This is a genomic window from Massilia sp. YIM B02763 (assembly GCF_030412015.1).
Lineage (GTDB): Bacteria > Pseudomonadota > Gammaproteobacteria > Burkholderiales > Burkholderiaceae_D > Telluria.
The window spans coordinates 1-56,426 of record NZ_JASNRD010000026.1; the positions used below are offsets into that span (position 1 = coordinate 1).

Consider the following 56,426-nt stretch of genomic DNA (forward strand, 5'->3'; position numbering starts at 1 on the left):
GGTTCAGCTGTTTGTTGAACACACAGAGAACAATAAGAACTTACTTCTTCCGGATTCAGCGTGACGCCCAACAAAGCGACATGCGTACAAGTTATGCCTGATGACCATAGCAAGTCGGTACCACCCCTTCCCATCCCGAACAGGACCGTGAAACGACTTTGCGCCGATGATAGTGCTGCAACCAGTGTGAAAGTAGGTTATCGTCAGGCTAGTTATATGAAAAACCCCACCAGGTGATCCTGGTGGGGTTTTTTGCTTTGGGGCGCCGGATAAGCATCCTGAACCGCATGTTGAACCGCATTTCCATGTTCCGAATGTGGTTTTCTCCACTATTTATATGGCAGACAGGAAACTTTCAATTGGATGCACACCAACATTTACGGTAGCATCTCCGGCTTTGCCATAGAAAATTAAACATGAACGCTGATCGCGACACCGATGCACGGGCCAAGCGCAGCCAGGCTTTCCGCCTTGCCGCACTGATGGTGTCGTTTGCCTGCGTGACGGTCGCGATCACCTCGTTCCTGCTGCTGACGCTGGTCGACCATTTCGCTATCAAACACGCCTCCGAAGAGGCGCGCCTGCGCCTGGAGCAGCTGTCTTGGCAGATGCGCGATTCCCTGGACCGCACGCTGGAGCAGGCGGTGCGCGACGTGCGCGTGCTGTCTTCGCTGCCGGCCATCCGCCTCAAGAATGATCCCGATCTGGCCCGCGGCGTGCTGGAAAGCATGCAGCGCAATTATCCCGACTACGCCTGGATCGGCATCGCCGGCATCGACGGCAAGGTCAAGGCCGCTACCGGCCGCCTCCTCGAAGGCCGCGACGTCACGGGACGACCCTGGTTCAAGGCCGGCCAGCGCACCGCGATCGCCGAGGATTATCACCCGGCCACGCTGCTGGGCGACCTGCTGCCGCGCGCTCCCGATCCCTGGCGTTTCGTCGACCTTGCCGGGCCGATCCAGGACGACCGTGGCGCGCCGATCGGCGTCCTGGCCATCCACCTGAGCTGGAAATGGGCGCGTTCCCTGGCCCGCAACCTCCTGACGCCGGCGCTGCGCGAATACGGCGCCGAGATCGTCGTCGTGCGCAGCGACGGTGTCGTCCTGCTCGGCCCCGACGCGATCCTGGAAAAACGCATCGCCACCGAAAGCCTGCGGCTGGCCCAGCTCGGCCGCACGGGCGCCATCGAAGAGCGCTGGTCGGACGGCAAGACCTATGTGACGGGCTACAGCCAGACGGGCCGCACGGACGAGCGCACCAGCTTGCACTGGAGCGTGCTGGTGCGCCAGACGAGGGAAGCCGCCATGGCGTCGGCGCACGACTTCGAACGCCGCGCGTTGTGGCTGAGCCTGGCGCTGGCGACGGCGCTGGCAGCCGCTGCGGCGCTGCTGGCGCGGCGACTGGTGCAGCCGTTGAAGGTGCTCAGCGGAGCGATCGAGGATATCGCCCACGATCCCGCCGTGGCCACGCCGGCGTCGATTCCCGTCGTGGGCGGCTTCCACGAAGCCCAGGTATTGTCGGATGCGATGCGCGAGCTCTTGCGCAGCGAAGGCCGCCACCGCGAAGCGCTGGAACGGATGAATGCGCAGCTGGAAGACACGGTGGCCGAGCGTACCGCCGAACTGCAGGAACTCCTGATGCGCGACGTGCTGACGGGCTTGCCGAACCGCCGCGCCCTGGTGCAGATGCTGCCCGAGGCGATGGCCAGGGCGGCGCGCCTGGACCGTCCGTGCGCGCTGATGTTCCTCGACATGGACGGCTTCAAGGCCGTCAACGATACCTATGGCCACGAGGAAGGGGACGCATTGCTGCGCCAGTTCGGCCAGCGCATCCAGGCCAATATCCGTGAAACCGACCTGGTGGCGCGCCTGGCCGGCGACGAATTCGTCGTCGTGCTGGAATTGTTGAACGATGGGAGCGAGGTGCGGGCCAAGGCGGAATCCCTGCTGGCCCAGTTGTCGCAGCCGTTCGTGCTGACCACGGCCACCGTGCAGGTGGGAGCGAGCATCGGAGTAGCCCTGCAGATGCCGCGCGACGTGCAGGATCCGGCGCGCTTGCTGGCCCGCGCCGACCAGGCCATGTATCAGGCCAAGCGCAAGGGCAAGGGCCAGGTGGCAATCGTGGCGCCGTCCTACGGCGGCGCCACGGTCTACTGACGCATCAGGACGTCAGACGCCCCACAGCACGTCGCTGCTTTGGTCGCGGGCGGCGCGCAGCATTTCCAGCAGCGGGTAGGCGCGGGTCGAGAAGCTGACGGTCTGCACCTGCTCGTGCTCGGCATCCGCATTGTCGCCGTGGTGCGCCTTGACGTCTTCCTCGAGTTCGTCGGTCGCCTGGTGCTTGCGGCTTTCTTCGATCTCGTTTTCCAGCAGCTTGACTGCCTGGGTCGCTTCGGCGGCGGTGATGACGCCGCGGTCGCTGTCCTTGTGCAGCAGGTCGAGGATGCGTTTTGCGTGTTCCTGGTACATCAGAACGTTCGGGTAGGCCTTGGATTTGAAAGTGATCAGCATAGTTTTGTTTTTCCGGTCAATCGTTAGTAATCGAACGATATCACGTCTCGACTTAGGCGGTGGTTAACGCCCATCTTGACGGTGGCGCAGCAGCCAGGCAAGCAGGAGGACGGCGCAGCCGGCGGCCAGCGCCAGCGCGGCGCCCGCCAGCGTCCATTCCGATGCCCCGCCCGCCAGCGCGACCAGCAGCCAGCCCAGCCCGCCCCAGCACAGCGTCGACACCAGTTCGAACATGCTGCACAAAAAATTCTCCTTGCCGCGCATCTTGAAGTTGTTGCGCGGGGCCGGCCTGCCTACCCACTGGACGATCAGGGCCGCGCTGACGATGGCCGCCACCGTCGTGAAGGCGGCCAGCAGGCCCGCCAGCGGCGCATGCACGATGAGCCACAGCAGCGGCAGCGCGACCAGCAGCAGGGCCGGCATCGCCGCCGCGGCCAGCTTGGCCAGGCGGATCGTACGCCCCGCCGCCGGGGACGACACCAGCAGGTCGGGCGCGTCTTCGGCCGAGATCACGATCCAGGCCAGGCCGCCCGTGATCGAGCTGCACAGCAGCGTCAGGCCGGCGCCGACGGCGGGATTGACGCCGGCGCCGACCCGGCCGCCGTCGCGCAGGATCAGCAGCAGCAGCGGCAGCAGGTACAGCGTTTGCAGCAGCACTTGCGAGATCAGGTGCGGGTCGCGCGCGATCAGGCGCCATTCCTTGACGACGATGGTATCGAACAGGCTGGCGCGAAAACGCAGCGTGAGCGCACCGGCCGGCCGGGCGGCGGCGCGGCCGCTGCCGGCGGCCTGCTGCAGGCCGTGCACGAAGAAGCGGTGCGTGCGCCCCACCGTCAGGAAGAAGGCGGCGCCGGCCAGCAGGAGCATGCCCAGCAGCGGCAGCGGGTCGCCGAGGGCCGCGCGGCCGGGCAGCCACAAGGGGCTGTCGGCCGCCAGCAGCGGATGCCGGGCCAGCGCGGCCAGGACCGGACCGACGCCGGCGCTGCGTTCGTGGCCCAGCAGGTTGCCCAGCTGTGTCATCAGGAACAGCGCGGCGCCGGCCACGGCGGCCAGCACCTGGGCCAGCACGCGCGTGCGGCGCGCGCCCAGCACGCGCACCAGGGCCAGCGTCGACAGCATGGCGGCGCAGGCGGCCACCATGGCGGTGCCGGCGACGGCCGCGTAGATGCCGAGCCAGCCCGGATGGCCCCGCACCAGTCCCACGTTGGCGAAGGGCGCGAACAGGTACAGGAACAGCGCCGCCGTGCTCGCCGCCACGCCCAGCAGGCGCACGGCGAAGATGCTGCGCGAGGGCAGGGGAGAAGAGAGCAGCAGGTCCAGGTCGCCCCGTTCGAACAGCGCCAGCACGCAGGCCTTGAGCGCCGTCGCCAGCATGAAGGTGGCGCAGACGGCCAGCACGACCGTCACCACGGGCGCCAGCAGCGGCAGTCCAACGGCGCCGGCGCCCGCTTTCGCCAGCAGCGCCCACGCGAACACGTGCAGGGCGGCGAAGCCGGCGATCCAGGCGACGATGGCCGCCGTGCCCGGACGGCGCTTGCCGCTGCCGTTGACGGCCGCGCCGTACCATGCCTGGCGCAATTCGTGGCCCAGCAGCCAGCGCGCGCTGCCCGGCGGCGCACCTGCTCCGAAGCCCATCATGCCGCCTGTCCTTCGGTCAGCTGCAGGAACACGTCTTCCAGGCTGCCGCCGCGGGTCCGCTCGCGCAGCGTTTCCAGCGTGCCTTCGGCGATCAGGCGGCCCTGGCGGATGATGCCGATGCGCTGCGCCAGCCGCTCCGCCACTTCGAGGATGTGGGTCGTGAGGATCACGGTGCCGCCCTTGGCCACGTGCGACAGCAGCAGGTCCTTGACCTGGCGCGCCGCGGCCGCGTCCAGGCCCGTCAGGGGCTCGTCGAGGATCAGGAGTTCCGGATCGTGGATCAGGGCGCCGGCCAGCGCCAGCTTCTGCTTCATCCCGCGCGAAAAGCCTTCGGTCAGCTCGTGCGCGTGCTGCGCGAGGTCGAGCCAGTCTAGCAGTTCGCGCGCGCGCGGTTCGGCGTCGAGCGCGCGGATGCCCCACAGCCCGGCGACGAATTCCAGGTACTCGCCAGGCTTGAGCTTGCCGTACAGCAGCGGGTCGTCCGGCAGGTAGGCCATGCGCCGCTTGGCCGCGGCGGGATCGCGCGCGAGGTCGACGCCCAGCACCTCGACCTGGCCGGCGTCCGGCGCCAGCAGCCCCGTCACCATGCGCAGCGTCGTCGTCTTGCCGGCGCCGTTGGGGCCGAGCAGCGCATACAGTTCGCCGCGCCGTACGGTGAGGTCGAGGCCGTCGACGGCCGGGCGGCCGAACGCTTTGCGCAGCGCGCGCAGTACCAGGGCGGGGGAGGAATCGGTCATGGAAGGCGCTCAGCGGGGCGTGAAGGAAACGAGGAATTGCTCGACCTGCTCGGCCGGCATGGCGGACACGGGACCGACGACGATCGCCTGGTAGATGCGCTTGCCGCGCGCCTCGAAGCGGCCGACCACGCGCATCGGCACGCCATTGCGCTCGCCGCGCGCATCGATGGCGGCCGTGGGCTGGGCATCGGCGGCGATCGGGCCGGCGCTGGCGCCGATATTGCGCGCCAGCGCCAGCCGCATCGCCGCCAGCGCCGCACGGGCGCGCGCGGCATCGGGCGCTTCGGCCGTGCCGACGGCGAAGGTCGCGCCTTCGACCTCGGCCGCCGTCATCGTCATGGCGACGCGCAGGCCGTCCAGGTCGATGTCGCGGGTGACGGTGGCGGGCTTGGCCGGGAGCAGGACGCGGTAGGACGCGTCCGGACCGGCGACCTCGCGCCAGTTGTAGGTGGGATTGCAGCCGGCGAGCAGGACCAGTGCCAGCAGCACCGGTGCGAGTGCCAGGAGGGGAGCGGGGCGGGAGCGCATGTCACGATGGTAACAGGCTCCCCCGCAAAGCGATACGCGCGTGCGTCAGGCGCCGACAGGGATCGGATTGTCCACGAAGTACAGGTTCAGCTCGTTGATCATCTTGTGCTCGCCCGGGCCGGGATTGTTGCGCGCCGCCTGGGCCATCTCGACCAGCACTTCCTCGCGCTCGCCCGCTAACCCTTGCAGCGTCTCGGCCACGAACGGCTCCAGTGCCATCGCACGGGGATCGCCGCTCTTGTAGATCAGGTCAGTATTGACCCAGGGCGGGGCGATTTCCCGCACTTCGACATTGGTGTTGCGCAGCATGAAGCGCAGCGACATCGTGTACGAGTGCAGCGCCGCCTTGGTGGCCGAGTACACGGCCGTCGTCGCCAGGGGCACATAGGCGACGACCGACGTGTTGTTGACGATCGCGGCGCGGGGCTGCCGCTTGAGATGGCCGACCAGCGCGGACGTCATGCGGATCGGGCCGATCAGGTTGGTGTCGATGGTGGACAGCGCCGTGGCTTCGTCGATGGCGGTCGACACGTCGTCGAACGGCATGATGCCCGCATTGTTGATGAGCACGTTCAGCGCCGGGTAGTCCGCGACCAGGGTGGCGGCGGCACGGTCGATGCTGGCCGCGTCCGCGATGTCCAGCTCGATCGATCGCATGCCTGGATTGGCGCGCGTGATCTCGTCCAGCAGGGTCTTGCGGCGCCCGCCGATGATGACCTGGTTGCCCAGCTTGTGCAGGGCTTCCGCGAGGCCGCGGCCGATGCCCGAGGTGCCGCCGGTAATGAAGATGGTGTTGTCGCTCAGTTGCATATCGGTACTCGAATGAGGTTGATATCGGACGGCACCGGACGGGGTCCGGTGCCGCGCGGCGTTCAGGCGCCGACCGGAATCGGGTTGTCGGCCATTTCCTGGTTGAACGCGTTGACGAGATTGTGTTCATCCGGCCCCGCGTTATTGCGCAGTCCGAGCGCCATCTCGACCACCACTTCCTCCTTGTCGGTGGCCAGGCCCTGCATCGTCTGTTCGATGAAGGCGTCCAGCGGCATGGCGCGCGGGTCGGTGCCCTTGTAGATCAGGTCGGTGTTGACCCAGGGCGGGGCGATTTCCTGCACCTTGACCGAGGTATCGCGCAGCATGAAGCGCTGCGACAGCGTGTACGAGTGCAGGGCCGCCTTGGTGGCCGAGTACACGGCGTTGGTGGCCAGGGGGACGTAGGCCAGGATCGACGTGTTGTTGACGATGTGGGCGCGCGGCTGTTTCTTCAGGTGGCCTACCAGGGCGGACGTCATGCGGATCGGGCCCAGCAGGTTGGTGTTGATGGTGGACAGCGCCGTTGCCTCGTCGATGTCGGCCGACGGATCGTCGAACGGCATGATGCCGGCATTGTTGATCAGGACATTCAGTGCCGGGTAGTCGGCGATCAGGCGGGCGGCGGCGCGCTCGATGCCGGCCGGGTCGGCGATGTCCAGCTCGATCGAGGCCATGCCCGGATTGGCACGCGTGACCTCGTCCAGCAGGGCCTTGCGGCGGCCGCCGATGATGACCTTGTTGCCCAGCTTGTGGAAGGCTTCCGCCAGGCCGCGGCCGATGCCCGAGGTGCCGCCGGTGATGAAGATGGTGTTGTTGGTCAGTTGCATGATGTTCTCCTAGAAATGGTGTCGGGCTTTGTGCCGTTGTCGAGCGCTGAGCTCATGGGAAACATCTTCGCCAGGAATGCAATCGCCTGAGAGACAAAGAAACCTCGTTTTAAGACAATATGTGCGTGCACACACTATCTTCTGGCCTATCTGTCCTGTCAGTTGTCCCAGCAAGCAGTACGATGAGTGTCGTATGATTATCATCATGCACTGCAGCAAACTTGCCGTCCTCTTGCCGGGATGGCCGCTTGCTCCTGCTTTTATCGAATACTTAGAGGACATCATGAAACGCAGTATCGGACTCCTGTTCCCGCCCGGCTTCCAGGCCCTGGACCTGATGGCGACGACCGTCTTCGAACTGGCCAACAACCTCAGCGACGAGACCCACTACGAAGTGACCATGCTGTCCGAGCATGGCGGTCCCGTCACCAGTTCCTCGGGCGTGAGCGTGCTGACGGAACCTGTCGCCCGTCACGACTACGACACGCTGCTGGTGGCCGGGCAGATGTTGCCCGGCAAAAAACCATCGTCGCCAGGCTTCATCGAGATCCTGCGCCAGGCCGGCCGGCAGGCGCGCCGCGTCGCCAGCATCTGTACGGGCGCCTTCCTGCTCGCCGAAGCGGGGTTGCTGGACGGCAAGCGCGCCACCACCCACTGGCAACTGGCGCGCGACCTGCAGCGCGCCTATCCGAAGCTGCGTGTCGAGGAAGACCGCATCTTCATCAACGAGGGCAAGATCTGGACCTCGGCCGGCATGACGGCGTGCGTCGACCTGTGCCTGGCAATGGTCGAAAGCGACTTGGGCGTGGACCTGGCACGCAATATCGCGCGCCAGCTGGTGGTGTACCACCGCCGCAGCGGCGGCCAGTCCCAGTTCTCGGCCTTGCTCGAACTGGAACCGAAGTCCGACCGCATCCAGCAGGCCCTCAGCTATGCCAAGCAGCACCTGCGCAAGCCCCTGTCCGTCGACGAACTGGCGGAGGCCGCCAACCTGAGCACGCGCCAGTTCAGCCGCACCTTCCGCATCGAGACGGGGCAGTCGCCGGCCCGCGCCGTCGAGGTGCTGCGCGTGGAGGCGGCGCGCGCCATGATCGAGAGCAGCAACCATTCGATCGACGTAGTCGCGCGCGAAACGGGCTTCGCCGACCCGGAACGCATGCGTCGCGCCTTCCTGCGCGCCTTCGGCCAGCCGCCGCAGGCGATCAAGCGCGCCGCCCGCGAGCAGGCGGCCATGACGGCCAGCTACGCTTGACGGTTTGCCAGTGCGCGCGGACATGTCCGGAAAAGAGGCAAATTAGTCCTACGCGTCATCTCCCGTTCTGAAAAGATGGGCCCGCTGTTGGATCCGGCACGACCCGATCCAATTCCCGCCATCGATCAGAACAGGAGTTGAGATGAACGCGCAATCCAAGACCCTGCCCAGGGGGCTGTTGTATACCCTCGCGCTGGGCACCTTCGCCATCGGCACCGAAAGCTTCATGATCGCCGGCCTGCTGCCGAGCATCGCCACCGACCTGGCGGTGAGCGTGGCCCAGGCCGGCCTGCTCGTCACCGCCTTCTCGCTGACCTATGCCGTCGGCGGACCGCTGCTGGCGATCCTGTCCGGCAGCTTCGAGCGCCGTACCGTGCTGGTCGGCGGCATGGCCATATTCGCGGTCGGCAATGCGCTGGCCTGGGCCAGCCACAGCTATGCCGGCCTGCTGGTCGCGCGCGTCGTGCTGGCGCTGACGGCCGGCCTGTACATGCCCAGCGCGAACGCACTGGGCAGCATGCTGGCGCCGCCCGAACGGCGCGGCCATGCGCTGGCCATCGTCAACGGCGGCATGACGTTCGCCATCGTGGCCGGCGTGCCGCTCGGCACCTTGCTGGGGACGCACCTTGGCTGGCGCGCCACCTTCGGGGCCGTCGCCGTGTTGTCGCTGCTCGCCGCCGTGGCGCTGGCGCTGGGCCTGCCGAAGTCGGTCGGGGCCGGCGTGGCGCCGCCCAGCCTGAAGGCCCGCCTGGACGCCGCGCGCCAGCCGGGCGTGCTGCCCACGCTGGTCGTGACCATGTTGTGGGGCATCGGCACCTACGCGCCCTTGACCTACCTCGCGCCCTACCTGGCGCAGGTGGCGGGCATGCCGGCGTCGAACATGAGCATGGTGATGCTGCTGTGGGGCGTCTCGGCCGCCATCGGCCTGGCCGTCGGCGGACGCGCCACCGACCGCTTCGGTTCCTTCAACGTGGTGATCCCGGCGCTGGGCCTCCTGACGCTCGCGTTCTATTACCTGTCGAGCCTGGCCGGCTTCGGCCACTGGCCGCTGCTGCTCACGCTGCCCGGCATCGTCCTGTGGGGCATGGCCACCTGGGGCTTCTTCCCGGCCCAGCAGAACATGCTGGTCACCCGCGGCGGCGTGGCGCTGGCGCCGGTGGTGCTGTCGCTGAACTCGTCGTTCCAGTACGTCGGCTTCTCGCTGGGCGCCGTGGTCGGCGGCTGGACGGTCGCGCACCTGTCGGCCGGCGCCGTCGGCTGGGTCGGCGGCAGCTTCGAGCTGGCCGCGATCCTGCTGACGCTGGCGATCGGGCGCCAGCGGGTGCCGGCTAACGCCGTCGGGGCCTGATTCGGATTCAGCCCTCGCGCAGTCCTCTGCGGTACTGGATCGCCTCGGCCACGTGGGCCGCCTGCACCTCGCCCGACGCGGCCAGGTCGGCGATGGTGCGCGCCACCTTCAGCACCCTGTGGTAGGCGCGCGCCGACCAGTGCAGGCGTCCCATCGCCTCGCGCAGCAGCGCTTCCGCCCCCGGGCCCAGGCAGCAATGGCGGTCGATCTCGCGCGTCGTCAGCGTGCGGTTGGCCTTGCCCTGGCGTTCCAGCTGCAGCGCGTGGGCGCGGGCCACGCGCGCGGCGATGGCGCCGCTCGCCTCGCCGTCGGCCAGCCGGGCCATCGCCTCGGGCGCCATCGCCGCCACCGGCACCTGGATGTCGATGCGGTCGAGCAGGGGACCGGAAATGCGGTCCTGGTAGCGCTGCACGGCGTCCGGCGTGCAGCGGCACTTCGCCGACGGGTGGCCCAGCCAGCCGCAGGGGCAGGGATTCATGGCCGCGATCAGCTGGAAGCTGGCCGGAAAGTCGGCCTGGTGGGCGGCACGTGAAATCGTGATCTCGCCGGACTCGAGCGGTTCGCGCAGCACTTCCAGCACGCGCCGGTCGAACTCCGGCATTAGGAATACAAAATTGTCTGTCCGTTCCAGATGCCTTTCTATTACGCTAAAGTGACTTCTTGATCGACCTTAGAAGGCGCTCATGGCAAAGAACCGGTTTCGCTTGATTTGGCTGCATCCTGCCAACCTCTCACGACACATAGAGGCTGAGTTAGCGCGGCTTCCACTATCCGCTGATGCATTCCCTCGGCGGTATAGCAGCTCGCCAGCTATCGCCCTGATCATTCAAGGTGACGGTGCTATGTGTGGCCCTGCAACCGCCTACATTGCGGCATGTAGCCAGCGGAGTCGAAGTGTAGAACTGGACACTCAGCGAACATATGCAGAGGCAATTGTTGATTGGTTGAATTACGCGTCAGATAGAGGCGTTGTGCATCAACTGGTAGGGGAGCGTGATGTTCAGGAATATCGGAACTTTCTATCCAGTTCGAGGGAAGGAAAAAAACTGGCAGCCGCTACGATTGGGCTTCGCGTTGGTGTCGTTGTGCGTTTTTTTGAATGGTGTCAGACATACAGTTGGGCGACTTCTCCGTTGGGGAAGCAATTGCTGCAAAGTCCTCGTACTAGTGCTCGCCTAGGGCGAAGCGGTTGGAGATCGCGAACGTCGCCGTTAATCGTTCTACCAAGAGTCCGCTCAAGGTCACCGAAGCCGATTGATTCGTTATCTCTTCAGCTGATCGCACGCCAATTACCACAGCCCTATCAGCTGATTTTTGTTTGGGCGCTTACGACTGGACTTCGGCGGGCGGAGATCTGTCGCCTCACTGTGTCCGATATTTTTCGTGCGACAGATATTCCAGCGACTAGTGGCATTGTGGAGATGCCTATTTTGCGAAAGGGAGGAAGGGAAAAGAGCGTCTTCGTTTTGCAAGGACTGATTGACGAAACCCGGTGGTACATCGATACGGTGCGACCGGGATATGCTACTGATAGTGAGTGCGTGTTCCTGACCAGGCGTGGCACCAAGATAAGCAAGCAAGCTGTTTCTCGCCGCTTCAAGGTCGCATGTGAACACGCCGGGATTGATTCCACGTTCCATGGCCTCAGGCATACGTTTGCGTTGAATGTACTGGATATCTTGGAGCGTCAGGCCGCTAAAGGTGTCGCGATAAATCCCTTAAAAACACTTCAGGTCCTCCTTGGGCATGCTTCACTAGAGACTACTGATATCTATTTGCAGAGTCTTCAAGTTATGTCTCCCGTCGTTGAGCATGCCCTTGATTTTTTATATGGCAAAGCGAAGGCGAGTTTTGATGCGTAGACGAGTGCATTATGAAGATAGGTCGTTTTCTCTAGGTCTTAGCACCCCTATCGCAATGGTGCTAGTACAGGCACATGAATCGCTCTACGGCTCTTGCGAAAAAGGGACTCGGGATCGCGCTTGGCAATGTATCCGCAAGCTTGCAAGATGTATGGTTGAACTTGGACACGCCCACACCGAGCGTTTTCCACGAAAAATCCTTAGTCTCTTTTTTGACTGGCTCAGCGACACACCAATCAAAGATGCCAGCAAACAGTCTGACATGATCATTGTCCGAGCATTGATTCACTGGTGTGCGCGCAACGTTCAGGACATATTGGACGGTCCCCTCGCGATCGAGTCGCGCAATTTCTTCCGCCAACAACCAGTTATTGGTCCATCGCTGTCTGAGCATGATTCCCGCTTAGTGATGAATGCCGCGCTTGTCGAAATTGAGGAAGTGGCTACACGGATTCGTGTTGGAAGAGAAGAACTGAATGAGCAAGCGACACAGCGGGCAAAGCTAATTGCACGCCTTCTCGAAATTGGTGAAGGACGCATTCCGGTAGAGCGAATCGTTGCCACTTCAAAGGAATCTCTTGCTCGCCGCATGCGTGATGAAGGCGGTTTGAAGCTCCTCTGCCGGATGATCTTTCCCGTTCCGCGTGATCTCTTACCATTCTACGTAGCCATTCAGTTTCAGTTAGCGGGTAATCCGCAGGCAATAGCAAAGCTGCGCCGCGATTGCATTGAAGTGAACGAACTACGAGAAGACAGAGAATGGGTCATTTGGGATAAGCCCCGCGGTGCAAAGGCTCAGCGGGCTGACTTCCCTGCCGGGAAGGCAACCTCCGCACCATCGCTGATTCGCCGATTGAGTGAACTTACACAGCCTCTGACAAGCCTTAACGAAGCAACTAAAGATTTTGTCTTTTTAGCTTATGACCGTGGGCGTGTCGCTGTGCCATCCCTGCAGACATGGCACAATTCCCTACTCGATTTTCGGCATAGACATAATCTTCCTGAGTTCACCTTTGCTCAGCTGCGACGTACATCAGCCGTTTTGCACCATCAAGCAGCAGGCTCGATTCTGATCGCTCGGCAAAAGCTTAATCATGCGTCGGTTGCAACGACAGTTCGATATTCAAGCTACGAAAATGTCGGGGATATGCATGACCGTGTCGTGCACTCCAGCCAAGAGGAACTGAGGAAGGAAATCCATAGCGTTCCTCTCCGTCGTTTGGTACGAAAGGAGCCAGTCGCGCCCGCAGACACGGTATTCGGATTTTTGTGCTCGGACCCTTTCGCCGGCCATGTTGATCAGTCCAGCCCCGAAAAGCCATGCGATCATTTCCATCGATGCGCCACATGCCCTGGAGCTCTCATTCCACTAGATCGGCCAGACGTAATTGCAGCAATTCTCAGGTCTCACAAAAGTCTCGTCGAGACAAAGGAACGCGCTATTCAACAAGGCTGGTTACCCCGTTTTAATGCCTTATACCAGCCGACTCTAGATGCAATAAGCAATGACCTGTTGCCCAAGGTTCCTGCTCATGTGATTGAGGCAGCGGAGTCAATAGCTAAGATCCGGCCGTTTCCTATACTTGAGTAAGGAAATATGAGAACAATCGTGAGCAAGAGAAGTCGGGTGTGGCTCATCAACCCACATCCACTATACGGGCCGAGAGACCTTCGTATTTGCTGGTCTCGCCTATTGCCGCCGAAGGGGGAGGAGTCCAGGCATGAACGGGCTTACTTGAGTCAAAGCGTGAAGGGATTCTTCTATGCCTCAATTACCCATGCCGAAGCTCGTGCTGGATTGCTCAGCCCAGGAACGGTGCAACTGGATTTTCGCCGCATTCGGGTGTTGTGCAATTGGATGATAGAGAAAGGTAAATGGCGATTTAGCTCGTTGACAGCTTCAGACGTTATGGAATTCCTAGAAATCCGGTTGTTTGCTAGGCGTTCAGGCTGCGAAGACTCGGGCACTGTGACGCAAAGCTCGATCGGCGAATACTACGGAATGCTCAAGCAGCTTTGGATACTTCGCGATCAATACGTCGCTCCGCTGCAAATAGACGTTGAGCGCCTTGTCGGATTGCCAGAGTTAATGGCTCGCGCAATGCCAAACAAAATTTGGGCACCGGTAGAGCTGACGATGGCAAAAAAACTTCTTCGATGGGCGTTGTCTACGGTTGAGAGATCAGCCCCGGTGGAAGACGCCCTTGCTGAAATTTGGGCATCTCGGAAGCGTTGGGTTGGAACGACGCGCAACATGTGTAAGCAAGAGTTTCGGAAATTATTACTCCGGGTAGATGCTCGCTACTCGGAACAATTCGTTGTGGGTGATGCTTTGGGGAAAACGCGACTTCAATCGGCAATTCGGAATCTTGAGGGGGCCATTCTTCTAATCATATTGTTCTTCACCGGCATGCGGATATCGGAAGTTTTGACGCTGCAAACAAATTGTCTGGTAACTCGTCAACATGCAGACGGCATCGTTTATTGCTACCTAAAGGGGCCCGGCGCCAAGCGAAAAGGACGCGAACGTCTGTGGGTCGTTCCTGACGTTATTGCGGATGTTGTTCGCCTTCAAATACGCCTATTCGCGCCGATCCGTGAGCTGCACAAGGTGTCGATGCTCTTCCCCCGTCAATTCGATGCGATGCGAATACTCACTGGACGCTTCAAACCACATGCCCTCACTGGCGCAGGAGCGAACCTGATCATGCGAGAGGCTATTGGCGGGATTGGCAATAACTTGTGCGATTTAAGTTCAAGTTTTCACGCTCACCGTGCGCGTAAGACATTTGCTCGGTTTGTGGTGATGCGCGACAAATCTGCCCTTGAGTCGCTCGCACATCACTACGGGCATGTTTACGCAGCCATACTCGATCGGCATTATGTTGGCAATGACTTTCGACTAGAAGAACTCATTCGAACGGAAGACATAGCTGAACTCCGCGAGGGATTAACTAAACTTCTGACAGCAGCCAATATTGGAGGAAAAGCCGGTGAGCGAATGATGATGGCGAGGGAAAGAATCGCCGCTTCACCTGCCCTAAGAGGTAAGGTTACATTAGATGGGGTGGTCGAGAACCTTGTAAAGAATGGCCTCATTCTAGCGCCTTGCGATTGGGGATACTGCGTATATGCGCGTGAGCAGTCCAAATGTAAAGGGAATGCAAATGGCCCTAATCCCATATTGCGGGCACCATCAGTTTGCGCATCCTGTACAAACTTTGCAGTCGCTGACCATCACCTGCCCTGGTGGGAGCGAAGACATGTTGAGCAGAGCAAGTTCTTGAGTAGGCCTGGCTTACCAGAGCAAACTAAGCGTGTTGTATCCGAACAGTTAGCAATGACGGAAAAGGTTTTGTCTAGTGTCATCCGCCAACATGCAAAAGAGGGAATGGATGAATAGCGTCAAAAACCGCCTCGCCTCGGCACTGGCGCTTCTCAAAGCAGAGAATCGTATAGAATCGGCATCTATTTCAGAAATCTGCCGCCTTGCTAAAGTAAGCCGTGCAAATGTTTATGCCTCGCATCGTCAGATGCTGATTGAGGCTAAGGGAGCTGCGGCGCCAAAGAACCGAAAATCCGTGAAGCGTGAAAAGAGCACGTCCGAAACAGATAAAGAGGTTATCGCCGAGCTGGAGCGCCAAGTCATGGCACTAAGATATATTTGTTTCGAACTCGCGCTTGAGCTTGAAGCGGAACGTAAGAAGAGCAAACAACTTGCTAACGAAATTCGAAAAGAGTCCTCTAGTCGCCGTTGAGGTAGTTACAAGCCGGCACGCGAGAAAATGTTGGAGGGCGTGCAGCCCAGTGCGATCGAAATACGCATGATGTTGGCGAAGCTTACATTTCGCTCGCCGCGTTCAATCTTACCCATGTGGCTGCGATCGATAGCAGCGTAATGCGCAAGCTCTTCCTGAGACATCCCCATTTCCTTTCGCATGGCACGAACGGCTGAGCCAACAGCAACCAGCTGTTCGCTAAATTCTTGGCCGGGCGAGGAGGATTTCATCCCCGCATGATCGAATTATAGGGCAAAATAGGCCACGGCATTTATGGCCCATTTTTCGCAATTTCGCCTACACTCTGCTTCAGTTAAGGTATACCTTGAAGAAACCAGTACTAATTAGACTTGACCCTGTGTTGCATGAGAAGCTGCTTCTCCGTTCGGCCGAACTTACTGTTGAGCGTCGGCGTTCCGTATCAGTGCCATCGCTCGTTGTAGAGTTGGTTGATCTCGCGATGTCTGATGGTACCGAGAACAACAGCGAAAGAAGCACTTCAAGCTGATGTGACAATTTGACATCATAGTTGACTCTTTCGGCCTGACGAGGCGACATGGTGTCGAGTGCCGTCTTGCCTCCAGGGCCGGCGTTACATGGGCGGTTCTTTTAGGATTTTCCTATGCTTTGTGTAACAGCCTGTTCCGCTCATACGCTACATGGTAGAAGGGCAGTTTGAGCACTCGTTGCAGGCACTTCACACGCGTCGCGGTGAGTTGGCCATAGCATGCTTAGATATCCCTAACTGAATTTGTTGGTTTTTTCAATAAATTCATATACTTATGGCGATTTCATGCATGAAATCGATGATGCGACTTGTTTGCCCTCTTCGCGAACACTCTCCCGCTCGATCGCTTCGCTAGCCTCAGAGTTGCCGAGCTGGTAGACTTCACCAGTTGCCACTGTCTCCACTGGCGAAAGCCTCCAGTCCATGTCACTAATTCGATTTCCTGCCGATATTGAGCCCCTATTTTCTGGGCATGAAACCTTCCCCTTGCGTCAGCTTTGGCTTCGAAAAGCTTTCGCTCAAATTGACACCTATGGCGAAGTAGCGCCAAAAGAGGTGTTTTCCGCCGAAGATGCCATCGAGAGGTTCGGTGTTGGTAAGAATATGGTTTCTTCTATCAAGCATTGGGCGTTGGCTTGTGACGTGATCAGGAAGGTAGGGAAGGATTCGTTTCGTCGAGGCGAAATAGGCGAGGTGCTTTTTGGGAAAAATCCTTGTGACCTCTACCTTGAGCGAGATGCAACTATTTGGCTGGTTCATTGGCTTTTGGCCGGACGAGCTTCGAGGTCAGCAACTTGGTATGTCATCTTTAATTTTGTACAAAGCCAATCATTTAGATCTAGCGATGTGCTTGCGTTGCTTGACGAATATGCGATGGCCAACAAAGCCGTGCGATCTGGTACGACGCTAAGTCGCGACGTAGAAGTGTGTTTGAGAAGCTACACGTCCGTGTCGCAAAGAAATGCGACTGAAGATAGCGCTGAGCCTCTGCTTTCGGATTTGGGTCTGCTTTCGATGAGCGGGAAAGACAGTTATCACTTTCATCGTGGAGATCAGTATTCGTTGCCCGACCAAATATTTGCTTATGCGCTGCTCGATTATTGGTGCCGATGGGAAAGCTCGTCATTTGCCAATCAGGCAACTCTGTCTTTTAATTCAATCGCTCATGATTACGGATCTCCGGGGCGCGTCTTCAAGTTGGATGAAGATTCCGTTGGAGACCGTCTTTCTCGAATTGCTGAAATCACCAGCGGTTATCTGGAATGGACTGATTCGTCAGGTATTCGCCAAGTGAGTCGAATGGGGAGCGAGTCAATGAAGCAGAAGATGAATGAGATTTTGAGATACGCATATGTCAAATAGGCTTTCAAATTACGTAACAGTGCGTCGTCAGTTCTTGAGGTCGGTTCGATTGGATTCCGATATGGGACGCGATGATGCGATGCAGGGCTACATCTTGCAGGCGTCTGCACAATCGGTGCTTGAGGCAACTGCGAACCATTTCTTAACTTCTCAGCAGCGTGCATTTACCTGGACCGGTCCTTATGGGGGAGGCAAGTCTTCGCTTGCACTTGCGTTTGCATCGTTAGTGGGGGGGAGTGATTCCTTAAGAAAAGCCGCCCGATCATCGTTAGGCGTTCGTAGCGGCAGCCCCTTATACAATGCCTTCTGCACCAAAGAGAAGTGGGCTGTTTTACCGGTCGTCGGGAAGCGTGTTCCGATTACAGATGAGATCGGAGTGGCAATTGACACTTACCTCCCTGGCGTGCGCGGGCGGAAGCCGCAGATTGCTGGCCGGAGAGATGTGATTGCGGAGTTAGTGCGGGCAGCAGAAGCCAAAACAGAATTCGGCGGCATTGTACTTATCGTCGACGAACTGGGGAAGTTTCTTGAGCATGCAGCGCATTCGGGGGAGGATGTCGGTTTCTATCAAGACCTCGCCGAAGCGGCTAGTCGGTGTAAGGGGAACTTAATTGTAATTGGGATATTGCATCAGGCGTTTGAGCAATATGCGTCTCGATTGGGACCGCTTATTCAGCAAGAATGGGCAAAGGTGCAAGGACGATATGTTGACATTCCACTAGTCGCTGGATCGGACGAGGTAGTGGCCTTGATTGGGCGTGCCTTGGAAGTGAGCATTGAGCATGCTCCTTCGATAGAGGTCGCAAACAAGGTAGCGAAAGTCATCAAGAAACGCCGACCGAGCGCAGGCGCCGACATTGCTCCCTTAATGGATTCATGCTGGCCGCTCCATCCGGTAACTGCTGCGTTGTTAGGTCCTGCCTCTCGTAAGCGTTTCGGGCAAAACGAACGAAGCGTTTTCAGCTTCTTAGCCTCCGCGGAACCGGTGGGATTTACCGAGATTTTGGCCGGGCTTGAGGCTTCAGCATCGAGCTATTATTGGCCGTTCCAATTCTGGGACTATTTGCGCACAAATTTTGAGCCCGCTATTGCGTCGTCGTCGGATAGTCATCGCTGGGCTCTTTGCGAAGAGGCGATCGAACGGACAGAGGCGCGCTTTTCACGCCTCCATGTTGAGATAGTCAAGACAATCGGTCTTATCGAGCTGTTACGTAACGGCACTGGGCTGGCAGCTGAGCTTGATCTCTTGAAAGTCAGTGTGCGAGCGACCGATGCAAAAAATGTAGAGGACGCCCTAAATGAACTCACTGCCGCATCGATACTGATTTTTAGAAAGCACCTGGATGCATATGGCGTTTATGCAGGCAGCGATTTCGATATAGAGGCAGCTCTTAGAAATGCAAAAGCGCAATTGGGGACGGCAGATATTGCGCGGCTTGGCGAGCTCGTAGAGCTCGGGCCTGTAACGGCCCGCCGTCACTACTGGAACACTGGTGCTATGCGGTGGTTCTCCCGTAACGTGATCTACGCTCAACAAGTCGAAAGTTATGTGGCGAAGTTCGCGCCATCGGGAAGCCAATGTGGTGAATTTTTGCTGGTATTGTCTGATCAACACCACGCCCCACAAAGTCGAGATGGGACGGCCGCGTCAATTAAGAAACCTGTTCAATTTGGCGAGAGTAACGGCATCACAATTGGTGTCCCAACAAACTCGCCGCGTATTGAAGACCTCATTCAAGAGCTTGCTGCGTTAGAGTTTGTCCGAAAAAATAGCCAACAATTGGACGGGGATGATATCGCAATGCGCGAGGTCACGGCACGTCTTCAAGTAACCAAGGCTATGCTTTCAGATGAGCTGCGCGATGGCTTCCAAAATGCGGTGTGGCACTATGAGGTCAGCGGTAAGACGCACAAGCGAGTAAGCAAAGAAGGTTTGTCCCACCTTGCATCCGAAATTGCTGACACTGTATTTTGTTGCTCGCCAGTTGTGCATAGCGAGTTAATTAATCGCGATTCGATATCTAGCAATGCTGCCAAAGCTCAGAAAGAGCTACTGCATGCGATGCTGACTGCATCGTCTCAACCTAACCTCGGTTACACATCGTTTTCTGCCGATGCTGGGCTTTATCACACAGTTGTAAAGGCAGTCGGATTGCACAGAGAAATTTCCGGTACGTGGAAATTTGCCGACCCTGCTGAAACGTCTCGGAGCGGCTCCATGAAAGAGCTATGGAACGCTGCGGAGCAACTTGTTTTCAACTCTACGCAACTAATTCGGCTCGACACGCTCTATGCGGAGTGGCGGCGCCGGCCATTTGGCGTGAAGTCTGGGCTTATGCCGATTTTTGCACTTGCCTTCTTTATGGCAAATCGTCATCAGTTAGCGCTGTATGTGGAGGGTATGTTCACGCCCGATGTTAACGAAGCTCATATTGACGAATGGCTGCAAGATCCTACAAGGATCTCATGGAGGTTTGTTCGTATTGAGGGCGATGACAGGGAAATGCTGAAAGCGTTGGCTGCTGCCTTAACGAAAAGACTGGGGCATCAAGTTGCAACGGATGTGCTGGACTCTGCGCGCGCCCTGGTTTCGATGGTCTATCAGTTACCACCTTGGGCACGGCGCACGATGCTTGTCTCTAAGGAGGCTCAAGATGTACGGCGATTACTGCTCAACGCAACCGACCCCCACAAAGTTTTGTTTGCTGATCTGCCCCTTGTCCTGCAGACCAGAAGCCCTTTGCAACTTGCTCATCAGATTGCTGAAATCGCTGGTGAGCTTACAGATATATTTGGAAGCCGATTGCGCAAAGTTGAGGTGCGATTGATCGATGCACTCGACTGCGACGGCAACCTCAACGCATTGAATGCGCGCGCGGCCGCAGTATCTGGAATTGGTTCCGATTTTAAGTTGGACGCTTTCTCTTCGAGGCTTTCCCAATTTAAGGGGACTCAGGCCGATATCGAAGGACTTTTGATGCTCGCGATCGGAAAGTCCACGAAGGATTGGAGCGACCCGGATATCGATGCAGGGGAGATGCAATTACTTACATGGGCGATGGAATTCCGCCGACTTGAATCACTCGCTCAAGTTCGCGGACGACCTGCGAATCGCAGGGCGATCGGTGTTGTATTTGCTTCGAAACGAACAGTGACGGGAACGTTTGATGTCTCAGAAAATGACTCTGTCGTCGTGAAAGAATTGGCCAGCGAACTGCTTGCGCAAGTGAGCACTGGAAGAATGAAACGTGAAGTCCTCTTGGCGGCGATCGCAGAAGTAGGCGCAAGTTTGTTTGAGCAAAGTACAGAATTGAAAGAGGTGGAGTAATGGCTGAACATCACGTCCTAGGGATCTCCGGCGGAAAGGATAGCGCAGCATTGGCGATCTTCATGCGTCAGCGATACCCTGACTTAAATATTCGCTACTTCTTTACTGATACTGGAAAAGAGCTTCCAGAAGTCTACGACTTTCTTGCGAAGCTCGAAGGCTTTTTGGGCAAATCCATCGAAAGGCTCAATCCACACAGAGACTTCGACTTTTGGCTGCGTGAATATGGTCACTTTCTTCCGAGCCCGCAAACACGCTGGTGCACGCGCCAGCTAAAGCTCCTGCCCTTTAAGCATTGGGTTAGACCGTGGCTGGAAGCTGGAGATACAGTTCGTAGTTACGTCGCAATTCGTGCCGATGAGGATCATCGCGAAGGCTTGGTATCGCAGCACGACAATTTGGTTGTGGAATTACCCTTTAGAGAGCATGGCGTCGATAAACGAGGTGTTTACGATCTATTGGATTCCTCAGGCGTAGGAATGCCCAAGTATTATGAGTGGCGCTCACGAAGCGGTTGTACCTTCTGCTTCTTCCAGCAGAAGATCGAATGGGTTAGGCTGAAGCGGGAGCATCCTAGTCGCTTTGACGAAGCGAAGCAGTATGAGAAAACAGCGCTGGAGCATGGTTCGCCGTTCACATGGACTCAACGTGAATCGCTAGAAGAGCTGGAGCGCCCGGAGCGAATGGCACAGATTGAGGCAGACTTCGAAATTCGAAAGCAAAGAGAGTACGCGAAGATTCGTATCAATCCTTTGCGTCCGGAGATAGCTAGGCCACTGGAAATTGATGACCTGTATCTCGAAGATGAAGGCGGCGGATCATGTCTGATCTGCCATAAGTGACTTACATTATTCGCTTAGGAATATCATGGCAAAAGGTTTCAGGATCGCCGCGAGAGCGCTACGCCAACTTGGCGGCGAACTCATTACATCCGATGATGTGGCTTTAAACGAGCTTATAAAAAATGCCTTCGATGCCCGCTCACCTCGAGTAAGTGTTTCAATCACGGCTACTGCGGACATGGCGGCACTTTCCTTGCTCGAGGAGCAGCTACACAATGGTTCGATCGAGAACGCTCAAGCTATAGAACGCATCGAGAAAGCTGTTTCGTCGGCCCTTACGTTAGACGCTCGAGCCAAGCTTATCAAGAAATTGAATGAATACCTTGATGATAAGGATGGCTTCACACGATTCCTAAAAAAATTCTATGAATCGCAGACGATCGTGATCCAAGATCGTGGTCGTGGCATGAGCAAGGATGACCTGGCTGATCGCTTCCTTGTAATCGGGACTCCAGGCAAGCTTTTAGAAAAGACCGAATCCGGCAAGTCGGATAGGCCAATCTTGGGCGAGAAGGGTATCGGACGTCTTTCCATGATGCGGCTTGGTCAACTGGCCACCATCCGATCAAAAACAAAAGACGGGAAGTGGCATGAGATCAAGTTTGATTGGAATAGATTCGACGACCCAGCACTGTTCCTTGATCAAGTTGAAGTAGAAGTCGACGAGGCTACGACTGAGCCTGATCTTCCTCATGGGACCGAAATTGTTATAAGTCGGTTGAATGCGAACTGGACACCTGAAAAGGTCAGTGCTTTTATCAACAAGTATATTCGCAGGCTACAAGATCCATTCTTAGTGGATAAGTTGCCTTATCCGATCGATATCCGCCTCAACGAAAAACGACAATCTATCGCGTCGTTGCCAGACTGGTTAAAAGGTTGCGCGCAATTTAAAGCGTCTATTCGTTTTGATCCTAGCGGGCTGGACGGAACTGAGCAAGTGTTTCGACGTGAGCTTGTATGGCATGGGACTACAACCCCGGAAATTCGCAGTTGGGAGCTAAGTGAGCTCACTAGGCAACTAGGTGTTCCTGCCAGTCTATTCAAAAGCCTAGGAAGATTTGAGGCAAACTGTCTGTGGTTTAACCGCCAAAGGTTGGCAGGCAATGGTGTAGAACGCACACGCACAGAGATCGCGGACGAGCTAAATAATTGGTGCGGAGGTTTTAGCATCTATCGAGATAATTTCCGCGTAGGGAAAACTGGCGGAATGGATGACGACTGGCTTGAGTGGGATAGTACGGCCCTCAAAGCCAAAGGCTTCGCGCTGAACCGATACCAAACGGTTGGTAGTGTCGCTATCTCATCCACAACAAATCCTCGCTTGGTTGATGCTGCGAATCGCGAGCGCTTGATCTCCTGTCCGGAGCAGGAACTCCTCAAAAATTTGCTAGGCGAAGTAATTGTTCAGGACCTGCGCTCGCATATCTATGCAATTCGTGATGCGGAGGCGAAGCTGGCTATTGCTGAAGAGTCCACTGAAGTGTCCATGAAACGATCTGAGGACAGCCTCAAGAAAACCCTTTCAACGTTGGCCGAAATTAGTAAGACAATTCCGACTGAACACAAAGCCAAGGTGGCGGAAATCCGTGAGGCACTCCACGATCAAGTGGAATACGTAAAGACAATCAAAAACTCGCTAAACATGGCTCGCGAAACCAAGGTCGAAATCTTGGAGCTCGCGAACATCGGCCTTGTAGTTGAGATTGTAATTCATGAATTGAGTCGTCTAACTGAACGAACAGGCGAATTGCTGTCAGACCTAAAAACGAAAAAGAGCGATGCCGATATTCTAGGCGTGGTTGATAATCTTCGTTCACAAATTAACGCTACCAATAAACGCATTCGAACGGTTGACGTGATGAGTCCATCTGGACGGCACAGGCGCGAACGCTACGACGCCGTTGCGCAAACTCAGGCAATTGTCGCAGGCTTCGCGAATCGATTTAAGCGACATAAGGTTGTGTGCTTAGTTAGCCTAGACGAACGCACCGATGAACTGGGTGAACTGAACGTTTACATGGTTAGAGGGTTGATCGCTCAAGTGCTAGAAAATCTACTAAGCAATTCAGTTTATTGGTTACAGCAGGGGTTGCGTGAAGGGGACAGCCAACGAACGATACGCATTGAAATCGACTCGAAAGCACTCTGCATAAACGTTTCCGACAATGGTCCAGGTATTGATCCTAGAAATGCCAGGGATGTCTTTATGCCATACTATTCGACGCGCAAAAAAGGCAAAGGGCTCGGTCTCTATATCTCTAGAGAGCTGGTTGACTATCACGGCGGTCAGCTATATCTGGACGCATCTGAAGATACAGATGGTCGTCTGCGTACATTCGTAATCGAGTTGCCAAAAGAGGAAAAATAATGACAACAAAGATGGACCAAGCCCAAGCTAGTGAGGCGGCACTTCAAGCACAACTGACAGGTGCGGCACACGCTGAGGTCGCGCAAGTTGCCGCTGCCGAGCAAAGCGTGCCGGAACAAAAGATCCGGATACTTGTTGTGGATGACGAGCTTTTCGGCATGAATCAGAGCCATCTAACAGATGAATTTAAGCAAGTTTTAGGTGACGTCAGTAGCCCAGAAGTCGAGGAAATTTGGGCATACGCTATGAAGCTTTGCGGTCGTCCCGCGTTAGAAGAGGCGCCTAAGGATGCAGCTGCGTTCCTCACATCTGATGAGCTAGTCCGTCAGGTTTTACTGCATCCCACTTTCATCGCAGAAGTTCAAGAACCTACGAAGAGTGCTTTGCAGTTTTTCCACGAACGAGCTGCCAAAGTTGCCACGTTGCGTAATACTATTGAAGAAGCTTTTCCCGAACAGAAGGCGGAAATCACCTGGCTTGGTGCTAGGCCGAGCGCACCCGAAGAACTTTTTCAGTATGACTTATTGATACTGGATCTCGTATTAGGTTCCTCGGCATCGGCAGTTGATGAGCTTGTAAAGTATCTGGCGGCGTTAGGGCGAGATGCGTACCCGCGCCCTGTACCATGTGTGGTAGTAATGTCGAGCCATAGGGAACTGGTGGATTATCAGATCCAGTTCAGCACGAAATCCAACATCAGTGCCGCAGGCCTTCTGATTCTTCCAAAAGGAAAGATTGAGAAAGCCGAATTTGGGGCAGAAGGAATGTTGCTTAGCTACCGGCAGCTGGAACGGCAACGTGATGTCGCGCAACAAATGCGGGTGTTTATGCGCGCATGGACTGATGCTTTGGAAGCAGGAAAGAACAAGGCGGCTGAGGCATTGTGGAACTTAGACGCTGCCGCTATGCAAGAGATTCACCTCGTTGCGCATAATGATAACGACCCCTATGATGAATTTTTAAATGCGCTAATCTCGCGCGAGTATTTGTGGCATGTCGAATCTGTTCAGGCAGTCGCTGATGCCATCAAAGCACTGGATGAGTGCTTTCAAGCCCAGTTGGTACGTCCAGATCCCAAAAAGCCGGCAGCTATTCGGCAGCGGTTCATCGCTCCGTTCGTAGAGCCAAAGCATGGTCGAGAATTAGTCTCCCATTTTACGTGGACTGGAATGCCCCTTCCTCAGAGTCTTAGCAAGGTGGATCTCCCGACTGCGACCAAGGAGTTTAGTAGCTTGGTTCCTTTCGGCGGGTTGTTGGCGCCGCCGAATCTTGCACTTAACACAGAATGCCTCGTTCACATTACACAGCAGTGTGATCTCAATCAGCAGCGAGATGGACAGTCGGTACTCTTTGCAGTCGCCAAGGCAAAACCAGTGAAGAATCACTCAATTGATGTTTATAAAGAAGAGCTGGTAGCACGTGGGCTAACTATTCAAGGAAAAGAGTGGGATTTCGTACTCGAGAAAGGAAGGCAGATTTCCGTTCCTACGAAGACTTTCGTTCGATGGGCAAAGCGCAACGGATTACAAGTCTGCGGGCGGTTACGTCATGATATTGCGATGCATTTTCTGCTCGCTACTACCAACAATATGACGCGGTGGGCGTCCCAAAAAGTTGATCATATTATGACTCTTGACGTGAAGCTCTATTTGCACGGCAAGAAATTTGAAAACGGTCACGTAGTGTTAAAAGATTCTGAGACTGGCGAGCCACTCGTCGTTTCGATGGCAAAGACGAACTCAAATACATTTTATTTCAGAGACACCACGAGCATCCGAATCGCTCTTTGGCTTGCTCAAGAGTCTGCAAAGCACTATGACATGTCTGGGGTGTCCACGGAAGTAGTGTGTAACAAACTCAGCATTCCACAGAAGAGCGGCGCGTGCCTTGAAAAGTTCATCGATTTGAAGGTAAAGGATGTCCTTCCTGAAAATCTTAAGGAGCTACTTAAAGCAGAAAAGGCCCCAGAGGGAAAAGTGGAGTTGGTTTGTGTGTTCAATTCAGCCGAGTTGTAACCACTTGCGTCACCGCTAACGTCAGACAACAACGTATAGTGCCGCCTCTCGGGCGGTACTCTAGTCATGAGCATTTACGAATTTCAACTCAATCAACAGTACAGGCGCAGCGAAATCCGAGCCGTTCTCGGATTAGATCCAAAATCGAAGGGCGGCTCGATAGATACAGGCTACGTGCAGCAGAACGGGGCGGATTTAGTGTTTTGTAGTGTGGGGGGAGCCAGTCGCACAGGTCATAATTACGGCAACTATTTCGAAGACGGAGATTTGATCTGGCGAGGAAAGACCAATAGTCGCATTCATCACCCCACTATCAAAAGAATGTCAGACCCTGGTGCGGAAGTTCATGTTTTTTGGCGCGTAGGAGATCGCGATCCATTTACCTATGCCGGGATGGGAAAAGCGGTTGCGATATGGGACGAATCGCCGGTCAGAATTCGATGGCGGTTCGATTCGAGCACTAGACCTGTCGAACTGAATCGCAGCGCAGAGCGACTGCCTGCCAGGCAGTTAAACAAGATCAGCGACGACAACGTTAGGCAAGCAGTTCGGATGCTCCTCGATGGTTATAATGAACATGAGTTTGGTTCTTCAACCGATTACGACCTGATCGATTCGGATGGCAATAGGTTGCCGCCTAAAGCAGTCTTCGGTCTTGCAGCGAGGCTCGCCTTAGGATTCAATGTTAAACCCAAGCATTTCACGGCTGGCGAGAGCTCGCCTTGTTTTCGTATACTCCGAAGGGCCGGCTACCAAATTGTCCAAAAGGATGGGCAAGTTGCGCCAATACGTGAAATAACTGAATCCGACATGGAGTGGGCTGAGGGGCGGCCAAAGTTAATTACACATCTTGTGCGTGAAAGGGCTAAGGGGCTAGCGCAAGCAAAACGATCTCGCTTTAAACGAGATTATGGGAAGTTGTTTTGTGAACACTGCAAGCTTGACCCAGTTAAGTTTTACGGATCGGTTGATGGCGAGGCTTGCATTGAAGTCCATCACAGCGAAATTCATGTAAGCGAGATGAAGCACGGGCACAAGACCAGACTGGATTCTCTTCAGTGTCTTTGTGCGAATTGTCATCGCGTGGCCCACAGGCAGTTGAAGGAACGAGATACGACCTAGAGTCAAGGTCGGCTACCAGTTCAAAGGCGGGACTGATTCCTTCGCTGCGGCCGATCGCGTTGGCAGCCGTTCCAAGAAGGCCATGCTTTGAGCAACGAAATAGTTGATTACTGCATCCCATTCTTTTACACCAGGGCTAGGCAAGTTCACATTGAATTGCACCACGTCCGCAGATCCTGCCACAGAGCAGAAATTGAATCCGCCCCAACCATATTGGTCTTCGATTTGGAAGCTGAAATAGCTCATAATGGCACTCGATTCCGAATCTAACGACGAAACGCTATTTGGCCGACGCACCCGAAAGCAAATCTGATCGCCTCGACGCTCATATTCGAATGGAATCCTCTCCTGACGGCGGTGCAATAATGTTAGCAAACGGTTGATCCTGCCAAACCTGTGTGCGATATCACTAATGCTACGCGTCATGCACATAGATTTGCGCAGCAGTCTGTCACGTCGAACCCGTCGCCGTGCGTTCTTCTGGGGTGATGGCGGCAGAGCCACTCCCATTTTCAGTCCACCCAGTTCTGGCATGCTCGCACAGTAGATTTCTAGGTATTGCAGAGCAATCGAAAGGGCCGGCATTGCGCGAAGCTCAGTTTTGCCATCTCCCTCCATAACAGATACAGCAAACTGCGCCAGTAATGACAACAAACCGCCTTCTACCTGGCGAACGACTGCTACAGGCGCTTGCAGGCAATACGAAGCATCGTAGTCAACCGGGCCCCATATGCGCTGAAGGACTGCGATCCTGGCATGGATATCGTCTGCTTTACCAATCTTGATGTAATCTCTGCCGCGGAACACCAAGATGTAGAGATTACTCGTTTGCATTACTGCGTTCCTTTTTCAATAACTAGTTGAGGGCTTGTAGAATGTTGTGCGCTCGAACTCAACCGAGATGACGCCAGTCTGATGTCAAATATGACTCACATGGTCTAAGGGCGAGTTTGGGAAATATTGAAGAGTTTTTAGGGGGCTCTTGGGAGAGCAAGTATGCCTAATAGCGGGGGCATTTACATGAATCCCCCACCCAGAGCCTTACGAAAAAACTGGGCTTGAACATGCCAAACCCTCTCTTTTCAATTAGCGGGTTGCGTGGGAATATACTCGATCTCTCTCGAAGGCAACCATCTGGCGTCTTTGTTCGAGACTAAGTTCGCGCACGTGTGCCCGAGCGGCGATACGTCGATACTCGGCTTCGCGGTGCAGCCGAAAAATATCGAAGAATCCATCGCCAGGCATATGACTGCCGGATTTCGCGAGAACTGCCGAATAGATTGCTGTGCTCCAGTCTGCAATCTGGACACAAGCGGCCTCGAGTGTGTCATACACATCGTGTGGCGCTACGTCCTCATCAAATAGCCAAAAGATTTGAGGAAACGATACTGTCGTGCGATGAATTGCAGCATCTTGCAGCAACTCTCGTATGACCGTAACTTGTTCTTGGATTACCATTTGGCGACCTATGAAATATTGAGGGATGCACGTTAGTCAACAGTGCTATTTCTTCATATGGGATTTCCATGTGGAAAAACAAGATCTAAAAATGCATCTATAACTGAGCTTACCTGAGAAACGCTGGCACATTCCTGTTGTCGACAACTGCGAACTACCAAATCGCTTCTAGGTTTCAAATTTAGCCGTTTGATACAGACAGGTTGAAACCGGACCTAACGGGCAACTCGTCCAGGAACAGTACGCCGTGGTGCGCCAGCGAGACCTCCCCGGGGCGCGGCACGGTACCCCCGCCGACCAGCGCCACGCCGGAACTCGTGTGGTGCGGACTGCGAAAGGGCCGCCGCCGCCAGCGCTCGATCGCGAAGCCGCCGGCCAGCGACTGGATGGCGGCCGATTCCAGCGCCTCGTCTTCCGACAGCGGCGGCAGCAAGCCGGGAAACCGCGCCGCCAGCATGCTCTTGCCGGCGCCGGGCGGCCCGATCAGCAGGGCCGAATGCAGCCCCGCGGCCGCCACCTCGAGCGCGCGCTTGACCTGCTGCTGGCCCTTGACGTCGGCAAAGTCCGGATACAGCGGCGGCTGGTCCGGCAACACGGGGCGGTAGCGCGGCAGGCGCCCATCCTCGTCGCGGGCGGCGAAGTGCGCGCACACCTCCAGCAGCGTACCGGCCGGATGGATGACGGCATCCTGCACCAGCGCCGCCTCGTCCGCATTCGCCGCCGGCAGCACGAAGCGGCGCACGGGTTCTCCCTCCGCGCGCCGGCGCTGCATCGCGAAACTCATCGCCAGCGCGCCGCGCACGGGGCGCAGGCTGCCCGACAGCGACAGCTCGCCGGCGAACTCGTAGCCATCCAGCTCGCGGGCAGGGATCTGCTCGGAAGCCGCCAGGATGCCGAGCGCGATCGGCAAATCGAAGCGGCCCGATTCCTTCGGCAGCTCGGCCGGCGCCAGGTTCACGGTAATCCTCCGGTTCGGCACCTCGAAGCCGGAATTTTGCAGCGCCGCGCGCACGCGGTCCTTCGCTTCGCGCACCTCGGCATCGGGCAGGCCGACGATATGCATCGCCGGCAGCCCGTTGGCCAGGTGGACTTCGACGCTGACGGCGGGGGCATCCATGCCCGCCAGGGCGCGGCTGCGGAGGACGGCGAGGCTCATGGGATTCCTGTGAATGCGGGACCCGCACGATAGTGCACGCTTGCGCCGGGCGCGGCTTTGAGCGCTGTTAATCGTGCAGGGCGGCCGCCGGCCTTTCCGCCCTCGGACGGGGGCGCCAGCCATCCTCGCGCGGGTCGGGAAACTTGCCGATCATGAAGTCGATGAAGGTCCGCAGCCGGGCCGGCACCTGGCGCCGGCTGGGATAGGCCATGACCACGTCGAGTTCGCCCAGGAAGTGGTCGGGCAGCAGGCGCACGAGGCGGCCGCTTTCCAGGTCGCCGTTCAGCGTGAACGAGGTGCGCAGCAGCAGGCCGGCGCCGTCCAGCGCGCAGGCGCGCAGCAGGTCGCCGCTGTTCGAGACGACGCGGCTGCCGACGGGGATCCGGTAGCGCTCCTTGCCGCCCTGCGCGAAGACCCAGGCATGCCGCAGTTCCTTGTGCGAGAAGTTCAGGCACACGTGCTGCGCCAGCTCCTCCGGCGTGCGCGGGGCGCCATGGCGCCGCACGTAGTCGGGCGAGGCGCACACGACGACCTCGGACACGCCGAGCTGGCGCACGACCATGGACGCATCGAACGGCTGGAAGTTGGTGAAGATGCCCACGTCATAGCCGTCGCGCACGATGTCCACCTCGTGGTCCGAGACCGTCACTTCGAGCCGGATGCCGGATTGGCTGCGCAGGTATTCGGGAAGGATGCGGTTCAGTTCGGGCCCGAAACTGCTGGGCGCGAACAGCTTCAGCGTGCCGCGCGCCTGGGTGGTGTCGGCGCCGGCCAGCGCGCCCGCTTCGTCGAACGCGTCCAGGATCTGGCGCGCCTTTTCCAGGTAGGCCTTGCCGGTATCGGTGAGCGAGAGGCGGCGCGTGGTGCGGTTGATCAGCCGCGCGCCGAGATGCCGTTCCAGGTCGGCGACGTGGCGGCTGACGACCGCGTTCGACATGTTCAGCACCACGCCGGCACGGGCGAATCCGCCATGTTCGGCCACCCGGACGAATACCCTCAACGTTTGCAAGCGGTCCATCTGTCGGCTCCCGCGCCGGCGCCGCCGATGGAGGCATCGTGCAGGCGGGCGCAGCAGGGGATTCTACCCCCATTCGCCCACGCCGTCGCCGCCGGGCTAGTCGATCCTGGCGTTGCCGGAGGCCGACCAGTGCTTGTCGTCCACCGCGGCCCAGCCCGCGTCGCGGCCGTCGAGGCGGCGCATGCGCGACCCCGCGCGGCCGGCCACCAGTTCGGCGGGCGCGGGGCAGGCGAAGGTGGTGTCGACCACCGTGTATTCCGCGGCCAGCCGGCCCACCGGCTGGATCGCCGCCGTGTCGACCCTGCCGTTCGGATGCCACAGGTCGTCGCGGACGTGGAAGCGGAGCACCTCGCCGATGACGACGTGGTCGCCGACCTCGCCCAGGCCGACGATGCGCTTGACCCGGCATTCCATCGCCACCGGCGCGCCGGCCACGCGGGGCGGGCGGATCAGGTCGCACGGCTGGCGCTCCAGTCCCGTCACGGCGAATTCGTCCACGTCGGCGGGATGGTCCACGGCGCTCAGGTGCATCTCGTTGACCTGGGCGAGCGACACGATGTGCACGGCGAATTCCCCCGTCTCGCGCATGTTCGCCAGCGTGTCCTTGGGCGTCGCCAGGTCCGCGCGCGGCTGGATCGTCAGGCTCACCATCGGCGGCTTGCGCGCCACCACCGTGAAGAACGAGAACGGCGCCAGGTTCGGCACGCCGGCCGCCGATACCGTCGATACCCAGCCGATCGGCCGTGGCAGCACCGTGCCGATGAGGATCTTGTAGAGCGCCGGGGCGCCGAGTTGCTGCGGGTCGATGATCAAGTCGTTCTCCTGTCTGTCGGGGGAGAAGGGCGGGCGCCCTGGTCTTGCCAGTGTAGGCAGGCCGGCGCCGCGGATAAACGCCGCCGGCGGCACGACAGCATGTACGCGTGCGTAACAATCGGCGCCCGTGCGGCCGGGCGATTGTTCCGGTTGCCGCAATGCTCCGTTGCCGGCCCCGTACTGTGCCCGCGCACTGGCGCTGCCTACACTGTGTCCGGCACGTGGCGCACCGGCGCCGCCGCCGATCCACGGAGGATGTCCATGCACGTCAGGCACGCAATCGAATTCACCGGCGAACACGATGTCGCGCTGCGCGGCTGGCTGTTCGTCCCGGCCGGCACGGGGCCATGGCCCGCGATCTCGATGTGCCACGGCTTCGCCGCCGTCAAGGAGCATGGGCTCGAACGCTTCGCCCGCGCCTTCGCCGACGCCGGCTTCGTCGTGCTGGTCCACGACCATCGCAATTTCGGCGCCAGCGGCGGCCTGCCGCGGCACGACATCGATCCCGCCATGCAGCTGGCCGACTGGCGGCGCGCCCTGAGCTTCCTGGAAGGGCGGCCGGAAGTGGACGGCGGGCGCATCGGCATCTGGGGGACCAGCTACAGCGGCGGGCACGCGCTGGTGCTGGCGGCGGTCGACCGGCGCGTGCGCTGCGTCGTCGCACAGGTGCCCACGATCAGCGGCTACGAGCAAAGCCAGCGCCGCGTCGCCCCCGACGACATGCCGGCCTACCTGGACCTGCTGGCGGACGAGCTGCGCGCCGTGCACGCCGGCCAGGCGCCCCGTATGCAGGCCGTGGCCGGCGCCGACCCGGCGCAGCCGGCGGCCTACCGTTCGCGCGAGGCGATCGATTTCTACCTGCAGGATCTCGGCGGCGCCGACTGGAACAACACGGTCACCGTGCGTTCCAGCGACCGCGCGCGCCAGTACGAGCCCGGCATCTGGGCCGCGCGCATCGCGCCGACGCCGCTCCTGATGATCGTCGCCGACGAGGACCGCGTGACCCTCGCCGACCTCGAACTGCAGGCCTACGAGGCGGCGCTGCAGCCCAAGCGCCTCGTCCTGCTGCGCGGCGGCCACTTCACCCCGTACGACACGCATTTCCCGATTGCCTGCGGCGCCGCCTGCGAATGGTTCGCCGCGCACCTGGGCGCCGAATGAGCGCTGCCATGTCCACCGAAGGAGAAGCCATGCCCGTATTTCACTTCCACGTCCCGCGCGGATTCGACGTCGAGCGCAAGCACCGCATCGCCGATGCCGCCAACCAGTCGCTGGTCGACGCCCTCGGCATTCCCGAAGGCGACCGCTTCGTCACCATCACCGAGCACGGCCCGGGCGAGCTGCACATCCATCCGACCTTCATGGGCATGCAGCGCAGCGAAGGCGCCGTCATCGTCGATATCCTGATGGGCGCGCACCGGCCCCTCGAGCAGAAAAAGCAGCTGTTCGCGACGCTGGCGGCGCTGCTGGAGCAACAGGCCGGCATCCGCCCGGACGACTTGTTCATCGCCGCGATCCCCGTCCCGAACGAGAACTTCTCGTTCGGGCGCGGCCTGGCCCAGCTGGCCGAGGGCGCTCCCAAATGGTAAGCCGCAGCCGGCGCGCGCCGGCCCTTTCCGGAGAATCGCCATGAGCAATGCACCGATCGTCGAAGCCTGCAGGCTCGCCTACTCGGGCTTCGAACGCAACCGCCGCGACGCCCTGGCTTCCTTCCTGCACCGCGACGTGGTCTTCGAATTTCCCGAGTCGCTGCCGTACGGCGGGCGCTACGAAGGCATCGAGGAGTTCCGGGCGTGGTGGACCGTGCTGTACGCCGAGTACTACGACTACTTCCACTACGATGCCCATGCCGTCATCGACGGCGGCGACCATGTCGCGGTGCCCGTCACCGCGCGGGCACAAGCCCGCAACGGCGCGCAGATGGAGAACGAGCACCTGTTCCTGTTCCGCATCGAGGACGGCATGATCGTCCACGGCAGGATCTACGCCGACACCGCCAAGGGCCGCGACGTGCTGGCCGGACAGGCGCCGCGCCGCTACCCGAAGCTGGACGTGATCGCCGCGGCGCGTGTCCGCGAGGCGGGCCTTCCCGGGTGAACGGGGCACGCGGGGTCACGGCCTGGCGCGCGCTCTGGTAATGTAGCGGATTCGGCGCCTGCCGACCGTCACCGCGACCTGTACCGTCACCCATGCACCGCATCGTCCTCGCCGTCCTCGGCATCGCCATCCTGTTCGTCCTGCTGTGCGGCCCGGCATGGTATGTCGCCCTGCGCCTGTGGCGGCGCGGCGACCTCGAGGCGTTCCGTCCCCTGCGCGCCGTGTGGGTGACGCAGGCGGTGCTGGCCTGCGGCCTGCTGTTCGGCGCCGATTCCCTCACGCTGGCCAATCCCGCCGCCTGGATGGTCGGCATCTTCGTCGGCGTCAGCCTGGGCGGGGCGGGGCTGTTCGGCGGCTGGCGCCTGTTACGGTTTCGCTAGTCCGCGCAGGGCCGCATCCAGCACCGCGCGCACGCGCGGCGAGCGTTTTATGTCCTTGTGGTAGCCGGCCCAGACGGTGCGTCCCGGCGGCGCTTCTCCCAGGTCGAGCAGGGCCACGTTCGCCGTCGCATCGCCCACGCAGCGCGGCAGCACGGCGATGCCGGCGCCGGCCGCGCACAGCCTGGCCTGCACGTCGCGGCTGTTGGCGCGCAGGCCGATCGCGGCGGCGGGCAGGCGGCCCGTCAGCCAGGACACGTCGGCCAGCGTGCCGAAGCCCGTGTCCATCGTGATCAGGGTGTGGCCCTTGCCGCCGCCCTCACCATCACCATCGCCATCGCCATCGCCATCGCCATCGCCATCGCCGCCGCGCGGCAGCCCGCAGCGCTCCAGGTAGGCATGGCTCGCGTAGGCGCCGAAGTCCAGCGCCACGGCGCGTACCTGCACCACGTCCGGTTCCTCGAATTCGCGGAAGCGAAAGCTCAGGTCGGCCTCGCGCCGGGCCAGGCTGACGAGGCGCGTTTCCGTGACCAGTTCGATCGCCAGGCAGGGATAGTCGATGCGCACGCCGGCCAGGATCGGCGCCAGCAGGTGGGCGCCGAACCATTCCGTCGTCGACACGCGCACCAGGCCCTCCAGTTCCGACTCGCCGGCCAGCTTGCGCTCGACGGCCGTCGCCTGTTCTTCCATCTGCTCGATGTTCGCCAGCACCGACTGGCCTTCGTTCGTGAGCACGTAGCCATCCGCGGTGCGCTGGAACAGGGGACGCGCGAGCGCTTCTTCCAGCGTCTGCAGGCGCCGGCCCATCGTCGGCTGCGACAGGCCCAGGCGGCGCGCCGCCTCGCTCAGCGTGCCGTGGCGCGCGATGGCAAGGAAGACACGGTAATCGTTCCAATCAGCGTTCATTCAAAAGTGAATCCAGGTTATGCAAAATGGAGGCTTTTCATTCAAAAAAGCATGGCGTAAGCTGATTCTATCGATCAATACCAGGAGCGTCCACCATGTCCACACCTTCCATGCTCGCCACCGCCGCGCTGTCGGCTGCCGCCATCGCCGGCAGCGCCGCCGCGGCCCCCGTCCTCAAGGTCGAAGCGGCCAGCGACACGATGATCTGGAATGCCGTCGCCGTCGACGGCAAGCGCGTCTTCGTCGCCGGCCCGCGCTGGACCGGCTCGCAAGGCCCGGCCCTCGGCCTGGTCGGCAAGGACGGCAAGCCGGTGCCCTATCCGGACGCGGCCTGGAACGGCTGGAAGGAAGGCGGCGACAACAGCCACGCCTTCGTCAACGTGAATGCGATCCACCTCGACGGCCGCGGCAGCCTGTGGGTCATCGACACCGGCTCGCCCCAGTTCGGCGGCGACCCGCTGCCGGGCGGCGCCAAGGCCGTGCAGATCGACTTGAAGACCAACCGCGTCGTGCGCACGGTTTCCTTCGGCCCCGACGTGGCGCTGCCGGGCAGCTATGTCGACGACATCCGCTTCAACGGCCGCCATGCCTATCTCACCGATGCCGGCAAGCCGGGCCTGATCGTCGTCGACCTGGACACCGGCAAGTCGCGCCGCGTGCTCGACAACCATCCGTCCGTGGTGGCGCCCAAGACCCGCCCGATCGACGTCGCCGGCACCATCGTGCGCGGCGCCGACGGCGAGCCGCTGGCCGTGAACGTCGACCCGTTCGAGCTCAGCCCCGACCGCAAGACGCTGTATTACGGCCCGCTGACCGGCCCCTGGTCGCAGGTACCGACCCAGCTGCTCGACGATCCGTCCACGGCCGCGACGCTGGCCACCGCCGTCAAGCCCTGGGCCGACCTGCCGCCGATCGGCGGCTCCGTGCTCGATGCGAAGGGCAACCTGTTCTATACCGAGCTGCGCACCAGCAGCCTGGTGAAGCGCGCGCCGGACGGCAAGGTCACGACCGTGCTGAGCGATCCGCGCCTGCACTGGGTCGATGCCCCCACCATCGCGAACGGCCGCATCTGGCTGCCCGTGCCCCAGATGGACCGCGTGCCCGTGTTCAACGGCGGCACCTCGAAGGTGCAGCAGCCCGTCACCCTGTACAGCATCGACATGAAGGAGATCAAGTAATGACTACCCGTACCGACCAGCCGATCCGCCTCGGCTACATCGACCTGTCCTTCCACCTGGCCAGCGCCGGCGTCGTGAAGGAAATCCTGGAGCGCCACGGCCACACGGTGGAACTGCGCGCGGCGCCGCACGAAGCCATGTTCCAGCTGCTGCACGCGAAGGAAGTGGACATCGTCTCGTCGGCCTGGCTGCCGGCCAGCCACGGCGGCTACCTGGCGCCGTCGCTCGACGAAGTGGAAAAACTGACGGTGCTGTACGAGCCGTACTGCCTGTGGGGCGTGCCCGACTACGTGCCGGCCGACGTGCTGGCCTCGGTCGACGACCTGAAGAAGCCTGAGGTGCTGGACAAGATGGACCGGGTCATCGACGGCATCAATCCCGGTGCCGGCATCAGCCGCTTCTCGACGGCGATGATCGACGCCTACGGCCTGCGCGAGTTCGGCTACCGCTTCGAGCCGGGCAGCGAGGCGACGGCGTTCGCCAAGTTCGAGCGCGCCGTCGCCGACAAGCGCTGGCTGGTGCTGCCGCTGTGGAGCCCGCAGTACCTGCACCACGACTACCGCATCCGCTCCCTGGTCGAGCCGAAGGGCTTGCTGGGCGGCCAGGACCAGGCGACGCTGGTGGCGCGCAAGACGGTGCTGCCGAACATCGCGCCGGCCGCGCTGGAGGAACTGCGGGGACTGTACCTGGGGAACGACGTGGTCACGGACCTGGAACATGCGATCCGCGTGGAAGGATTGAGCGCGCAGGACGCGGCGCGGCGCTGGCTCGCGACCCAAGGCGCGACGGCCTGATACGCCATGGTGGGCATGTGATGCCCACCCCACGCCATGGATCCGTATGGTGGGCGCGCATGCACGCCATACGTAGGGTGGGCACCACGTGCCCACCGCGTTGCCACCCCGCCGATCAGATCTTGGTGGTCTCCGACGCCGCCAATTTCGCCTCCAGCGCCGCCACGCGCGCTTCCAGCGCCTCGAGCTTGGCACGGGTCTTGGCCAGCACCTGGGCCTGGATGTCGAACTCCTCCCGCGTGACCAGGTCCAGCTTCGAGAAGCCCTGGGTCATCATGGCCTTGACGTTGCGTTCGATGTCCTTGGCCGGGGAATTCTCGATTGCCTGGTTGAGCTTGCCTTGCAAGTCGTTGAAGAAGTTATTCATTTCACAGTGTTCCTGGTAATAGGCGCCGCACCACGATGGTGCGCATGATCCTGAAATAGTGCGTGCACCGCAATGGCGCAGGCGTCAAGACAGGTATTGCTTTTTTTTAACCCCATGTTGCGATGGAATACCCTGAAAACAAGGGGATATTCCTTGCACCGTGGGTTGGCACGCATCCTGCTAAAGCATACCTAAAACATAAGAATCCCAACAAACTGTTGCGCACAAGGCGGCGGTTTCAGGCGCTTCCGATTTGACAGGATCGCGAACACGGATTGTAAACCGCATCACCAGCACATGACCAACAACTAGGGGAGAAGTCGTATGACGCATGACGGCACGCATTACCGCAATACGTGGGCCCAGGTTGCATTACTGGCAGCGACCGTGTTCGCCACCGAGATCGCAACCGCGCAGGAACAGCAACCGGAACACACGGTCACCTACAACGCCGCCATCAGCAGCGACTACCGCTACCGCGGCCTGTCGCAGTCGCGCCTGGACCCGGCCGTCTCCGGCGGGGCCGACTACACGCATAACCCGACCGGCCTGTACGTCGGCACCTGGCTATCCTCGATCAAGTGGACGAAGGACCTGGGCGGCGACGGCAACGTCGAGTGGGACATCTACGGCGGCAAGCGCGGCAACATCAGCGACGCCATCACCTATGACGTGGGCGGCCTCTACTATTTCTACCCGGACAACGGCCTGAAGCCGAATGCCAACACCTTCGAACTGTACGGCCAGCTCGGCTACGGCCCGGCCTACATCAAGTATTCGCATTCCCTGACCAATCTGTTCGGCACCGCCGACAGCAAGCAGAGCGGCTACCTCGACGTCGGCGCCAACATCGACGTCACCAACGGCTTCGTCGTGAACGTGCACGTCGGGCGCCAGCGCCTGCGCCACAACGGTTCGCTTTCCTACACTGACTACAAGATCGGCGTCACCAAGGACCTGGGCATCTGCTCGGTCGCCCTCGCATGGGTGAAAGCCGACACCAGTGCCTACCTGAGTCCGTCGGCCGAGAACCTGGGCAAGTCCGCGGCCCTGCTCACTGTTTCAAAAACTTTCTGAAGAGGCAATAGCATGAAAATGATCACCGCCATCATCAAACCCTTCAAGCTCGACGAGGTCCGCGAGGCCCTGTCGGAGATCAACGTGCAGGGCATCACGGTGACCGAAGTGAAGGGATTCGGCCGCCAGAAGGGCCACACCGAGCTGTATCGCGGTGCGGAATACGTGGTCGATTTCTTGCCGAAAACCAAGATTGAGGCGGCAGTCGACGATGCCATCGTCGACCAGGTGATCGATACGATTCAGAGCGCGGCACGCACCGGCAAAATCGGTGACGGCAAAATTTTCGTCTCCAATCTGGAGCAGGTAATCCGTATCCGTACCGGCGAAACCGGCAACGATGCGCTGTAAGGGGAAACCATGATCCGTACTATTACTAAATTGATCGCAGGCGTGTCCGTCGCCGTGGCGCTGGGCCTGTCGGGCCCGGTCCTCGCGCAGGATGCATCCACTTCCGTGGCCCCGGCCACCGCCACGGCCGACGCGCCCGCCGCGGCACCGGCCGCAGCACCGGTCGCAGCTGCACCCGCTGCCGCCGCGGCACCGGCCGCCGCCGAAGCGGCCCCGGCCGCACCGACGGCCCAGAAGGGCGACACCGCCTGGATGTTCGTCGCCACCCTGCTGGTGATCATGATGACGATCCCGGGCCTGGCCCTGTTCTACGGCGGCCTGGTGCGTTCGAAGAACATGCTGTCCGTGCTGATGCAGGTGTTCATGACGTTCGCCGTCATCATCGTCCTGTGGTGCATCTACGGCTACTCGCTCGCCTTCACGGAAAACAATGCCTTCATCGGCGGCCTCGACCGCGCCTTCCTGAAGGGCATCTGGGATCCGGTCAAGGGCAGCTTCGCCGCCGCCGCCACCTTCAGCAAGGGCGTCGTCATCCCCGAATTCATCTTCGTGGCCTTCCAGGGCACCTTCGCCGCCATCACCTGCGGCCTGATCGTCGGCGCCTTCGCCGAACGCGTGCGCTTCTCGGCCGTGCTGCTGTTCATGGTCCTGTGGTTCACCTTCGGCTACCTGCCGGTCGCCCACATGGTCTGGTTCTGGACCGGTCCGGACGCCATCACGGCCGCTTCGCTGGCCACCGAAACCGCCAAGGGCGGCTGGCTGTGGCAGAAGGGCGCGCTGGATACCGCCGGCGGCACCGTGGTCCACATCAATGCCGCCGTCGCCGGCCTGGTCGGCGCGATCCTGATCGGCAAGCGCGTCGGCTACGGCCGCGAATCGATGGCCCCGCACTCGCTGACCATGACCATGATCGGCGCCTCGCTGCTGTGGGTGGGCTGGTTCGGCTTCAACGCCGGTTCGGCGCTGGAAGCGGGCGACATCGCCGCGCTGGCCTTCATCAACACCCTGCTGGCCACCGCCGCCGCCACCGTGTCGTGGGTCTTCGGCGAATGGATCACCAAGGGCAAGCCGTCGATGCTGGGCGGCGCCTCGGGCGCGGTGGCCGGGCTGGTCGCCATTACCCCGGCCTGCGGCTTCGTCGGTCCGATGGGCGCGCTGATCATCGGCCTGGTGGCCGGCCTGGTCTGCCTGTGGGGCGTGAACGGCCTGAAACGCCTGATCGGCGCAGACGACTCGCTCGACGTGTTCGGCGTGCACGGCGTGGGCGGCATCCTGGGTGCGCTGCTGACCGGCGTGTTCGCCGCGCCGCAGCTGGGCGGCCAGGGCATCTTCGACTACACCACCAACAAGCTGTCGGCCGATCCGTACTCGATCGCCAGCCAGGTGCTGGTCCAGGCGGAAGCCGTCGGCACCACCATCGTCTGGTCGGCCGTCGTTGCCTTCATCGCCTACAAGATCGTCGACGTGGTCGTCGGCCTGCGCGTGCCGGAAGACCAGGAACGCGAAGGCCTGGACATCACCAGCCACGGCGAATCGGCGTATCACTCCTAAGTAATCTCCTGCGTCCATCGGCGCTTCCAGGGCGCCCGGGATCCTTCCCGGGCGCTTTTTTTATTGCTTGACGGGATCTGGGCTTTAAAATGCGCGCTGGCGCCCCAATGTGAGTCAACCAAACCGCCAAAAATAAAGCCTGAAGGACGTCATCGTTATGGTTCCCCATCTCGCCACCGCATTGTCCGGTCCGCTACTGGACCTGGAAAAGAAGATTCTCGAAGCCACGCCCGCCATCGAGCGCTGGTTCCGCCTCGAGTGGCAGGAGCATACGCCGCCGTTCTATTGCTCGGTGGACCTGCGCAATGCCGGCTACAAGCTGGCCCCGGTCGATACCAACCTGTTCCCGGGCGGTTTCAACAACCTGTCGACCGAGATGCTGCCGCTGACCGTGCAGGCCGCCATGGCCGCCATCGACAAGTACTGTCCGGACGCGCGCAACCTGCTGCTGATCCCGGAAAGCCATACGCGCAACCCGTACTACCTGCAGAACGTGCAGCGCCTGATGCAGATCTTCCGCCAGACGGGCCTGCACGTGCGCCTGGGTTCGCTGTCGCCGGACGTCACCCAGCCGACCCCGCTGGCGCTGCCGGACGGGAACATGCTCGTCGTGGAGCCGCTCGTGCGCTCGGCCAATGGCCGCCGCGTGGGCCTGGCCGACTTCGATCCCTGCACGATCCTGCTGAACAATGATTTGTCGGCCGGCATCCCGTCCATCCTGGAAAACGTCCACGAACAGTCGCTGCTGCCGCCGCTGCACGCCGGCTGGGCGGTGCGCCGCAAGAGCAACCACTTCAAGGCCTTCGACGAAGTTGCCAAGAAATTCGGCAAGCTGATCGACATCGACCCCTGGCTGGTCAATCCGCTGCACAACAAGTGCGGCGAAGTGAACTTCCAGGAAGACACGGGCATGGAATGCCTGGCCGACAACGTGTCGGCGCTGCTGTCGAAGATCAAGAAGAAGTACAAGGAATACGGGATGAAGGACCAGAAACCCTTCGTCATCGTCAAGCCGGATGCCGGCACCTACGGCATGGGCATCATGACCGTCAAGGATGCGAGCGAGGTCAAGGACCTGAACCGCAAGCAGCGCAACAAGATGTCGGTCATCAAGGATGGCGTGACCGTGACCGACGTCATGATCCAGGAAGGCGTCCCGACCTTCGAATCGATCAACGACGCGGTGGCGGAACCGGTCGTCTACATGATCGACCGCTATGTCGTGGGCGGCTTCTACCGCGTGCACGCCGAGCGCGGCGTCGACCAGAATTTGAACGCGCCTGGCTCGCAATACGTGCCGCTGGCGTTCGCCCAGCAGCATGCGGTGCCGGACTTGAAGGCCAAGCCGGGTACGGCGGCGCCGAACCGCTTCTACGTGTACGGCGTGGTGGCGCGCCTGGCGCTGCTGGCGGCGTCGCTGGAGCTGGAACGTACGGATCCGGATCCGGAGATTTATTGATCGGGCTCTGTTGTGGTGGGCACGTGGTGCCCAGCCTTCGGCGTCGTGGTCGGTAGCGACGGCGCTGCCGGCGTGTATCGCCGCGTGGACGGCGCAGCCGTCCACCCTACGCCCGGAACCGGGGCACCGGTTCGGGCTTGCGCGCCATGTAGATGAAATGGGAGCGCAGCAGCGGCACGCAGGTGGCCAGCAGCTCCGGCAGCATCCAGGGCAGGCTGGCCAGCGCGCGTCCCAGCGGCGGCGCCAGCACCAGGCTGCGGTAATGACGCTGCTCGGCCGGCCAGAAGCGCAGCAGCTCGACGTCGGCGACCTTGCGCACCTGCGGGTTGCGCGGATTGTCGTAGCGGAAGTCGAAGATCATGGTCCAGCCGCCCGGGCGCAGCACGCGCCACATCTCGGCGGCCAGCGCGCGCCGCAGGTCCTCGTCGAGGATCGACGAAAACACCGTGTTGGCGCTGACCAGGTCCATGCTGTCGTCGGGGAAGGCTTCGAGCCCGCCCAGGTGCCAGCGCACGCCGGGCGCGCTGCGGCTGCGCGCCTGGTCGAGCCGGTCCTGCTGCAGTTCGGTGCCGGCCAGGTGGGCGGGCGTGGCGCCCCAGTCGATCAGCTGGCGCAGGAAGCCGCCGTTGCCGCAGCCGACGTCGAGCACGCGCACGGCCGACAAATCGCGGCCGACGGTGGCGGCCAGCAGCGCGGCCAGCGTGCGCGCACGGCCAGCCGCCTGGCGCACGATTTCCGGGCGGTGCCAGGCGTAGCGGGCGAGGGCGGCCCCGCCATGCCACGTGCGATAGACCTGGTTGATGCGTTCGTGTTCAGCCCCCTCGTTCATGGCCGTTCCTCCTTCGTTCGCATCTTCCCAAGCATGCCGCATGGATGCTTGAGGGGTCGCAAACGCGTACCGGATAGATGACTTTTTGCCAAGGGGAATCTGCCAGGCCGCTTTCCGCGAACATCGGCATTTCCGGCTAAAATCGAGGCATTGTCCCGACTGGAACCATCATGAAAATCGCTTTTCTCGCCGATCCGCTGTCCGGCTTCAAGATCTACAAGGATTCGACCTTCGCCATGATGCGCGAGGCGGCCCGCCGCGGCCACCGGGTCTATGCCTTCGAACAGCGCCACCTGGTACTCAACCAGGGGATCGTGACCGCCGAAGCGACCGAGATCACCCTGACGGGCGACCCCGACGAATGGTACGTGACCGGCGCCACCGAGACGGTGCCGCTGTCGGCCTTCGATGCCGTCATCCAGCGCAAGGACCCGCCGTTCGACATGGAATACGTGTACGGCACCTACCTGCTAGAACAGGCCGAGCGCCAGGGCGCGCGCGTGATCAACAAGCCCGCCGCGATCCGCGACCACAACGAAAAGCTGGCCATCGCCCAGTTCAGCCAGTTCACCTCGCCGACGCTGGTGTCGTCGTCGCCGACGCAACTGCGCGCCTTCCACGCCGAGCATGGCGACGTGATCTTCAAGCCGCTCGACGGCATGGGCGGCGCCGGCATCTTCCGCGTCAAGGACGACGGCCTGAACCTGGGCTCCATCATCGAGACGCTGACCGACAACGGCGCGCGCACGATCATGGCGCAGAAATACATTCCCGCCATCGTCAAGGGCGACAAGCGCGTGCTCGTCATCGACGGCAAGCCGGTGCCGTTCGTGCTGGCGCGCATCCCGCAGGGCGGCGAAGTGCGCGGCAACCTGGCGGCCGGCGGCCTGGGCGTGGCCCAGCCGATTTCCGACCGCGAGCGCGAGATCGCGGAAAGCGTCGGCCCGCTACTGGCCGCCCGTGGCCTGTTGCTGGTAGGATTGGATGTGATCGGCGATTTCCTGACGGAGGTGAACGTTACCAGCCCCACCTGCTTCCAGGAGATCTTCGACCAGACCGGATTCGACGTCGCGGCGATGTTCATCGATGCCGTCGAACGGAACGCATCCGGTAAATAAACGGGAACTGACATGGTAGGCATCCTGCTGATGACCCACGCTCCGCTGGGTCAGGCATTCATCGCGGCGGTCGCGCACGTGTTCCGCGCACCCGTCGAGCGCTTCGAGGCGATCGACGTCACCGCGGACCAGGACACGAAGGAGATCGACGCGCTCGCCAAGAGCGCAATCAAGCGCCTGGACGAAGGCGATGGCGTCCTCGTCATCACCGACGTCAAGGGCGGCACCCCGTCCAACTGCTGCAACTGCCTGACCGACCCCGGTCATGTGGAAGTCATCGCGGGCATCAGCCTGCCGATGCTGCTGCGCGCCATCACCTATCGGCAGGACACGCTCGACGTGGTCGTCGAGATGGCGCTGGCGGGCGCGCAGAACGGCGCGGTCAGGGTGGACAACAGGATTCGGGTAGGTTCCTAGCCTACCCGCATAACAACGACAACGAGCGGGCAGACCTCATCGACTTATGATTCAGCAAGAACTCGAAATTATCAACAAGCTGGGCCTGCACGCCCGCGCCTCCGCCAAATTCACCCAACTGGCCGCGAAATTCCAGAGCGACGTCTGGTTGTCCCGCAACGGCCGCCGCATCAACGCCAAGTCGATCATGGGCGTCATGATGCTGGCCGCCGGCAAGGGCGCGAAAGTCACGCTGGAAGCGGAAGGGCCGGACGAGCAGGAATGCATCGCGGCCCTGACCGCCCTGATCAACGACAAGTTCGGCGAAGGCGAGTAAATGCCGGATACACGGAGCGGGCGCTTCCAGGGACCATCGATGGCATCGTTCACACTGCATGGCATTCCGGTCTCGCGCGGGATCTCGATCGGGCGCGCGCACCTGCTCACGCCGGCCGCGCTCGACGTCAAGCACTACCTGGTGCCGGAAGAGCAGGTCGAGGCCGAGGTCGAGCGGCTGCAGCACGCGATCGGCGAGGTGCACCGCAACCTGCAGGAGATGTGGACGGAGCTGCCGAAGGATGCCCCCACCGAGCTGGGCGCGTTCATCGACGTGCACGTGCTGATCCTGTCGGACCCCATGATTTCCGAGGCGCCGCTGGACATCATCCGCACGCGCCACTACAACGCCGAATGGGCGCTGGTCACGCAGATCGACGAGCTGTCGGCGCAGTTCGACGAGATCGAGGACCCCTACCTGCGCGAGCGCAAGCAGGACATCCAGCAGGTGGCCGAGCGCGTGCTGAAGGTGCTGATGGGGACCGAGCTGCATGCGCCGCCGGTCCGGCCATCGGGTGAAGATCACTTCCAGCCGCAGATGATCGTGGTGGCCCACGACATCTCGCCGGCCGACATGCTGGCCTTCCGCGACCGTTCCTTCGTCGGCTTCGTCACCGACGTCGGCGGCCAGAATTCGCACACGGCGATCGTCGCGCGCAGCCTGGACATTCCGGCCGCCGTCGGCATGAGCCAGGCCTCGCGCCTGATCGAGCAGGACGACTGGGTGATCGTCGACGGCGACGCCGGCGTCGTCATCTGCAACCCGAGCGCCCTGGTGCTGGAGCAGTACCGCGCGCGCCAGACCGCCCTGATGAAGGCGCGCAAGCGCCTGCTCAAGCTCAAGAAGACCCCGGCCGTCACCAGGGACGGCACGGCGATCACGCTGCTGGCCAACATCGAGCTGCCGGACGACTGCGGCCCGGCGCTGGATGCCGGCGCCGCCGGCGTGGGCCTGTTCCGCTCCGAGTTCCTGTTCATGGGGCGCGGCGCCCAGGGCCTGAAGGTGCCGGGCGAGGACGAGCAGTTCGAACAGTACCGCAAGGCCGTGCTGGCGATGAAGGGCCGCCCGGTGACGATCCGCACGCTCGACGTCGGCGCCGACAAGCCGCTCGACCAGGCCGAGCACACGGCGCTGAACCCGGCCCTGGGCCTGCGCGCCATCCGCTACTGCCTGGCCGAGCCGCAGATGTTCCTGGCCCAGCTGCGCGCGATCCTGCGCGCTTCCGCCTGCGGCAAGGTGCGCATGCTGATCCCGATGCTGGCGCACGCGTTCGAGATCGACCAGACCCTGGTCCTGATCGAGCAGGCCAAGCAGCAGCTGCGCGAGCGCAGCATCAAGTTCGACGAGGCGATCGAGGTCGGCGCCATGATCGAGATCCCGGCCGCCGCGCTGGCGCTGCCGATGTTCGTCAAGCGCATGGATTTCCTGTCGATCGGCACCAACGACCTGATCCAGTACACGCTGGCCATCGACCGCGTCGACTACGAGGTCGCGCACCTGTACAATCCGCTGCATCCGGCCGTGCTGCAACTGATCGCGATGACCATCGACGCCGGCCGCAAGGCGGGCATCGACGTGGCCGTGTGCGGCGAGATGGCGGGCGACGTCAAGCTCACGCGCCTGCTGCTGGGCATGGGCCTGCGCGAATTCTCGATGCATCCGGCCCAGCTGCTGGCGGTCAAGCAGGAAATCCTGTCCAGCGACGCGCAGGCCCTGACGGCGCGCACCAAGCGCATCCTGCGCACGATGGAACCGGCGGCGATCGCCGAGGCCGTCGAGCAGCTGCAAACCCTTTAAACGATTTGCTTCGACGCCGTGCCCGGCATCCCGCGGCACGGCGCGCACATATAACAACGAGTCTCATGGGATCCCTTGGAATAGTCTCCCCCCAGGCGATGCACTTCGCCGAACCGCTGCGCCTGCAGGGCGGGGCGTCGATCGCCGACTACACGCTGATGTACGAAACCTACGGCACGCTGAATGCCGACCGGTCGAACGCCGTCCTGATCTGCCACGCGCTGAACGCCTCGCACCACGTGGCCGGCCACTACGACGAGCCCAAGAGCGCGGGCTGGTGGGACAATATGGTGGGGCCGGGCAAGCCGGTCGATACCGACCGCTTCTTCGTCATCGGCGTCAACAACCTCGGTTCATGCTTCGGCTCGACGGGGCCGATGCACACGAATCCGGCCACCGGCAAGCCCTACGGCGCCGCCTTCCCCGTGGTGACGGTGGAAGACTGGGTCGCGGCCCAGGCCCTTCTGGCCGACCGCCTTGGTATCGAACAGTTCGCCGCCGTCATGGGCGGTTCGCTGGGCGGCATGCAGGCGCTGGCCTGGAGCATCATGTTCCCCGAGCGCCTGCGCCACTGCATCGTGATCGCCTCCACGCCCAAGCTGTCGGCCCAGAACATCGCGTTCAACGACGTCGCCCGCCAGGCCATCCTGACCGACCCCGACTACCGCGGCGGCGATTTCTACGAGCACGGCGTGGTGCCGAAGAACGGCCTGAAGGTGGCGCGCATGGTCGGCCACATCACGTATCTGTCGAACGACGACATGGCCGAGAAATTCGGCCGCAAGCTGCGCAACGCGGCCGAGACCAACGACTACAAGTTCGACTTCGGCATCGACTTCGAGATCGAATCCTACCTGCGCTACCAGGGCGATAAATTCTCCGAGTACTTCGACGCGAATACCTACCTCCTGATCACCAAGGCGCTCGACTACTTCGACCCCGCGCGCGAGCACGGCGGCAGCCTGGCCAAGGCGCTGGAAAACACCAAGGCGCAATACCTGATCGCCTCGTTCACCACCGACTGGCGCTTCTCGCCGGAGCGCAGCCGCGAGATCGTGGAAGCGCTGCTGGCCAACCGCCGCAAGGTGAGCTATGCGGAGATCGACGCGCCGCACGGCCACGACGCCTTCCTGCTGGAGGATGCGCGCTACATGAACATCGTGCGCGCCTACTACGAGCGGATCTGGGAAGAAAGCAATAACAAAAAGCGGGAGGCCGCATGAAATTCGAAGACCTGAGCACCCTGCGGCCCGACCTCGCGTTCATCGCGCACTGGGTGAAGGAAGGATCGCACGTGCTGGACGTGGGCTGCGGCGACGGCGCCATGCTGCGCTACCTGGAGACGGGAAAGCAGTGCACCGGCTACGGCGTCGAGATCGCCGACGACAAGGTGCTGGAAAGCACCCGGCGCGGCATCAACGTCATCCAGCACGATATGGAAGAGGGGCTGGACCTGTTCGGCGACAACGCCTTCGACATGGTGCTGTGCCTGTCCTCGCTGCAGATGATGCAGCATGTCGAGGCGCGCCTGCGCGACATCGTCCGGGTCGGCAAGGAAGCCATCGTGTCCTTCCCCAACTTCGCCTACTGGCCGCACCGCGCGGCGCTGCTGAAAGGGCGCATGCCGTTGTCGCGCTCCCTGCCGTACCAGTGGTTCGACACGCCCAACGTGCGCTACGCCACGATCTACGACTTCAAGGACCTGGCCGAGAAATGCGGGCTCGAGGTGATCGACTACGTGGCGCTGGCCGAGGGCAAGCTGGTCTCCTTCCTGCCGAACCTGCGCGGCAGCCTGGCCGTGTTCAGGCTGCGCAAGAAGGATCTGGTCGTCAGCTGATCTATCGTGTGCTGTACGTACGTGCTTTTTGAGAAGATTCTTGTCAAGAACGTACAAGGATACCGACCATGAACAAATTCATTCGCGTCAAACACGCCGCGCTGCTGCTGGCCCTGTGCGGCACGCTGCAGGCGGCGCCCGCCTTCGCGCAGGATCAGGTCGTCCAGGACGGCATCGCCGTCAAGCCCATCGAGCGCGACGGCCTGCGCGGACGCTGGCGCGACTTCACGGCGCCGGAAAAGGCGATCAACGAGCAGTCCGCCCAGCAGTACACGGCTCTGGTGTCGCAGGCGCGCGAAAAAGGCGTGCTGGTGCCGGAAAGCGATCCGCAGGTACAGCGCCTGCGCGCCATCGCGCGCCGCATCATCCCGAACACGGCGCGCTGGAACGACAGCGCCCAGGCCTGGAAATGGCAGGTCAACCTGCTCAAGTCGGACCAGGTGAATGCCTTCTGCATGCCGGGCGGCCGCATCGCTTTCTATACCGGCATCATCGACAAGCTGAAGCTCACCGACGACGAGATCGCCGCCGTCATGGGCCACGAGATCGCCCACGCGCTGCGCGAGCACGGGCGCGACCGCCAGAGCAAGTCCACGACGACGGGCCTGGTCACGGGCATCGGCGGCGCGCTGGCCTCGGCCTGGCTCGGCTACGACGTGCGCGGCCTGGCGAATACGGCGGGCCAGCTGGTCGTGCTGAAATTCTCGCGCGACGAGGAACGCGAGGCGGACCTCGTCGGCCTCGACATCGCCGCGCGCTCGGGCTACGACCCGCGCGCCGGCATCGCGCTGTGGAACAAGATGGCGCAGCTCGACAAGAGCGGCGCGCCGATCGCGCTGCTGTCGACCCACCCGGGCGGCAGCGAGCGCATCGAGCAGATCCAGGACCACATGGACGTGCTGCTGCCGCTGTACGCGCGCAGCAAGGGCACGTCGGTCGAGCGCCTGCCGGCCTACCGCAGCAACGTCGCGTCACGCTAGGGAAGGGATGGCACGTTTCGTCAGGAAGGGCCACCAGGCCGCCGCCAATGCCGTCGTCCCGCTGCCGGTGCGCGACGGCGTCGCGCCAAGCTACCTGTGGATCACGGAGGATCGCCCGGGCGGCATGCTGGCCTTCCTGGAGGAGCGCTTCGGCGCCGTCGGCGGGCCGTCCTGGGCCGAGCGCCTGGCGCGCGGCGACGTCGTCGACGCCAAGGGAGAGCGGCTGCAGCCGGACAGCCACGTGCGCCACGGCATGCGCATCTGGTACTACCGCGAGCTCGACGCGGAAACCCCGATCCCGTTCGAGGAACGGGTGCTGTTCCGCGACGAGCACCTGCTGGTGGTCGACAAGCCGCACTTCGTGCCCATGATCCCGACCGGACGCTTCCTGCGCGAGACGCTGCTGGTGCGCCTGAAGCACAAGCTCGGCCTGCCGCACCTGACCCCGATCCACCGCCTCGACCGCGAGACGGCCGGCGTCGTGATCTTTTCGCACAACCTGGACACGCGCGGCACCTACCAGTCGATGTTCCAGAAGCGCAGCATCCGCAAGGTCTACGAGGCGCTGGCGCCGGCGCTGCAGGGACGCGACTTTCCCTTCACCTACCGCAGCCGCATGGTCGACGGCGAAAAATTCTTCGTCATGAAGGAAGAGGAGGGCGAGCCGAATTCGGAAACGCTGGTGGACATGATCGAACGGCGCGGCGACCTCGCGCGCTACCGCCTGCACCCGCACACGGGACGCAAGCACCAGCTGCGCCTGCACATGGCCTCGCTGGGCGTGCCGATCCTGAACGATGCCTTCTATCCGGTCGCGCTGCCGTGCAAGGGCGACGATTTCTCGGCGCCGCTGCAGCTGCTGGCGCGCCGCATCGGCTTTACCGATCCGCTGACGGGGGAGGAGCGCACGTTCGAGAGCGTGCGCGAACTGGCCTGGCCCGATGCGTGAACGGCAACACCGCGGCAAGGGCCGTGTTATCGTTCGCACTTGTTCCGTTTTCCGTGTTGCCCATGCCGACCCGTCCCTCGACCGACGCTTCTCCTGACCCGACGCCGTCCGGCAACTGGTTCCCGTCCTTCTTCGACCAGGTCCCGCACTTCGCCGTGCTGCTGGCGCTGGACGGCACCGTGGCCGAGGCCAACCGCGCGTCGCTGGAAACGGGCGGCTACGCGCGGGCCGACGTGGCGGGCCGGGCGTTCTGGGAATGCGGCTGGTGGAACGGCGCGGCCGGGCTGGCCGGGCAGGTGCGCGCCGGCGTCGAGGCCTCGGCGCGTGGCGACACCGTGCGTCTCGAGGTGCCGCATTTCTGCGCGAACGGCGAACGCCGTTTCATCGGGCTCGTCCTCGCCCCCGTCGCGGGGCCGGACGGGACGCCGCTGTTCATCGCCGCCACCGGCACCGACATCACCGAACGCTACGGGGTCGAGGAGCGCCTGCGCCTGCTCGACAGCATCGGGGAGGCGACGCGGGTCGCGTCCGATCCGAAGGTGATCATGGAAGAGGCCACGCGCCTGCTGGGCGAATACCTGGGCGCGACCCGGGTGGCCTATGCCGACCTGGAAGCGGACAACGACCGCTTCACCATCCGCCACGACTGGCGCGTGCCGGGCGCGATCAGCACCGTGGGCGTCTATTCGCTCGACCTGTTCGGTTCGCGCGCCCGCGCCAACCTGCGCATGGGCCGCAACCTGGTGATCGGCGACGTCGACAGCGAACTGGCGCCGGAAGACGGCAAGGACATGTTCAACCAGATCGGCATCAAGGCCATCGTCTGCTGCGGCCTGGCCAAGGGAGGCCGGCTGGTGGCGATGATGGCCGTGCACCAGGAGCAGCCGCGCGCCTGGAGCGCCGAGGAGGTGGCCCTCGTCGACGCCGTGGTCGAGCGCTGCTGGGCCCACATCGAGCGGGTGCGCTCGACCGAGGCCTTGCGCGCGGCCGACCGCCACAAGTCCGAATTCCTGGCCACGCTGGCGCACGAGCTGCGCAACCCGCTGGCGCCGCTGCGCAACGGCCTGGATATCCTGCGCCTGGCCGACGGCAACCCGGCCCTGCGCGCGTCCGTGCGCGACACGATGGACCGCCAGCTGCNCTGCGCAACGGCCTGGATATCCTGCGCCTGGCCGACGGCAACCCGGCCCTGCGCGCGTCCGTGCGCGACACGATGGACCGCCAGCTGCGCCACATGACGCACCTGGTGTCCGACCTGCTCGACATCGCCCGCGTCGCCAGCGGCAAGATCGTGCTGCAGAAGGAAATCGTGGACGTGCGCGCCGTCGTCGAGAGTGCCGTCGAGTCGACCGCGCCGCTGGTCGAAGGCGCGCGCCACCGGCTGTCGGTCACGCTGCCCGACGGGCCGGTCGCCATCGAGGCGGACGCCGTGCGCATGAGCCAGGTGATCGGCAACCTGCTGACGAACGCCGCCAAGTACACGGCACCGGGTGGCCGTATTGCACTGGATGTCGCGCTGGATCCCGCACCGGAAGGCGACGCCGTCGTCATCGCGGTGGCCGACGACGGCATCGGCATCCCGGCCGAGGCGCTGGGCGCCGTGTTCGAGATGTTCACCCAGGTGGCCAAGAACATCGACCGCGCCAACGGCGGCCTGGGCATCGGCCTGTCGCTGGTGAAGAAGCTGGTCGAGCTGCACGGCGGCACGGTGCGCGCCGCCAGCCCCGGGCCGGGGCAGGGCAGCACCTTCACCATCCGCCTGCCGCTGGCGGCGCAGGGCTTGCTGCAAGCGGGCGCCGACGGCATCGCCCTGGCGCAGCAACGGCAGCAGCAGCGCCTGCGGGTGCTGGTCGCCGACGACAATGCCGATGCCGCCAGGATCCTGGGCAGCCTGCTGGAACTGGAGGGACACGAGGTGCGCATCGCCGCCGACGGCGTGGAGGCGCTGGAGACCGCGGCCGCATTCCTGCCGCAGCTCGCCTTCCTCGACATCGGCATGCCGCGCATGGACGGCTACGAGACGGCGCGCCGCCTGCGCGCCATGCCGCAGCTGGCCGCCTTGACGCTGGTGGCGCTGACCGGCTGGGGCGCGGCGGAAGACCGGGCGCGCTCGCGGGCGGCCGGTTTCGACCGGCACCTGCTCAAGCCCGCCGCCGCCGAAGACATCCGGGCAGTGCTGGCCGGCGCCGGCCGGCGGGACGATCAGGGCTTGTAGTCGATGATCAGGGGCGCATGGTCGGAGAAGCGCTCGTCCTTGTAGACCGACACGGCATGCGCCCTGGAAGCGATGCCCGGGGTGGCGACGTGGTAGTCGATGCGCCAGCCCACGTTCTTCGCGTACGCCTGGCCGCGGTTGCTCCACCAGGTGTACTGCTCGGGGCGCTGGTCGATGCCGCGGTGCACGTCCACCAGGCCCAGCTCGTCGAAGATGCGCGTCATCCACGCGCGTTCCTCCGGCAGGAAGCCGGAATTCTTCAGGTTGCCCTTCCAGTTCTTGAGGTCGATCTCCTTGTGCGCGATGTTCCAGTCGCCGCACACGACGATCTCGCGGCCCTCGGCCTGCAGTTCGACCAGGTGGGGCAGGAACACTTCCATGAAGCGGAACTTGGCTTCCTGGCGCTCGGGTGACGAGGAGCCCGACGGGGCGTACAGCGAGATCACGGTCAGGTCGTCCACGTCGACGCGGGTATAGCGGCCTTCGTTGTCGAATTCGGTGCAGCCGAAGCCGATCTTGAACGCATCCGGCTTGGCGCGGCTGTAGACGCCGGTGCCCGAGTAGCCCTTCTTTTCGGCGTAGTGGAAGTGGCCGTGGTAGCCGTGCGGCGCCAGGAATTCCTCGGTCATGTCGGCGAGCTGGCACTTCAGCTCCTGCACGCAGATGAAGTCGGCGTCCTGCTTGGCCAGCCAGTTGAAGAAGCCCTTCTTGTGGGCGGAGCGGATGCCGTTCAGGTTGGCGGAAATAATTCTTGGCATGGTCTACACGGGTCGGAGCACGATTGCGAGGCCGATAGTGTAGCGTGTTTTGTCCGCCATCAACATGCTTGCCAAGCCATCAAGGTTGTTGCGGCCGGCCGTCAGCGGCCGCCTGGCGGCCATGCAGGTCGGGCGGCCGGGCTACAATACCGCCTTTACAGAAAAACCGGAGCACCCACGTGGACAACCTGCGCCAGCAATTCATCGCATTCTCAGTCGAAGCCGAAGTCCTGAAGTTCGGCGAATTCACCACCAAGGCCGGCCGCCAGTCGCCTTACTTCTTCAACGCCGGCCTGTTCCACGACGGCGCCACGCTGGGCAAGCTCGCGCAGTTCTACGCCCAGACCCTGCTCGACTCGGGCATCGCATTCGACATGCTGTTCGGCCCCGCCTACAAGGGCATCACGCTGGCGTCGGCCACCGCCGTGGCGCTGGCCGCCAAGGGCCGCGATACCTCGTTCGCCTACAACCGCAAGGAAGCCAAGGACCACGGCGAAGGCGGCACCATCGTCGGCGCCAAGCTGGCCGGCAAGGTGGTGATCATCGACGACGTGATCTCGGCCGGCACCTCGGTGCGCGAATCGGTCGCCATGATCCGCGCCGCCGGCGCCGAACCGGCCGCCGTGCTGATCGCGCTGGACCGCATGGAGCGCGGCGGCAAGGACGGCGTCCTGTCGCCGCTGTCGGCCGTGCAGGAAGTCAGTCAGAACTACGGCATCCCCGTCATCTCGATCGCCAACCTGGCCGACCTGTTCGCCTACCTGTCGGCCGATCCGGCGCTGGGCGCTTACAAGGACGCGGTGGCGGCGTACCGCGCGCAGTACGGCGCGCAGTACAACGTGTAAGCGGTGAAGCGCCGCGTCCGCGCTTCGGCCTGCCGGCCGCGCCGGCGCTGTAACCGCCATGAAAAAAACCGGGGCAAGCCCCGGTTTTTTTTCATGCAGGCGGCAAGCTTCAGCCGGCCAGCTTCTGCTTCAGCAGCTCCGTCACCTGGGCCGGATTGGCCTTGCCCTTCGAGGCCTTCATGCACTGGCCGATGAGGGCGTTGATCGCCGCTTCCTTGCCGGCGCGGTACTGCTCGACCGACTTGGCGTTATTGGCCAGCACCTCGTCGACGATCGCTTCCAGCGCGCCCGTGTCCGAGATCTGCTTCAGGCCTTCGCGCTCGATGATGGCGTCGGCCAGGTGCTCGTCTTCCGATTTCGCTTCCCACATCAGGCCGAACACCTTCTTGGCGGCGTTGTTCGAGATGGTGCCGTCGGCGATGCGCTTGAGCAGCAGGGCCAGTTGCGAGGCCTCGACCGGGGATTCGGCGATGTCGATGCCCTCGCGGTTCAGCGTGAACGCCACGTCGCCCATCATCCAGTTGGCGGCGGCCTTGGCGTTCTCCTTGCCTGCCTTGGCGACCACGGCTTCGTAGTAGGTAGCCATCGCCTGCGACGAGGTCAGGATCAGGGCGTCGTATTCCGGCAGGCCGTAGTCGCCCGTGAAGCGCGCGCGCATCGCGGCCGGCAGTTCCGGCATGTCGGCCTTGACGCGCTCGATCCATTCTTCGGAGATGGTCAGGGCCGGCAGGTCGGGGTCCGGGAAGTAGCGGTAGTCCTGCGCGTCTTCCTTGCTGCGCATCGCGCGGGTTTCCTTCTTGTCCGGATCCCACAGGCGCGTGGCCTGCTGCACCTTGCCGCCGTCCTCGATCAGCTCGATCTGGCGCCGCACCTCGTAGTGGATCGCCTCTTCCATGAAGCGGAAGGAGTTCAGGTTCTTGATCTCGCAGCGGGTGCCGAATTCCTTCTGGCCGAGCGGACGCACGGAGACGTTGACGTCGCAGCGGAACGAGCCTTCCTGCATATTGCCGTCGCAGACGCCCAGCCACATCACCAGCGCGTGCAGGGCCTTGGCATAGGCCACGGCTTCGGCGGCGCTGCGCATTTCCGGCTCGGAGACGATCTCCAGCAGCGGCGTGCCGGCGCGGTTCAGGTCGATGCCGCTCATGCCGGCGTAGTCCTCGTGCAGCGACTTGCCCGCGTCTTCCTCGAGGTGGGCACGGGTCAGGTTGACGGTTTTCGTCTCGAGCTTGCCGTCCTTTTCGTAGGCGAAGCTGATCGTGCCGCCCTGGACCACGGGGTCCTCGAACTGGCTGATCTGGTACCCCTTCGGCAGGTCGGGGTAGAAGTAGTTCTTGCGCGCGAAGACGGACTGTGGCGCGATCTTGGCGCCGACCGCCAGGCCGAAGCGGATCGCGCGCTCGACGGCGCCCTTGTTCATCACGGGCAGCACGCCCGGCAGCGCCAGGTCGACCGGGCTGGCCTGGGTGTTCGGCTCGGCGCCGAACTTGATCGAGCTGCCGCTGAAGATTTTCGAATTGGTCGTGAGCTGGACGTGGTTCTCAAGACCGATGACGACTTCCCATTGCATAGTGTTCTCTCTTGTTTGTCTCTTAGACGCCATCCGGTGCGCGCTGGTGCCAGTCGGTGACCTGCTGGTACTGGTGCGCGATGTTCAGCAGCTTCGCCTCGGCAAAGTAGTTGCCGATGATTTGCAGGCCGACCGGGCGCTTGGCATTCTTCTCGCCTTGGCCGAAGCCGACGGGGATCGACATGCCGGGCAGGCCGGCCAGGCTGGTCGACAGCGTGAAGATGTCGGCCAGGTAGTTGGCGACCGGGTCGTCGGCCTTGGCGCCCAGGTCCCAGGCGACCGACGGGGCCACCGGGCCCATGATCACGTCGCACTTGTCCTTGAAGGCGGCCTGGAAGTCCTCGGCGATCAGGCGGCGGATCTTCTGCGCCTGCACGTAGTAGGCGTCGTAGTAGCCGTGGCACAGCACGTAGGTGCCGACCATGATGCGGCGCTGGACTTCCTTGCCGAAGCCCTGGGCGCGGGTCTTCTTGTACATGTCCTGCAGGTCCGTGTACTCCGGGGCGCGGTAGCCGTAGCGCACGCCGTCGAAGCGCGACAGGTTCGACGAGGCCTCGGCCGGGGCGATGATGTAGTACACGGGGATCGACAGCGACGTCTTCGGCAGCGAGATCTCGACCAGCGTGGCGCCCAGCTTCACGAACTCGTCCAGCGCGGCGCGCACGGCCTGCTCGACGTCGGCGGCCAGGCCTTCGCCGAAGTATTCCTTCGGTACGCCGATGCGCAGGCCGTTCAGCGGTTGGTTCAGGTCGCGCGCGAAATCCTCGCGCAGGTTGCCCTGTTCGACGGTGAGGCTGGTCGAGTCGCGCTCGTCGAAGCCGACCATCTCGTTCAGCAGCAGGGCGCAGTCCTCGGCGGTGCGCGCCATCGGGCCGCCCTGGTCGAGCGAGGAGGCGAACGCGATCATGCCGAAGCGCGACACGCGGCCGTAGGTCGGCTTGATGCCGGTGATGCCGCAGAAGGCGGCCGGCTGGCGGATCGAGCCGCCCGTGTCGGTGCCGGTCGCGGCCGGCGCCAGGCGCGCGGCGATCGCGGCGGCCGAACCGCCCGATGAGCCGCCCGGCACGGCGAGCGCGTCCCACGGGTTCTTGACGGCGCCGAAGGCCGAGTTCTCGTTGGACGAGCCCATCGCGAACTCGTCGCAATTGAGCTTGCCCAGCGTGACCATGCCGGCGTCGGCGAACTTCGTGACGACGGTCGCGTCGAAGGGGCTGACGTAATTACCCAGCATCTTCGAGGCGGCGGTCGAGCGCCAGCCCTGGGTCACGAAGATGTCCTTGTGGGCGATGGGGATGCCGGTCAGCGGGCCGGCCAGGCCGTCGGCGATGCGCGCATCGGCTGCCTTGGCCTGGGC

51 protein-coding genes, 1 rRNA gene and 2 pseudogenes (1 of these 54 running past the window's edge) are annotated in these 56,426 nt (G+C 61.8%); 35 read left to right on the plus strand and 19 right to left on the minus strand.

From position 1 onward, the window contains the following. Positions 1–96 precede the first annotated feature (96 nt). A 5S ribosomal RNA gene (gene rrf, locus QPK32_RS23275) occupies positions 97–209 on the plus strand. Positions 210–416: 207 nt separating this feature from the next. Further along, positions 417–2,156, plus strand: a complete 1,740-nt coding sequence (locus tag QPK32_RS23280) for a sensor domain-containing diguanylate cyclase (RefSeq protein ID WP_290415166.1) — start codon at positions 417–419, stop codon at positions 2,154–2,156. Between the two features lie 12 nt (positions 2,157–2,168). Here the strand turns inward: QPK32_RS23280 and QPK32_RS23285 are convergent, their stop codons facing one another. The 6 genes from QPK32_RS23285 to QPK32_RS23310 all read right to left on the minus strand — a co-directional run bounded on the left by QPK32_RS23285 (position 2,169) and on the right by QPK32_RS23310 (position 7,050). Next, on the minus strand, positions 2,169–2,510 hold the full coding sequence (locus QPK32_RS23285) for a DUF1840 domain-containing protein (RefSeq protein ID WP_290415167.1): 342 nt from the start codon (positions 2,508–2,510) through the stop codon (positions 2,169–2,171). 63 nt (positions 2,511–2,573) lie between these two features. Further along, positions 2,574–4,148, minus strand: a complete 1,575-nt coding sequence (locus QPK32_RS23290; RefSeq protein WP_290415168.1) for a hypothetical protein — start codon at positions 4,146–4,148, stop codon at positions 2,574–2,576. Then, a complete protein-coding gene (locus tag QPK32_RS23295; RefSeq protein ID WP_290415169.1) occupies positions 4,145–4,885 on the minus strand; it encodes an ABC transporter ATP-binding protein in 741 nt (246 codons plus the stop codon). Before QPK32_RS23295 ends, QPK32_RS23290 begins: the two co-directional genes overlap by 4 nt. 9 nt (positions 4,886–4,894) lie before the next feature. After that, positions 4,895–5,413 (minus strand): hypothetical protein, encoded by a 519-nt coding sequence (locus QPK32_RS23300; RefSeq protein WP_290415170.1) that lies wholly within the window; start codon positions 5,411–5,413, stop codon positions 4,895–4,897. Positions 5,414–5,458: 45 nt separating this feature from the next. Beyond that, positions 5,459–6,223: an SDR family oxidoreductase gene (locus QPK32_RS23305; protein WP_290415171.1), complete on the minus strand. Its 765-nt coding sequence runs from the start codon at positions 6,221–6,223 to the stop codon at positions 5,459–5,461. 62 nt (positions 6,224–6,285) lie between these two features. After that, positions 6,286–7,050, minus strand: a complete 765-nt coding sequence (locus QPK32_RS23310) for an SDR family oxidoreductase (protein ID WP_290415172.1) — start codon at positions 7,048–7,050, stop codon at positions 6,286–6,288. A 283-nt stretch (positions 7,051–7,333) separates the two neighbouring features. Here QPK32_RS23310 and QPK32_RS23315 point away from each other — a divergent pair, with 283 nt between their 5' ends. Beyond that, positions 7,334–8,302 carry a GlxA family transcriptional regulator gene (locus tag QPK32_RS23315; protein WP_290415173.1) on the plus strand — a complete coding sequence of 323 codons (969 nt, stop codon included), beginning with the start codon at positions 7,334–7,336 and terminating at the stop codon, positions 8,300–8,302. A gap of 142 nt (positions 8,303–8,444) precedes the next feature. After that, positions 8,445–9,650 carry an MFS transporter gene (locus QPK32_RS23320; protein WP_290415174.1) on the plus strand — a complete coding sequence of 402 codons (1,206 nt, stop codon included), beginning with the start codon at positions 8,445–8,447 and terminating at the stop codon, positions 9,648–9,650. 7 nt (positions 9,651–9,657) lie between these two features. Here QPK32_RS23320 and QPK32_RS23325 read toward each other — a convergent pair. Next, positions 9,658–10,263 (minus strand): annotated as a pseudogene (locus QPK32_RS23325) (ATP-binding protein); the annotation flags it as partial. Between the two features lie 229 nt (positions 10,264–10,492). Between QPK32_RS23325 and QPK32_RS23330 the strand changes: the two are divergent. From QPK32_RS23330 to QPK32_RS23345, 4 genes are all read left to right on the plus strand, one after another. After that, complete coding sequence (locus tag QPK32_RS23330) at positions 10,493–11,512, plus strand: tyrosine-type recombinase/integrase (RefSeq protein WP_290415217.1); 1,020 nt, start codon at positions 10,493–10,495, stop codon at positions 11,510–11,512. Between the two features lie 151 nt (positions 11,513–11,663). After that, positions 11,664–13,103, plus strand: coding sequence for a hypothetical protein (locus QPK32_RS23335; RefSeq protein WP_290415175.1), 1,440 nt, complete (start codon positions 11,664–11,666; stop codon positions 13,101–13,103). A gap of 156 nt (positions 13,104–13,259) precedes the next feature. Then, a complete protein-coding gene (locus QPK32_RS23340) occupies positions 13,260–14,915 on the plus strand; it encodes a hypothetical protein (protein WP_290415176.1) in 1,656 nt (551 codons plus the stop codon). Beyond that, positions 14,908–15,270, plus strand: coding sequence for a hypothetical protein (locus QPK32_RS23345; protein ID WP_290415177.1), 363 nt, complete (start codon positions 14,908–14,910; stop codon positions 15,268–15,270). Before QPK32_RS23340 ends, QPK32_RS23345 begins: the two co-directional genes overlap by 8 nt. 5 nt (positions 15,271–15,275) lie before the next feature. Here QPK32_RS23345 and QPK32_RS23350 read toward each other — a convergent pair whose 3' ends face one another. Next, positions 15,276–15,521, minus strand: a complete 246-nt coding sequence (locus tag QPK32_RS23350; protein ID WP_290415178.1) for a helix-turn-helix domain-containing protein — start codon at positions 15,519–15,521, stop codon at positions 15,276–15,278. 701 nt (positions 15,522–16,222) lie between these two features. Here QPK32_RS23350 and QPK32_RS23355 point away from each other — a divergent pair. The 6 genes from QPK32_RS23355 (at position 16,223) to QPK32_RS23380 (ending at position 26,839) form a co-directional block, all read left to right on the plus strand. Next, positions 16,223–17,161, plus strand: coding sequence for a DUF4007 family protein (locus tag QPK32_RS23355; RefSeq protein ID WP_290415179.1), 939 nt, complete (start codon positions 16,223–16,225; stop codon positions 17,159–17,161). 61 nt (positions 17,162–17,222) lie between these two features. Then, positions 17,223–20,489: an ATP-binding protein gene (locus tag QPK32_RS23360; RefSeq protein WP_290415180.1), complete on the plus strand. Its 3,267-nt coding sequence runs from the start codon at positions 17,223–17,225 to the stop codon at positions 20,487–20,489. Next, positions 20,489–21,331 carry a phosphoadenosine phosphosulfate reductase family protein gene (locus QPK32_RS23365; protein ID WP_290415181.1) on the plus strand — a complete coding sequence of 281 codons (843 nt, stop codon included), beginning with the start codon at positions 20,489–20,491 and terminating at the stop codon, positions 21,329–21,331. Before QPK32_RS23360 ends, QPK32_RS23365 begins: the two co-directional genes overlap by 1 nt. A gap of 25 nt (positions 21,332–21,356) precedes the next feature. Next, on the plus strand, positions 21,357–23,702 hold the full coding sequence (locus QPK32_RS23370) for an ATP-binding protein (protein WP_290415182.1): 2,346 nt from the start codon (positions 21,357–21,359) through the stop codon (positions 23,700–23,702). Continuing rightward, positions 23,702–25,717 (plus strand): hypothetical protein, encoded by a 2,016-nt coding sequence (locus tag QPK32_RS23375; RefSeq protein ID WP_290415183.1) that lies wholly within the window; start codon positions 23,702–23,704, stop codon positions 25,715–25,717. Before QPK32_RS23370 ends, QPK32_RS23375 begins: the two co-directional genes overlap by 1 nt. A gap of 66 nt (positions 25,718–25,783) precedes the next feature. Beyond that, entirely contained in the window at positions 25,784–26,839 is a 1,056-nt protein-coding gene (locus QPK32_RS23380; protein ID WP_290415184.1) for a hypothetical protein, read from the plus strand. Between the two features lie 12 nt (positions 26,840–26,851). Here the strand turns inward: QPK32_RS23380 and QPK32_RS23385 are convergent, their stop codons facing one another. The 5 genes and pseudogenes from QPK32_RS23385 to QPK32_RS23405 form a co-directional block, all read right to left on the minus strand. After that, complete coding sequence (locus QPK32_RS23385) at positions 26,852–27,673, minus strand: hypothetical protein (RefSeq protein WP_290415185.1); 822 nt, start codon at positions 27,671–27,673, stop codon at positions 26,852–26,854. A gap of 252 nt (positions 27,674–27,925) precedes the next feature. Continuing rightward, positions 27,926–28,297: a hypothetical protein gene (locus tag QPK32_RS23390; protein ID WP_290415186.1), complete on the minus strand. Its 372-nt coding sequence runs from the start codon at positions 28,295–28,297 to the stop codon at positions 27,926–27,928. 220 nt (positions 28,298–28,517) lie between these two features. Then, positions 28,518–29,453, minus strand: a pseudogene (locus QPK32_RS23395) (YifB family Mg chelatase-like AAA ATPase); the annotation flags it as partial. 67 nt (positions 29,454–29,520) lie between these two features. Then, positions 29,521–30,471: a LysR family transcriptional regulator gene (locus tag QPK32_RS23400; protein WP_290415187.1), complete on the minus strand. Its 951-nt coding sequence runs from the start codon at positions 30,469–30,471 to the stop codon at positions 29,521–29,523. A 96-nt stretch (positions 30,472–30,567) separates the two neighbouring features. Further along, on the minus strand, positions 30,568–31,284 hold the full coding sequence (locus QPK32_RS23405) for a flavin reductase family protein (RefSeq protein ID WP_290415188.1): 717 nt from the start codon (positions 31,282–31,284) through the stop codon (positions 30,568–30,570). Positions 31,285–31,545: 261 nt separating this feature from the next. Here QPK32_RS23405 and QPK32_RS23410 point away from each other — a divergent pair, with 261 nt between their 5' ends. The 4 genes from QPK32_RS23410 to QPK32_RS23425 all read left to right on the plus strand — a co-directional run bounded on the left by QPK32_RS23410 (position 31,546) and on the right by QPK32_RS23425 (position 33,761). Further along, positions 31,546–32,445: an alpha/beta hydrolase gene (locus QPK32_RS23410; RefSeq protein ID WP_290415189.1), complete on the plus strand. Its 900-nt coding sequence runs from the start codon at positions 31,546–31,548 to the stop codon at positions 32,443–32,445. 8 nt (positions 32,446–32,453) lie between these two features. Further along, positions 32,454–32,873: a tautomerase family protein gene (locus QPK32_RS23415; protein WP_290415190.1), complete on the plus strand. Its 420-nt coding sequence runs from the start codon at positions 32,454–32,456 to the stop codon at positions 32,871–32,873. A gap of 40 nt (positions 32,874–32,913) precedes the next feature. Then, complete coding sequence (locus QPK32_RS23420) at positions 32,914–33,381, plus strand: nuclear transport factor 2 family protein (protein ID WP_290415191.1); 468 nt, start codon at positions 32,914–32,916, stop codon at positions 33,379–33,381. Positions 33,382–33,473: 92 nt separating this feature from the next. Further along, positions 33,474–33,761, plus strand: a complete 288-nt coding sequence (locus QPK32_RS23425; protein ID WP_290415192.1) for a hypothetical protein — start codon at positions 33,474–33,476, stop codon at positions 33,759–33,761. On the opposite strand, the gene QPK32_RS23430 is transcribed toward QPK32_RS23425, so the two are convergent. Beyond that, positions 33,747–34,664 carry a LysR family transcriptional regulator gene (locus tag QPK32_RS23430; protein WP_290415193.1) on the minus strand — a complete coding sequence of 306 codons (918 nt, stop codon included), beginning with the start codon at positions 34,662–34,664 and terminating at the stop codon, positions 33,747–33,749. The two genes, QPK32_RS23425 and QPK32_RS23430, sit on opposite strands and share 15 nt — an antisense overlap. 95 nt (positions 34,665–34,759) lie before the next feature. Here QPK32_RS23430 and QPK32_RS23435 point away from each other — a divergent pair, with 95 nt between their 5' ends. Beyond that, positions 34,760–35,842: an L-dopachrome tautomerase-related protein gene (locus QPK32_RS23435; protein ID WP_290415194.1), complete on the plus strand. Its 1,083-nt coding sequence runs from the start codon at positions 34,760–34,762 to the stop codon at positions 35,840–35,842. Continuing rightward, positions 35,842–36,636, plus strand: coding sequence for a glycine betaine ABC transporter substrate-binding protein (locus QPK32_RS23440; RefSeq protein WP_290415195.1), 795 nt, complete (start codon positions 35,842–35,844; stop codon positions 36,634–36,636). Before QPK32_RS23435 ends, QPK32_RS23440 begins: the two co-directional genes overlap by 1 nt. 115 nt (positions 36,637–36,751) lie before the next feature. Here the strand turns inward: QPK32_RS23440 and QPK32_RS23445 are convergent, their stop codons facing one another. Next, positions 36,752–37,003, minus strand: coding sequence for an accessory factor UbiK family protein (locus tag QPK32_RS23445; RefSeq protein ID WP_290415196.1), 252 nt, complete (start codon positions 37,001–37,003; stop codon positions 36,752–36,754). 324 nt (positions 37,004–37,327) lie between these two features. On the opposite strand from QPK32_RS23445, the gene QPK32_RS23450 reads away from it, so the two are divergent. From QPK32_RS23450 to gshA, 4 genes are all read left to right on the plus strand, one after another. Next, positions 37,328–38,080: a TorF family putative porin gene (locus QPK32_RS23450; RefSeq protein ID WP_290415197.1), complete on the plus strand. Its 753-nt coding sequence runs from the start codon at positions 37,328–37,330 to the stop codon at positions 38,078–38,080. Positions 38,081–38,092: 12 nt separating this feature from the next. Then, a complete protein-coding gene (locus QPK32_RS23455; protein ID WP_141838913.1) occupies positions 38,093–38,431 on the plus strand; it encodes a P-II family nitrogen regulator in 339 nt (112 codons plus the stop codon). Positions 38,432–38,440: 9 nt separating this feature from the next. Further along, on the plus strand, positions 38,441–39,982 hold the full coding sequence (locus QPK32_RS23460) for an ammonium transporter (protein ID WP_290415198.1): 1,542 nt from the start codon (positions 38,441–38,443) through the stop codon (positions 39,980–39,982). Between the two features lie 157 nt (positions 39,983–40,139). Next, on the plus strand, positions 40,140–41,441 hold the full coding sequence (gene gshA / locus QPK32_RS23465) for a glutamate--cysteine ligase (protein WP_290415199.1): 1,302 nt from the start codon (positions 40,140–40,142) through the stop codon (positions 41,439–41,441). 106 nt (positions 41,442–41,547) lie between these two features. On the opposite strand, the gene QPK32_RS23470 is transcribed toward gshA, so the two are convergent. Next, a complete protein-coding gene (locus QPK32_RS23470; RefSeq protein WP_290415200.1) occupies positions 41,548–42,270 on the minus strand; it encodes a class I SAM-dependent methyltransferase in 723 nt (240 codons plus the stop codon). A 170-nt stretch (positions 42,271–42,440) separates the two neighbouring features. On the opposite strand from QPK32_RS23470, the gene gshB reads away from it, so the two are divergent. The 10 genes from gshB to QPK32_RS23520 all read left to right on the plus strand — a co-directional run bounded on the left by gshB (position 42,441) and on the right by QPK32_RS23520 (position 51,899). Continuing rightward, positions 42,441–43,388 (plus strand): glutathione synthase, encoded by a 948-nt coding sequence (gshB, locus tag QPK32_RS23475; RefSeq protein WP_290415201.1) that lies wholly within the window; start codon positions 42,441–42,443, stop codon positions 43,386–43,388. Between the two features lie 12 nt (positions 43,389–43,400). Next, positions 43,401–43,805, plus strand: a complete 405-nt coding sequence (locus QPK32_RS23480) for a PTS sugar transporter subunit IIA (protein WP_290415202.1) — start codon at positions 43,401–43,403, stop codon at positions 43,803–43,805. A gap of 46 nt (positions 43,806–43,851) precedes the next feature. Then, a complete protein-coding gene (locus QPK32_RS23485) occupies positions 43,852–44,121 on the plus strand; it encodes an HPr family phosphocarrier protein (protein ID WP_290415203.1) in 270 nt (89 codons plus the stop codon). Positions 44,122–44,160: 39 nt separating this feature from the next. Beyond that, positions 44,161–45,918 carry a phosphoenolpyruvate--protein phosphotransferase gene (ptsP, locus tag QPK32_RS23490; protein ID WP_290415204.1) on the plus strand — a complete coding sequence of 586 codons (1,758 nt, stop codon included), beginning with the start codon at positions 44,161–44,163 and terminating at the stop codon, positions 45,916–45,918. Positions 45,919–45,983: 65 nt separating this feature from the next. Further along, on the plus strand, positions 45,984–47,141 hold the full coding sequence (locus QPK32_RS23495; RefSeq protein ID WP_290415205.1) for a homoserine O-acetyltransferase: 1,158 nt from the start codon (positions 45,984–45,986) through the stop codon (positions 47,139–47,141). Continuing rightward, the gene (metW, locus tag QPK32_RS23500; protein ID WP_290415206.1) at positions 47,138–47,755 is read left to right on the plus strand and encodes a methionine biosynthesis protein MetW; all 618 of its coding nucleotides are present in this window, start codon (positions 47,138–47,140) and stop codon (positions 47,753–47,755) included. The genes QPK32_RS23495 and metW overlap by 4 nt, the downstream gene beginning before the upstream one ends. 68 nt (positions 47,756–47,823) lie before the next feature. After that, a complete protein-coding gene (locus QPK32_RS23505) occupies positions 47,824–48,735 on the plus strand; it encodes a M48 family metallopeptidase (RefSeq protein WP_290415207.1) in 912 nt (303 codons plus the stop codon). Between the two features lie 7 nt (positions 48,736–48,742). After that, positions 48,743–49,684, plus strand: a complete 942-nt coding sequence (locus QPK32_RS23510) for an RluA family pseudouridine synthase (RefSeq protein WP_290415208.1) — start codon at positions 48,743–48,745, stop codon at positions 49,682–49,684. 62 nt (positions 49,685–49,746) lie between these two features. Beyond that, positions 49,747–50,922, plus strand: a complete 1,176-nt coding sequence (locus tag QPK32_RS23515) for a GAF domain-containing protein (RefSeq protein WP_290415209.1) — start codon at positions 49,747–49,749, stop codon at positions 50,920–50,922. Further along, positions 50,886–51,899, plus strand: coding sequence for an ATP-binding protein (locus QPK32_RS23520; RefSeq protein ID WP_290415210.1), 1,014 nt, complete (start codon positions 50,886–50,888; stop codon positions 51,897–51,899). Before QPK32_RS23515 ends, QPK32_RS23520 begins: the two co-directional genes overlap by 37 nt. Here QPK32_RS23520 and QPK32_RS23525 read toward each other — a convergent pair. Next, positions 51,887–52,657, minus strand: coding sequence for an exodeoxyribonuclease III (locus QPK32_RS23525; protein ID WP_290415211.1), 771 nt, complete (start codon positions 52,655–52,657; stop codon positions 51,887–51,889). The two genes, QPK32_RS23520 and QPK32_RS23525, sit on opposite strands and share 13 nt — an antisense overlap. A 179-nt stretch (positions 52,658–52,836) precedes the next feature. Here QPK32_RS23525 and pyrE point away from each other — a divergent pair, with 179 nt between their 5' ends. Continuing rightward, complete coding sequence (gene pyrE, locus QPK32_RS23530) at positions 52,837–53,502, plus strand: orotate phosphoribosyltransferase (RefSeq protein WP_290415212.1); 666 nt, start codon at positions 52,837–52,839, stop codon at positions 53,500–53,502. 109 nt (positions 53,503–53,611) lie between these two features. Here pyrE and gatB read toward each other — a convergent pair whose 3' ends face one another. Further along, on the minus strand, positions 53,612–55,105 hold the full coding sequence (gatB, locus tag QPK32_RS23535) for an Asp-tRNA(Asn)/Glu-tRNA(Gln) amidotransferase subunit GatB (RefSeq protein ID WP_374046780.1): 1,494 nt from the start codon (positions 55,103–55,105) through the stop codon (positions 53,612–53,614). Beyond that, positions 55,095–56,426: the 3' portion of an Asp-tRNA(Asn)/Glu-tRNA(Gln) amidotransferase subunit GatA gene (gene gatA, locus QPK32_RS23540; RefSeq protein ID WP_290415214.1), read on the minus strand. Its footprint extends 144 nt past the window's final position; only the last 1,332 of its 1,476 coding nucleotides appear in the window; its start codon lies beyond the right edge, outside the window — the gene reads right to left on this strand; it ends in the stop codon at positions 55,095–55,097. The genes gatB and gatA overlap by 11 nt, the downstream gene beginning before the upstream one ends.

What these genes read in the sequence shown, in the direction of transcription:
- QPK32_RS23485 (WP_290415203.1), top strand. Translation starts at nt 43,852, where the DNA reads ATGATTCAGCAAGAACTCGAAATTATCAACAAGCTGGGCCTGCACGCC.
- QPK32_RS23310 (WP_290415172.1), bottom strand. Translation starts at nt 7,050, where the DNA reads ATGCAACTGACCAACAACACCATCTTCATCACCGGCGGCACCTCGGGC.
- QPK32_RS23400 (WP_290415187.1), bottom strand. Translation starts at nt 30,471, where the DNA reads ATGGACCGCTTGCAAACGTTGAGGGTATTCGTCCGGGTGGCCGAACAT.
- QPK32_RS23345 (WP_290415177.1), top strand. Translation starts at nt 14,908, where the DNA reads ATGAATAGCGTCAAAAACCGCCTCGCCTCGGCACTGGCGCTTCTCAAA.
- QPK32_RS23470 (WP_290415200.1), bottom strand. Translation starts at nt 42,270, where the DNA reads ATGAACGAGGGGGCTGAACACGAACGCATCAACCAGGTCTATCGCACG.
- QPK32_RS23495 (WP_290415205.1), top strand. Translation starts at nt 45,984, where the DNA reads ATGGGATCCCTTGGAATAGTCTCCCCCCAGGCGATGCACTTCGCCGAA.
- QPK32_RS23480 (WP_290415202.1), top strand. Translation starts at nt 43,401, where the DNA reads ATGGTAGGCATCCTGCTGATGACCCACGCTCCGCTGGGTCAGGCATTC.
- gshB (WP_290415201.1), top strand. Translation starts at nt 42,441, where the DNA reads ATGAAAATCGCTTTTCTCGCCGATCCGCTGTCCGGCTTCAAGATCTAC.
- QPK32_RS23320 (WP_290415174.1), top strand. Translation starts at nt 8,445, where the DNA reads ATGAACGCGCAATCCAAGACCCTGCCCAGGGGGCTGTTGTATACCCTC.
- QPK32_RS23510 (WP_290415208.1), top strand. Translation starts at nt 48,743, where the DNA reads ATGGCACGTTTCGTCAGGAAGGGCCACCAGGCCGCCGCCAATGCCGTC.
- QPK32_RS23420 (WP_290415191.1), top strand. Translation starts at nt 32,914, where the DNA reads ATGAGCAATGCACCGATCGTCGAAGCCTGCAGGCTCGCCTACTCGGGC.
- QPK32_RS23280 (WP_290415166.1), top strand. Translation starts at nt 417, where the DNA reads ATGAACGCTGATCGCGACACCGATGCACGGGCCAAGCGCAGCCAGGCT.
- QPK32_RS23285 (WP_290415167.1), bottom strand. Translation starts at nt 2,510, where the DNA reads ATGCTGATCACTTTCAAATCCAAGGCCTACCCGAACGTTCTGATGTAC.
- QPK32_RS23375 (WP_290415183.1), top strand. Translation starts at nt 23,702, where the DNA reads ATGACAACAAAGATGGACCAAGCCCAAGCTAGTGAGGCGGCACTTCAA.
- QPK32_RS23455 (WP_141838913.1), top strand. Translation starts at nt 38,093, where the DNA reads ATGAAAATGATCACCGCCATCATCAAACCCTTCAAGCTCGACGAGGTC.
- QPK32_RS23305 (WP_290415171.1), bottom strand. Translation starts at nt 6,223, where the DNA reads ATGCAACTGAGCGACAACACCATCTTCATTACCGGCGGCACCTCGGGC.
- metW (WP_290415206.1), top strand. Translation starts at nt 47,138, where the DNA reads ATGAAATTCGAAGACCTGAGCACCCTGCGGCCCGACCTCGCGTTCATC.
- QPK32_RS23415 (WP_290415190.1), top strand. Translation starts at nt 32,454, where the DNA reads ATGTCCACCGAAGGAGAAGCCATGCCCGTATTTCACTTCCACGTCCCG.
- QPK32_RS23370 (WP_290415182.1), top strand. Translation starts at nt 21,357, where the DNA reads ATGGCAAAAGGTTTCAGGATCGCCGCGAGAGCGCTACGCCAACTTGGC.
- QPK32_RS23290 (WP_290415168.1), bottom strand. Translation starts at nt 4,148, where the DNA reads ATGATGGGCTTCGGAGCAGGTGCGCCGCCGGGCAGCGCGCGCTGGCTG.
- QPK32_RS23315 (WP_290415173.1), top strand. Translation starts at nt 7,334, where the DNA reads ATGAAACGCAGTATCGGACTCCTGTTCCCGCCCGGCTTCCAGGCCCTG.
- gshA (WP_290415199.1), top strand. Translation starts at nt 40,140, where the DNA reads ATGGTTCCCCATCTCGCCACCGCATTGTCCGGTCCGCTACTGGACCTG.
- QPK32_RS23295 (WP_290415169.1), bottom strand. Translation starts at nt 4,885, where the DNA reads ATGACCGATTCCTCCCCCGCCCTGGTACTGCGCGCGCTGCGCAAAGCG.
- QPK32_RS23435 (WP_290415194.1), top strand. Translation starts at nt 34,760, where the DNA reads ATGTCCACACCTTCCATGCTCGCCACCGCCGCGCTGTCGGCTGCCGCC.
- QPK32_RS23380 (WP_290415184.1), top strand. Translation starts at nt 25,784, where the DNA reads ATGAGCATTTACGAATTTCAACTCAATCAACAGTACAGGCGCAGCGAA.
- QPK32_RS23335 (WP_290415175.1), top strand. Translation starts at nt 11,664, where the DNA reads ATGGTTGAACTTGGACACGCCCACACCGAGCGTTTTCCACGAAAAATC.
- QPK32_RS23390 (WP_290415186.1), bottom strand. Translation starts at nt 28,297, where the DNA reads ATGGTAATCCAAGAACAAGTTACGGTCATACGAGAGTTGCTGCAAGAT.
- QPK32_RS23425 (WP_290415192.1), top strand. Translation starts at nt 33,474, where the DNA reads ATGCACCGCATCGTCCTCGCCGTCCTCGGCATCGCCATCCTGTTCGTC.
- QPK32_RS23300 (WP_290415170.1), bottom strand. Translation starts at nt 5,413, where the DNA reads ATGCGCTCCCGCCCCGCTCCCCTCCTGGCACTCGCACCGGTGCTGCTG.
- QPK32_RS23365 (WP_290415181.1), top strand. Translation starts at nt 20,489, where the DNA reads ATGGCTGAACATCACGTCCTAGGGATCTCCGGCGGAAAGGATAGCGCA.
- QPK32_RS23445 (WP_290415196.1), bottom strand. Translation starts at nt 37,003, where the DNA reads ATGAATAACTTCTTCAACGACTTGCAAGGCAAGCTCAACCAGGCAATC.
- QPK32_RS23440 (WP_290415195.1), top strand. Translation starts at nt 35,842, where the DNA reads ATGACTACCCGTACCGACCAGCCGATCCGCCTCGGCTACATCGACCTG.
- QPK32_RS23350 (WP_290415178.1), bottom strand. Translation starts at nt 15,521, where the DNA reads ATGAAATCCTCCTCGCCCGGCCAAGAATTTAGCGAACAGCTGGTTGCT.
- gatB (WP_374046780.1), bottom strand. Translation starts at nt 55,105, where the DNA reads ATGGCGTCTAAGAGACAAACAAGAGAGAACACTATGCAATGGGAAGTC.
- QPK32_RS23450 (WP_290415197.1), top strand. Translation starts at nt 37,328, where the DNA reads ATGACGCATGACGGCACGCATTACCGCAATACGTGGGCCCAGGTTGCA.
- QPK32_RS23355 (WP_290415179.1), top strand. Translation starts at nt 16,223, where the DNA reads ATGTCACTAATTCGATTTCCTGCCGATATTGAGCCCCTATTTTCTGGG.
- QPK32_RS23430 (WP_290415193.1), bottom strand. Translation starts at nt 34,664, where the DNA reads ATGAACGCTGATTGGAACGATTACCGTGTCTTCCTTGCCATCGCGCGC.
- QPK32_RS23385 (WP_290415185.1), bottom strand. Translation starts at nt 27,673, where the DNA reads ATGCAAACGAGTAATCTCTACATCTTGGTGTTCCGCGGCAGAGATTAC.
- ptsP (WP_290415204.1), top strand. Translation starts at nt 44,161, where the DNA reads ATGGCATCGTTCACACTGCATGGCATTCCGGTCTCGCGCGGGATCTCG.
- QPK32_RS23525 (WP_290415211.1), bottom strand. Translation starts at nt 52,657, where the DNA reads ATGCCAAGAATTATTTCCGCCAACCTGAACGGCATCCGCTCCGCCCAC.
- QPK32_RS23330 (WP_290415217.1), top strand. Translation starts at nt 10,493, where the DNA reads ATGTGTGGCCCTGCAACCGCCTACATTGCGGCATGTAGCCAGCGGAGT.
- QPK32_RS23410 (WP_290415189.1), top strand. Translation starts at nt 31,546, where the DNA reads ATGCACGTCAGGCACGCAATCGAATTCACCGGCGAACACGATGTCGCG.
- QPK32_RS23460 (WP_290415198.1), top strand. Translation starts at nt 38,441, where the DNA reads ATGATCCGTACTATTACTAAATTGATCGCAGGCGTGTCCGTCGCCGTG.
- QPK32_RS23360 (WP_290415180.1), top strand. Translation starts at nt 17,223, where the DNA reads ATGGGACGCGATGATGCGATGCAGGGCTACATCTTGCAGGCGTCTGCA.
- QPK32_RS23505 (WP_290415207.1), top strand. Translation starts at nt 47,824, where the DNA reads ATGAACAAATTCATTCGCGTCAAACACGCCGCGCTGCTGCTGGCCCTG.